Raw genomic sequence first — 53,277 nt, forward strand, 5'->3', positions numbered from 1 at the left:
GGCGCGGACATCGTTGTCGTTCACGGCGAGACACCCGTTGAACCAGTTGCCGGCGGCACCAATCTTGCGGCGTGCTCCTCGGCATATGTGGATATTCTGGCTCATCCGGGTCTTATCAGTGACGAGACCGCGACGGAGGCGGCTAAGAACGGCGTTGCTCTGGAGATCACCTCACGCGGCGGTCACAACAGGACGAACGGGCATGTTTTTGCAACGGCGAAGCGTTTCGGCTGTCTCTGCGTGGTCGACTCGGATTCGCATTCGCCGGGGGACATCATGAGCATGACCGAGCGTGTTGTCGTCGCAAGAGGCGCGGGCATGTCTCCGGCGGAAGCAGAAACAGTTTTATCGGTAAAAACCCTCAACCGCATTCTCGGGAAATAATTACTATTTATTTTTTGGCAAAATGTATTTATACTATTGTGACAGATATATATAGATTACGTAATGTAAGAAATAGCCGGTATCGTTCTCCGGCGTATCGCGACTTTTTTTCGGATTTTAGATAAAAGAGTCGGCGATCTTTATCTTTACGGGTAGGTAGAGTTCTTGAAAACAGCAGGTAGGATTCGGTCGATTGTCGGTAAGCATATGCTTGTCATATCCTGTGATTCGGCGCAACTTCCGCCGCTTTACACGGATGTCTTCGATGCCGATGAAAAACCTGTGGGGAGGCTTGTCGAGATATTCGGGAATATTTCGTCACCTTGCGCATCCGTCTACTGCAGTGATACTGCAGGTTGTGTGTCGGGCGGGATGCTGTATACAAAATAAAGGTTAGATTCATGCAGGAAATAGAGAAACTTAAGCAATTACAGAGTCAGAGAGAAGCGCTCAGAAAACGCTCGGTTGAACAGGTCGAGAAGCAGCAGAAGAAACCCGAAGAGACGACCAAGACCGTCTGTCCGGAGTGCGGCAGCCGCCAGCTGGTTCACGATTATGAGCGTGCGGAGCTTATCTGTCAGAATTGCGGACTTGTTCTTGAAGAAGAGTTTATTGACCGCGGTCCCGAGTGGCGTGCTTTCGATCACGATCAGAGGATGAAGCGTTCGCGTGTCGGTGCTCCGATGACCTTCACGATTCACGATAAGGGTCTTTCAACCATGATCGACTGGAGAAACCGCGACTCCTACGGTCGTGCAATTTCCTCGAAGAACCGTGCACAGCTCTACCGTTTAAGGAAATGGCAGCGCAGGATTCGTGTATCCAATGCGACGGAGAGAAACCTCGCATTCGCACTCTCCGAGCTTGACCGTATGGCATCGGCTCTGGGTCTTCCGAGGAATGTAAGGGAGACGGCGGCCGTTGTCTACCGTGACGCGGTTGACAAAAACCTCATCCGCGGAAGGAGTATCGAGGGTGTTGCGGCAGCGGCACTTTATGCGGCATGCCGTCAGTGCAGTGTTCCGAGAACACTCGATGAGATTGCCGAGGTTTCGCGTGTTTCCAGAAAGGAGATCGGAAGGACTTACAGGTTTATCTCGAGAGAGCTGGGTCTTAAACTTCTCCCGACGTCGCCGATTGACTACGTTCCGCGTTTCTGCTCCGGTCTGAGTCTGAAAGGCGAGGTTCAGTCAAGAGCGGTCGAGATTCTGCGTCAGGCAGGCGAGAGAGAGCTTACAAGCGGCAGAGGTCCGACCGGTGTTGCGGCGGCGGCAATCTATATCTCGTCGATCTTAGGCGGAGAACGCCGCACACAGCGTGAGGTTGCCGAGGTTGCCGGCGTGACCGAGGTTACAATCAGGAACAGATACAAGGAACTTGCAGAAAAGCTGGATATCGAGATCATTCTCTGATCTCGCTTATTCTTTGATTGCGGAGATATCTCCGTTGCAATATTTTGTCAATCCGCTCCTGTCTGGCATGCGATGCCGGCAGGCGCAAAAAAATAATTTTATACGGTATGGATGCCAAATCTAAATTCCGCATTCTTGCACTGAGATGCGATGTCGCGGGCTTGTAGATCAGGGGTAGATCGTTACGTTCGCAACGTAAAGGCCGCGGGTTCAAATCCCGCCAAGTCCATTTTTCTGTTGCTTTTTTGATAATTTAGATAATAATGACAGTGTTGTCTATCGGCATTATTCCCGTAACATCTGTTATCATTTTCAACCGTGTCACGCGCCCATATTGTACGCCGGATCCTATCTGCCACATTTTAAGTGGGAAAAATGTGTAATTTTTACACAAAAATCCCGGTTAAATGTGTTTGGTAAGGGTAAGGTGGTTTTTCCACTCGAATTTATGACCCCGGATCTAATAGGGCTGCTTCTTTGTTACTCCTCGGAGAAGTCCGTATCCATGGTGACCTGCAGGTTATATTCGGGGAATACCTCCCTGACCGCGTCCGTGACCTCGCGGAATACCGCTCTTCTGTCATCCGCGTCAAAACTGACCACGATATCGAACCGCATGGTATTGGTTTCTTTAGTCAGATAAAAGCCGTGCAACTCGCGGATATACTTATTTGCGAAAACAATCTCACGCACTTTCTTCTCGGTTTCAATGCTCACGGCATCCTGCGTATTTATCGAATAAACGCCGATTGCCGTAAGAATCACCTGATGCTCTTTGTAGACCTTATTCTGAATCTCGCGGATGAGTCTGTCGAGCCTGTCGGCAGAGAAGGTATCGGGGACCTCGATATGAATCGAGCCGCTCCAGACGTCGGGTCCGTAGTTGTTAAGAACGAGATCGTAGGCGCCGCGAACATCTGGAAAATCCGTGACCGTCTTTCTGATTGCTCTCGCCAGTTCGGGATCGTTTCTCTCGCCGAGAAGTTTGGAGACCGTTTCGCGTATCATCTCAACGCCGCTTCTGATAATCACGAGTGAGATTACGGCACCTAGCCATGCCTCCAGCGATATATTGCAGGTGATAAAGATAACCGCGGCAACTACGGTGGATGCTGAAATTATGGAATCAAGGGTTGCATCTTCGCCGGAGTTTATGAGTGAATCGGAGTTGACTCTCACGCCCACGGATTTCACATAGCGTCCCAGAAGTATCTTTACGATAACGGCAACCGTGAGAATTGCGAGCGGCAAAATGCTGTATTCCGGAATATCCGGGGTTATTATCTTCTTAACGGACTCGGTTAATGCGGTAATACCCGCATATAGCACGATGACGGCGATTATTATGGCGCTCATATACTCGATGCGCCTGTATCCGAAGGGGTGTTTCTTGTCGGCTTCGCGGTTTGCGAGCTTTGTGCCGATAATGGTGATTATCGAGCTTCCCGCGTCCGAGATGTTGTTGACCGCGTCCAGAAGGATGGCAATGGAGTTGGTCATGAGACCTATGACCGCCTTGAAAGCGGCAAGAGCAACATTGGCAAGTATGCCGATAACGCTGGTCTTTATGATTGTTCTTTCGCGCAAATCTGCTTTTGCGGCATTTGAAGTGCCGTTACCGTCGTCGTTCTGAATGGGTCGCATATTCCCGTCTCCGTTATAGGCAAATTGTCATTCGGAGTCAAAAAAATTTACGTTCGGTAATGATTTACGGTTGAAAAAAAGTTAAAGAGATGAGTTAGAGAGATGTATTTTCGGACGTGTTCGAATGCCCGTCACACCCGTTACATCCAGAATCCGTCATCGTCGTCGTTCTTGGTTTCCTTTTTGGTCTCGTTTTCCTTCGGCTTCGGTCTGTTTGCCGCGGAAGCCGACGACGAGCCGGCGCCCGCGGAATCGGATTTCGTGTCAATCGGATTCTTCTGCATCTTTATCGGTACCGTACCGCTCTTGCCCGATTTTGCGGGGTTGTGGGCATTGCCGACCTTGATGCCGCCGGAGAGCGGTTCAATCGGTTTGGGGACATTGCCGCGTGTCCTGATATCGCCCGAGAGAAGTTCCTTGGGTTTTGACTTGCCGCTGCCCGAACCCGAGCTGACGCCGCCCGAGAGCAGCTCCTTCGGCGGCTTTATGGGCGTGCCTGTCTTTATTCCGCCGGAAAGAAGTTCCACGGGTTTCTTCGCGGAGCTTCCCATCGGCGTCTTGCCGCCCGTGATGCTGTCTTTCGGCTTGATATTCGGATGCAGGGAGATCTTTCCGCCGGAAACACTCCTGTCGTCCGCCTTTATAATCGGCTGAATCGAGACGCCCCTGCCGCCGAATGCGCTGTCGTTGGGCTTAAACGACTGTTTTCCGGCGGAGATCATGCCGCTGCTGAAGGTTGAGTCGTTCGGTCTGAATGACTGTTTGCCGCCGATGAGTTTCCCGCCGCCGCCGGTGAACGTGCTGTCGTTGGGACCGAAGGACTTCGTGCCCGCGGATATGCCGCCGCCCGTAAACGTGGTATCTTTCGGTCTGAAACTGCCTTTGGAGTGCGTTCCCGCATTATCGATATTGATGGTCTCTCCGACCGAACAGACATCGCTTCTGCGTTTGCTTCCCGAATCGCCGAGGACGAACTTTTCGCCCACCGAGCATACATCGCTGCGGAGTTTTCCGTCCGCGGTCTCTTTGCCGTCGATTGAGAAGATTCTGTCTCTCGGAGTGCTTCCGAGATCGACCGTGGTCATGCGGGTCATATCAAGGTCGGTCTTCTTGGATCTTCCCGGCAGATTGAGATCGATCATCTTGTCGGTCGTATCCTTTTTGCCGGCGACGGTTATCTTATCCGTGCGTATCTCCTCGGCGGCTTCGATCTTGACCTCGGGGCTTATACTCTTCTCTTCCTCTTTATACTCCTCGTATTCCTGTTCTTTGATGTATTCCGGCGATGTCTGCGGATAAATCTCCGCGTCGTCCTTTGCCTCGATTATATAGGATAAAGCCGCGTCCGAGAAGACGGCGCTCTTTGCATTGCCCGCCGATGATGTGAAGTCATCGCCGTCATCGTCATCGAGAAGTTCCTCGAATGCCAGCTGACCCGTGCTTTCCTCCTCGGTATCGATGCCGTCGGTGTAGAATACCGCGCCCGAAGGTGCTTTCTCGGTCTCGAAATCGCCGTCGTCTTCAAGGAAATCATCTATACTCAGACTCTCCGCGCCGGAATTCTCCGAAGAGAACAATGATCCCGATGAGTTCTGCCCGAACGGCGATGAATTCTGAGATTCAAACTGTGACGGGTTTGACGGGTTTTGCGAGAACTGCGAATTGCTCAGCGGTTCGTTGAAATCCGAGAAGCCGTTATCCTCGATAATCGGAGAAAGATTCGGGTTATGCGGCTGTCTCTTAGGCGGCACGGACGAAAATCCGCCTATAAGTTCCCATGCCTCGTTCTCTATGGACTGTTCGTCAAACTGCTGCTGGTTAAACTGTTGTTGGTTAATCTGTTGCTGACCGAACTGCTGCTGTTGACCGAACTGAGAGTTTCCGGGGTTATACTGCTGTTGTGGGACCTGACCGAACCGGTTATTGAAATTATTCTGAGTATACGGCTGCTGCTGAGGCTGTTGACCGAACTGCTGCTGACCGAACTGCTGTTGCGGATTAAACTGTGATTGCGGGTTAAACTGTTGCCCGTTGTTGAACTGCGTCTGGTTAAACTGCGGCTGTTGACCGAACTGTGAGTTTTGAGGGTTGTATTGCTGCTGAGGAGGCTGTCCGAACGGGTTATTGACATTATTCTGAGGATATTGAGGTTGCTGAGGCTGCTGACCGAAACCCGGCTGAGCGTTGAACTGCTGCGGGTTATACTGCGGCTGAGGATTCTGCGGATTATACTGCTGATTTGGTGTCTGATGCTGTGCCATAATATCAATAATCTGGTCTTCCGCCGTTGCCGCCGGCGTCTGCTGTTGTTCTGCGGCAAAATTGCCTTTCGGCTCCGATTTGCCGCCTCCTTTTCCGGATAGGAACATGTTCTCCTCCTCATCAAGCATATTCATCTTCTCCTCCTCTTTCTCTTTCTTTTTCTGTTCTTCCTCAATCTCCGCTCTTAATTTGCGGATCTCCTCCAACCGCGGAATATTGTGAATGCCCGAGAGCATTATGATGATCCCGACAAAGCGCACATTGCCCACGGGATAATCGCCGGAGCGCATCTCCAGCCCCGCAATACTGGAATCTATCCACTTGCGCACGGTCTGAAATCCCTTCATGGATAGCTCTTTCGAGGGTCCGGCGATAAGGATCAGCGCCTTGTCTGCGCTCGTGAGGTCGCAGGGGACCGAGATCTCCTCATAGACCGCCTGTTTTGCAAGCGCCACTATCCTTGTCGCACGCTTATGCGAACCTTCCGCGAAATATGCCTCAGAGCGCCACTTCTCGAAAGCGTCGAGAAGGTTGAACGGCAACTCCTCGCTCGCATATCCGATTGCCGTAAGTCCGTTTCCTTTCAGGGTGTTGAGGATCTCTCCGGCATCGAGGACGGTCTGCGCGGACTCTACGCCGCGGTCGTCAAACTCACCCGCACGAAGCAGAAGATCGATCTGCTTGGCAATCCTCTCGTTGAGCATCATATAGATGTCGCGGGGATTGTTGGGCATATTTCTGCCGTAAGGCGAGGGTTTTACGACGGTTTCACCGCGCTCGTTGACCGTGGTCTCGAACGATGACTTGATCTTCTTGTACCAGGTCTCGTTATCGAAGAGAATAATGCCGTCCACGCATTTTTCTATCTTCTCGATGTCGTCCGCGGCTTTCTTGGCGACCGCTCTTCCCTCGCGCAGGTATGGGAGGGTGCAGACCGCAAAAACAGGTTCAAAGTATGATTTTCTTATCTCTTCGGTAATCTCGGGGACTATCTCGCAGACATTGCCGCCGAGACCGGTAAAGACCATGATTGCGTCGATATCGATATTGTCCAGACCTTTGACGCGGGTCATGATCTCGCTGACGTCGACGGTAGAACGGATATCGTACTGAACGTCGGGGTCGATGACCGAGAAGAGAATCTTGGAGGTCTCGGGCAGGTACTTCAGCTGCGCGAGGAAATTGCTGTCGACGTCGACGACAACCGAAGAAACACAGCTTACGCTGGATTTTCTGTCATGATTGTAAAGCTGATCCACTATTCGTGAACCGGCTCCCCCAACTCCGATTGCCAGTATTCTCATATCATTTATCCTTATGAGTCCGTCGCCGAATCTGACCTGTGCTTAATTGCGTTACTTTATTAAAATATACTCAGAAAGTATCAAATACTTTGTTCTTTGACAGCCGCCGTGATCATGCTGGCGCGGTCATTCTTCACGGACATTCAGACCCTGTCCGTATGCTGCATATATGTTATACTTTTTATCAGATAATACCGTCTATAAAACAGGTCGGATTACGGATCGGATTACAGATCTGATTAGAGATCGTATTACCGATCGGATTACGGATTGGATTACAGATCGAATTCCCTGAGTATCTCCATGAATGTCTTGTATTTATCTATGTATCTCAGACCTTTTTCCGCAAGATAAACCGTCTTTTTCGTCTTATCCTCAACGACTTCGGTGACGAACTCTTTCTCGAGAAGTTCCTTATAGTATCTTGCAAAATTGCTCGAAGAGATATTGGTCTGTCTCAGAAGCGGAGTATAACGCATCCGATTGTTATTCTTCCGAATAATTATCAGAATGTCGTAGATTATCTGATGCTTGCTTCTGTTTCTTTCCGCGGACACTTCTTACTCACCTTAAAGACGCTCTTCTTTTGCACCGTTTGCCGTTTCCGACCGGTATTTCCTGTCAGGTCTGTAGATCTTATTGAGTCTGAGGAATATCGAGAGGAAGATAATCGCGGACACAAGCATCAGCGGCAGGAACCATTCTCTCGGCAGGAGTCCCTTCGCATAGAACTGCACGTTAAGAATCCAGAATATGAAAAGCAGGAGATTGGTAATACGGTTTCTTGTAATTATCCTGTTATTGCTGCGGTATTCTCTGATAAGGTCGCAGATCATCACTGCCGCGAAGAAGACAGCGAGTATTGCCATGAGGATTATCTCCATGCGCATGACCAGGATTGGCAGAACGATTATCGCCGAGCCCGAATACAGGACGGCGTCGGCAATCAGGCGCGATCTGCCGTCGATGTCGTGATTTCTTGCAAGTACTGAGAGAGCAAGCGAGATAAACGCGATTGTTCCGAAATAAAGCATTGCGAAGATGCAGATCTTATCCAGAAAGATTGCGTCGTTCAATGTTTTCAGGCTGAAATTGAAGAGCGTTGCAAAACTCACGAGACGAAATGCCGATGAGAGTGCAAAGAATATGAAGAAATATCTGAAATAGTGCAGACCCGAATGTCCCGTAAGCTCGTAGATCTCTTTTGTCTTGAAGTATATCACAAGACACATGCAGATTATGAAGAGATAATATATTATCTCGCACAATACGCTGAGATCGTCAAGCATCGGCGGAAACTGCGGGGGATACGGATGATCGCCGAACTGCGGCGGCAGATCTTCCGGATGTATTCTTTCCATATTATTCCTTATTTTAGAATTTTACCGTATAATAAACTGTGGACTCTCTGTCCATACTCCATATATTATCTCTCGGCGAATATTTGTCTGCCCCCATACGATCGGACGGGACGGACGGAAAGGACGGAATAAACCGGACATAACTGAGCCGTTCTCCTCCGAATAGGGCAGGAAGGTATTATTGAGTAAAGAACCCGCTTACATGAGATACGGCTCAAGGATGCTGACTGTCGTGTTGATACTGACAATACTGACCTCGATTATGGCGGTCTATGCCTTCAGTCTTCATGCAGGATGCGGAAAGAGACCGCCGAAGATGTGACACGTAAAGGTTTTGCTCAAAATCCTGAAGTAATATCGAGAAAATCAAAAAAACACGGAAATATCTGATAAAAACCTTATTACATCCGACAAACATCACGAAACGATAACTGACCAAAAGAACAGAAAAAAGCAATAAACGCAATATACAGCAATTCAGCACAGCAATCAAAAAGGCACAAAAGACGCAATAACCGGACTTCAAGACAGAAAGACTGCCGAAAGACAAAATCGGCAGTCTTCTTCATGAACGAATACACGCATAAGACCAAGTTTTAAGGTAAAGAATATGACTCAATACATAACAGAAAGGAAGATCCCCGTAATCCCGGCAATTCCCGTAATATCCGCAATCTCCGCAAATCACGCAACCGAAGCAACTCACGAATGCGCAATGCAGCGGGACAATATATCTCCGAAGGATAAAACAGCAAATCCGGAAAAAATGCTGAAACTGAGAGCTCTTCAGGCGGAGATGTTCGGGAGAATATCTCTTGAAGAGACAAATAAAAAGGCATCCCTTCTCGACAGAATCGAGAGCAAATATCTTCTCTCCGGCGATCAATACGTCAGACTGCTCGGAGAACTTACCGATACCTACTCCGTCCTCGAAGCTTACGGAACGGTGGTCTCATCCTATGTGACCTCGTACTACGACGATGACGCATTCACGCTTTATTATCAGCACCATAACGGTCATTCCGACCGCTATAAGCTCAGAATGCGCCACTATCTCTCATCCGGCGAGAGTTACCTTGAGGTAAAGCACAGGACGAACAGGGGCGCGACTCAAAAGAGCAGGATCAACACCTGCGGCGTTGAAAGAGGGGATATTGTGAGGTTTCTTATTGAGAAATTCCCGTATGACATAAGCGGATTCCGTCCCGTGCTTACGACGGTCTATACAAGAATGACCCTTGTGTCCGACGAAGGAAGCGAGAGGATAACATTCGACACCGATCTCAGGTTTATCGGCGCAGACGGCAGAAGTTATGACTGCGGCAGTCTCGTAATCGCCGAGAGCAAGCACGAGCGTCTTGCACATACCGTGGCTCAGAAGAAGATGAAGGAGTTATCCGTGCGCAAAGCCTCGTTCTCAAAGTATTGCGTGGGAACGGCGCTCTTAAACCGCGGTTTAAAGAGCAACCGTTTCAAGCCGAAGCTGCTCTATCTCTCGAGAGCCTCGGATGCGGGTGCATACGGCGGATTCGGAGGTCAGACATCCGTTAATTCCTGCTTCCGCCGTGCGGGGGTGACGGCGTAATGGAACTGCTCGCATTACTTGGGGGGCTGTCCGGCACTCATCCGCATCTTGCACTCGCGCTCGGCTTTATTTTCAATTTCACGGTCGCATACATAATCATAAGGTTCATCTACTGCCGGAAAGCGGCGAATCAGAACTTTGTATTTACCTTCCTTGCGTTCAACTCGGTCGTATATTTCATAATGGGTCTCTTTACGAGTATCGAGCTCTCAATCGGCGCCGGATTCGGATTGTTCGCTCTATTCTCGGTGCTGCGTTACAGAACCGAGGCAGTCCCCATCCGCGATATGACCTATCTCTTCATCATGCTTTCACTGCCGATACTGAACTCGGTATTCTTCAGCGGCGGCGAATACGGTAAGATAATCGTCTCGGATGTGCTCATAATCGGCGTCATTCTGCTTCTGGAGACGGGTCTCGGATTTAAGCACACGCTCTCGAAGTGCATACTCTACGAGAAGATTGAACTGATTAAGCCCGAGCGAAAGGCGGATATGTTAAGAGATCTGCGGGAGAGGACCGGCATGAACGTTACGGACTTTTCCATAGAGAGAATCGATTTCCTGCACGATACCGCGGAGATAAAAATATACTACAATATCTGAAATCCGAAATTTCGGGAGTGATAATATGACGATAAAAAATACAATAACAGATTCAACAGTAGATTCAACAGTAAATTCAATAATTAAGTCAAAAGCGGCGGTCTTCGTGTTCGCCGTATTTGCCGTTGCCGCCGTTACGGCGGGATGTGTGGTGCTTGACGGCATTGATCTGTCGGGTCAGTCGGGACAAACCGGTCAGACAGGACAGACGGGGCAGGTTTCATACCCGGGTATCGGAACGATTGCGGGCGGCATTGAGATAAATGCCGTCACAACCGCGGACTACAGTAAAGCCGATATTGCCGAGGCAACCGCCGACGGAGATACCGTCTTTATCACGCTCTCCGGCAATTCCGCAAGCGTTGAGGGCGAAGGCAGCGGGAGTGTGACGGTTAGCGGCGTCAGTATCCTAATCGGTTCCGGGGGCACGTACAGTGTGAGCGGAACGCTCACCGGCGGGCAGATTGTCGTCGATGCCGACAGCAGCGAGAAGGTGAGGATTATCTTAAACGGCGCCGATATCACATGCCCGAACAGTGCGGCGATATATGTCAAAAACGCCGACAAGACGATAATCACGCTTGCGGAGGGCACGGTAAACAGGCTTGCCGACGGCAGTTCGTACAGTTTTGCCGACGGCGATGACGAGCCTTCGGCGACGCTCTTCGCGAAGGACGATCTTACAATAAACGGTAAAGGAAGCCTTATTGTGACGGGCAATTACAATAACGGCATTCAGAGTAAGAACGATCTTGTGTTTACCGGCGGCACCGTCACGGTAACCGCCGTAAATGACGGACTCAAGGGTAAGGACAGTGTCTGCGTGAAAGACGCCGATATCACGGTTAATGCCGGCGGAGACGGAATCGTCTCAACGAACGACAGCGAGGAGTCGAAGGGTTACATCATTATCGACGGCGGCTCGGTCACGGTGACCTCGGCTGGCGATGCGATTCAGGCAAAGACCGATCTCACGGTCAACGGCGGCACCGTATCAATAGTATCGGGCGGCGGCAGTTCGGCGGCGTCCTCAGCGTCTGTGCGTCAGGAGAATTTCAGATTCACGAACGCACCTTCTGTCGCATCAACCGCATCAGCCGCTTCATCAACCGCATCTTCAGCGCCATCCTCAGTGTCATCCCCGGCGTCATCGGATGACGGGGACAGCACCAAGGGTCTGAAGGCAGGCTCGACAATCTCGATAACCGGCGGCAGCATCACAATCGACTCAAAGGATGACGCGGTTCATTCAGACCAAAATCTTGTGATACGCGGCGGCACCATGAGCATATCGGCGGGAGATGACGGACTGCATGCCGATACGTATCTGGAGATAGACGGCGGCAATATCAATATAGCCAAGTCCTATGAGGGTATCGAGAGCACGGAGATTGTGATTAACGGCGGTGATATAAGTGTCACGGCAGGCGATGACGGTATTAATGCCGCGGACGGCACATCCTCGGGATTCGGCGGCGGATTTATGACGGCGGGCAGATGCAATCTGACCGTAAGCGGCGGAAACCTCTACATAAATGCGAACGGCGACGGTCTGGACGCGAACGGCAACATGGCAATGACCGGCGGCAGTGTAATCGTTGACGGTCCGATAAGTTCGGGTAACGGCGCGATTGACTATGACGGCACTTTCAGCGTCAGCGGCGGCACCCTTGTTGCCGTAGGAAGCGTGGGCATGGCAATGACGCCGGGCACCTCATCGGCGCAGAACTCGGTCAGAATAGCGTTGGATTCGGTTCAGTCCGCAGGAACTTCAATCAGCATCAGGTCCGAAAGCGGCACCGAAGTAATTACGCATTCGCCATCGAAGGTCTATCAGTCCGTTGTTGTCTCGTCGCCGCTCCTGAAATCTTCGGAGACCTATGTTATTTACCTCGGCGGCACCGAATATGGCAGATTTACGGTCTCGGATACCGTGACCTCTGTCGGCGGTATGAACGGAGGCAATCGCGGTAATCTTATGACGGGCATGACGGGCGGCAATATGATGACCGGCGGCAACGGGGGTCGCGTTAACGGCAATAACGGCAATATGATACCGCCGGATATGCAGGGAATGCCGGAAATGCAGGATTCGAATCAGAACATGCCAATGCCGCCCGATATGGACACGAATATGAACATGAATATAAACCCCGGTATGAACCCGGGTATGAATGCCGGTATGTATCAGGGAATGAGTCCCAATCGGAATTTCAATCGGAATATGATTTAATCATCGATTGAGTTGATTGAGTAAGATTGGGTATAAAAACCGAAATATTTTCAATTTTTTCATTCTTTAAAAGATGCGAGGGAGGGGATTCGAACCCCCGGACACCTACGTGATTGGATCTTAAGTCCAACGCCTTTGGCCAGGCTCGGCAACCCTCGCTTGCGATAACGGATGAGACCGCTTTGCGAACCGATTTGAGAACCGATATGCGAACAAATTAGTTCGACTATACATATTATGCCTATTACTCAAAAAAGGTAACGATTAAGCATCATCAAAAATGCCGGACTGTCAGCGAAAAATGCTGTTTGATGCCCGATGCATGACGTAAAAACACGCCGCCCGTCGTCAGATCAGATACATGTATGCAAGGATCGTGAAGATAAACGCCAGAAGAATGATTGCGAACGCCATCGGCGCTATGAAAGTCATCAGAGTATTCACCGTGCTTGCAAGCTGCGAGATTCTGTGCGATCCGAAGACTACTATATGCTCGCACCATGCCGTTGTCGCGCCGCACTCCGAGGGCGTCAGATCCTCGACTGCCTTTGCGACTGCCTCTTTTACGTAAGGTATTATCTCTTCGGGGGGGACACGCAGACCTATGGGGTTTCTGCCGCTGACCGTGTTTACGACGTGGGTATCCGTGGTCATGAGTTCGCAGTCGTCGACGGTCTTAAGGACTTCTTCGCGGATAATCTCGCGGACGCCCTCCTGCATGTTGTTGCCGTCGAAGATTACGTATGCCGTCGTTTTGCCGCCGGTTCTGACGGCAAGAGCCTGAATGCCGAGATCGCCGAAACCGAGACTGCGGTCGAACGGGACGGTGACGTGGGAGGCGCCGGCTTCAAACTGCGCCTGTGCCTCAACTCTTGCGCCGACGGACGCGATATTGCAGACTTTCATGTATTCGTGAGCGGTCTTTGTCGCGGGCATTACGGCGCTTGTGACCTCGACCATGCAGTTGTGTGCGTCCACGAAAGCAACATGCTCGAAGCGTTTCTGACCTTCATACATGATGGAAAGACCTATCGGATAATCGACATCCTCGGTCTTCTCCGGCGACCTTGTGCTTACCATGAGTAAAACGTTGCCGAATGGCTGAGCAAGGACCTCGACGGTCTCGTATCTGTATCTGACGGCAGGTCCTGCCGTATCGCAATAGACCACGGAATCCTCGGTTGCCTGAATTGCCGAGATAATCTTGGGTATCTCGTTCTCGGAGATGAGGTTGAAGTCATGCGTAGCACAGCCGTGCGCGACAAGGGTTTCGCCGCCGAGCGAGTTGTGGATGATTTTCGGGAGGTTGCCGCCGCCGATCTCGCCCATGGGTCCCGGATGGACGTTCGGGACGGTAAACTTGATTGTTTTTTTGCCTTCCCGCCTGAAGAAGAGTGTGACCTGCGGCACGAAGACCTCTTCTCCTATCTTCCTGAAGAAGTCCTCGAGTGCCCTCGAGCCGTCCGTGTTATGCGCAATGAAGGCATTTATGAAGTTTAAGGTGCTGATGTGGAAGACCTTCTTCAGCGGTCTTTCGACGAGCCAGAGGAAGAAGATGAAACCGGCGCCGAAGAGGAAATGGATTAATATCGCCAGATATCCGAAGTAAGTTCCGAAGAAGTACGTTCCTGCGACGGCTGCGAAGGCACTCTGGACTATCGCCGGCAGTATCATGCGCGACATTCTGTAGTCGGCGATGGCGACAAGGACTACAAGACGGACTCCGAATACGAAACCGAGCGAGATTGCGAAGAGGAGCGGGAGAATGCCCGGGAATATGAGCTGAATCGGAAAGAGCGTGATGATAAGGGAGAAGACGGTTGTCGCAAGAACCAGAAGCGCCGAGCGGTTCCATGTGATTTTTTTGCCGAAGACCTCGACGAGCGGTTTTGTGAAGATAAAAGCAATAAGTCCCGGGATTATGTATCCGAGGGTTCCGAGGCAGGTCGGGTCGCTTCCGCGGTAGAGGCTGACGACATCGACGGCGACACCCAGGAATATCATAATGATAAGGGATCTCTGCCAAGAGGGCGCCGTGAACATATATTTGCTCAGCCCTTCCACTTTCGATTCAACAGCCGCCATTTACCATCTGCCGCCTTATTCACTCTGTTAATTACTAAGTCCGGTATATATGTTTGTCCCGATACTTATTCTGTCTTTGTTTTTGTGTCGTTTATTGTGTCGGTTATTGTGCCGGTTATTGTGTAGTTATTTTGTGTCGTTTTTTGTGTCGGTTGTGCAGGTTATTTCGGTTAGGGGGTGCTTTACAGCGCGGGGAATTCGCCGAAGAACTCCCTGTATCTGCGAAGCATTCTGTCCCAGTCCGCAAGATTTGTCTGGCAGCCGACCTTCTCCACGACGAAGGAGGATGTGACGGCACCGACCTTGCAGCAGATATCCGTGGGATACCCTTTCTGGAGTGCGGTGAAGAACCCTGCACGGTAGCCGTCGCCTGCGCCGGTAGGTTCGGCAAAGTCGGCTTTGACGGCGGGGAATTCTTTTACATTGCCGGAATTGTTTGTATACAGCCTGCTTCCCTTCTCCGACATGGTGACTATCGATGTCGGTATCTGCTTGAGAACCCATTCGCTGTTCTGCCCGAGTTTCTCGCAGATGGTTTTGAGTTCATGGTGGTTGCAGAACAGTATGTCGATATTGTCGATGAGGGAAAGAAGCTGTTCTTTTGTGTATTTTATGAGATCCTGTCCGGGATCGAAGGATGCGAACTCCGCCTGTTCCGCGATTGAGACATTGAACTCCGCTTCGCCGGTTGCCATATGAACAAAGTCGAGTTTAGGAGCTTTTTCCGTCGTAAAGAGTTCGCCCGCGCCCCATTCGAAGACCGTGGTCTGATCGCCCTTCGGGTCGTTGAACATGTAGCAGGTCGACGTCCTCTTGTCTTCGGATACGAAGAATCTGGTCTTCACATTGAGTTTCTTCAGATAAGTGTCGTATTCGCCGCCGGAGAATTCTTTTCCGACCGCACTTATCAGTTCCGCATCTCCGCCCAGAACGGCGATACCCACGGCAATGTTTGCGGCACCGCCGCCGTTGTAGACCTTGTGATCCAGAACAGGTGTTGATTTATGTCTCTGCGGAAGTTCGAGAACCGTAATGATGTGATCAATTGCAGTATGACCCACAACTGAGATCATCGTTCAAATCTCCCTGACTTCGACGACCTTTAAAGGAACGTCGCGCAGTGCTTTTCCTATGACCGATTTTGCGATTCGGCTTGCGTGCTCCTTTGAGTCCGCCTTGAAGACCTTCATGTCGAGACAGAGTCCCACAAGACCGACGTTTGCCACTACGAGGGCATTGCTCAGTTCTTCCTCGCAGAAGGGGCACTGGATCATGCCGATCTCAATCTCCACGAACTTTGCCGACGGATTGAGCGCTTTTCCGACTTCACTGATTGCTATACCGATTGCGTCGTCGAGTGTTTCGACATCCCTGACGACTTTTGCCGCTTCCAGCGTTACAAGATAATCTGACATTTTATCGTACTTTTGATTTGGTTGATTTTTGTGAGGTAATTACGCTGACTTTTGTAATTACATAGTTCCGTAATTTACCAGTATTCTTCGTGAATATGCTCCGAGATGTCCATCCTTTCGGCTCTCTGTTCCGGAAGAACGCCGTGACCGACCGCGAGAAGCACCACTGGACGTGCATGCTTTAAGAGTCCCAGAGTCTCGGATACGTGTTCGTCGTCGAAGGCACCCGTCCAGCATGTATGAAGTCTCAGCGTATGTGCGGCAAGCATCATGTATGTCGCGGCTATCGAGGCATCCTCGACGGCATAGAGAATACCGCGTTCGCCGTACTGCGACATGGATCTGACGTAGTTTGCGCAGACCGCAAGTATTACGGGCGCTTTTCTGATATGCTCCTGACCGAATGCCGCGTCGGAAAGCTCTTCTTTGACGCTTTCGTCGGTTACAATCACGACATCCCATGATTCGAGGTTGCCGGCGCTCGGCGCTCTCTGTGCACAGCGGAGAATATACTCCATCTCTTCGTCCGTGACCGGATTTTCTTCGGCGTCGTTATACTCGCGAACCGACATTCGGGTTGTGAGAAAGTCGTAAAATTCAGACGAGTTCATTTTCCGAGAGGACCTGCCATCCCTGCTGTGCGGGTGTCGTTGCCTGCGTCATGGCATTTCCGATAGCGCGGGAGACATCGTCGAATTCATCGTTGTCAAGCATGGATTCGATACCGTCCAGAATCTTGACGGCATCAAGGAATTCCTTTGAGCCCGTCGACTTCTCGGCGAAGGTAAGATCCTGTGCAACCGCGTTGACCAGCAATTTAAACATCCTTTTTGCGCCCGATTTTTCGGCGCCCTTGAGGTCGCTCAAGACCGTTGTCATCTGCGAAAGTGTAATCAGATTCGTCTTGGCGCGTTCTGCAAAAAGGTAACTCTGTATAGCTTCTTTTGGATTCATCGCAATAACCTACTTATGTTCTCTCTTTGTATGTTTTCTCTTTATTTTCGATAAATAAAAGGGATGGGATTTGAATCCCGTTTTCGTTTATTGTCGTCCGTTTATTTGGACTTTGCCTTTGCGCCTTTGATTGAGGACTGCGAGCGCTTGATGCGTCTTCTGAAGCGCGGGTCGTTCTGCGGTGTCGGTCCGCGTGATCCGCGCTGACCGCCTCTTCCGCCGTCCTGCGTCTTCTGAATTGCTCTCTTTAATTTTGCACCCGACTTAAAGCGCTGGTTCGGTCCCGGCTTCTTGTAGTTTCCCTCTTTTGCGGGGACAAGTCTGATCTGACCCGATACGCTCTTAATCTGAGTCCATGAGGTTGTACCTGTTTTTCCCATTTATAACACATCCTTTGCTTTTTTTACGTAATCAGTCTGTGGAAGCCGATGCCTCGATTGCCTTCGATTTGATCAGTTCGACACGGCGTGCCGGGTGGATCTTCTTTATGTTCTTGAAGACATCGCGCGAGATCTCGCCGGAGACCATGTCCTTTACGAACTGGTAGTAGGTCTGTTCCTTCGATTTGGCGATCAGATACTCTGTCAGTTCTTTTCTGATTGCATGCTGCTGGCTTGCATCCGCACGGTTGATGGTAAAGCAGGTCGCCGTTACACGGAGCTTTTTGCCGTCGCTGGTTGTCAGCAGAAGTATGCTGTCAATCCTTGAGGCACGTCTCTTGACCATTGCACGGAGGTAGTCTTTTGTGACTTCGTGTCCGACAAAGTCGGTGTATGCCGCATCGCCCGCAACATTGGTAATCTTAAATCTCATCTTGATGTTCTGCTTGGAGTAGTCCTGCGAAATCTCGCCGAGTGTGGTCTGCATTACGCGACCGTAGACTTTCTCGGGCTCGTTTGCAACGGTGTCGCCGAGGTATGCTTTGTCGAATACTTCGGGAGCGTACACCTTGAACCAGCTCTTTGCTTTCCATCCTTCTACTCTTCTTCCGATCTGTTTTCTTCTTGCCATATTTTCACCTTAGTTATGCTTTCTGTCCGTTTTGCCGTTTTATGCGTTTTATGCATTGCAGGTTATGATCTTTCGGATTTTTTGTCCTGTTCTATCCCGCACATTTCCTCCGCTATCTGGAGATTCATCAGGTAATCGTCGGTTGTTGCCACAACGGAACGTATTTTGTCGGATTCGATTGTGAAGACAACCCTGTTTTCCCTTACTGCCGTTTTCATGTGAGGCATGTTGTCGGTGTCGAGTGCTTTTGCCACACATTCGGGATGACTGTGAAGCGTGCTTATCTCACCCGTTATCTTCATTTAAGACATTGCCTCCTTTATTCCCTCTTTGAAGGTTTTGAGTTCGGATACGTCGAATACGGCTCCCGCCCTCGTGGCGTGACCTCCGCCGGTTCCGCCGGTTTTCAAGGCAAGTTCCTTCATGAGTTCTCCGAGGTTGTATCCGTCGCATTTTGCGTTGGGACATCTTGCGGAGACACGACAGATGCTTTCGTTTTTGGATATTACAAAGACGGGCGATTCACAGAGTCCGTCGTTTGCGATTGCGTCCGCCGCGGGACTTGCGGTCTTCATGTCCTCCACTTCAAAGAGATTGATTGTGTCGTCGGTTTTCTTTGCGTTCTTTATTGCCGATATTACGTTTAAGCGGTATCCGTTCGTTATCTCCCAGGCTTCGTCAAGGACATCGCCGTTTCTCAGACACAGCATTACGCCGAGATCGCCGCGTCCCGAAAGTCCGCATGCTTCAACGACGTCGCTCATTGACTGTGCGTCGTGAATTACGCCTCTTTCGAGTTCATAGGTGTCTTTCCATATGGACTGCATCGTGAGTTCGTTTGTGTCTTCGGCTGTCTCGAATATTACCTGAGAGAGCAGGCTTTGATAATCCAATTCGATATCCAGTGATCTTTCTATATCCTGTTTTTTTGTTGACGAGTCAACTATTCTGTCTACGACTTCTTTATTCCCGCTTACTCCCGAGAGATAGGGGTTGATTGCCGTATAAAGCTGTTCTTTTGGATTTCTTCCGCACAGTGCCATTCTCCGTCTCGGCAGAAGGTAATGATTTCCTATGCCTTCGGAGATTATTTCCTGGTTTTTGCCTGCGATCTTCTGCCTGTCCCCGATTATTCCGAGGAGTGCGAGCCCGCATAAATCCCTGTTGTCACCGAGACGGTTTGCCGTTATGTAGGCTGTTCCCGATGCCGACAGTTCAGTGTCGCCGTCTATTCCGCAAAGTCGAGGGTTTACGTGATATTCTCCGTTAAAGCCGGTCATGTGATGGTCTATTACGATTACATCTTCATACAGGTCGGTCATCGAGGATCCGAAGTCACACAGGAGTGTGTTTTCGCCCTTTTTGATATCGTTTAAGGTTATTCTGTCACGTATCGTGAGATGGAATTTCTTGCCCAGTCTGTAAAGTGCATGGCACATTATTGTTGCCGAGGCTATTCCGTCTGCGTCGTTATGACCGAATACTCTTATGAAGTCCGATTCAGACAGTCTGTCTGCAACCTGACCTGCTGCGGCTTCTATGGACATTTAGCTGTAGGAAATTACTTTGATAACAAGAACTCCGCTGTCTCCGGTTTGTATGTCCAGTCTGCGGGCATCTTGCCGGTGTTTGAATAATACTTTCCGAGTCTTCTGACTTTAGCTTCCGTAAGGTGAAGCTGGCGCTTGTTGTGAAGATCTTTGTTGTTCTCTTCGAGGTGTTTCCTCATTCCGAGAGCTTTTGCGATGAGGTTTCTGAGGTCCTCGGGGATCTCCGATGCAAGGCTGTTGTCAGCAAGTATCTGTTCTATACGTTTGCCGGTTGCAAGCTTAACGCTCGGAACACAGTGCTTGTCGCGAAGTACAAGACCAATCTGTGCGCTTGACATACCGTTCTTTCTGAGTTCGACGATTATTTTCTCGATCTCTGCTTTGTCTTTATTTGACCATTCCGGTGCCTCTGTGCGAAGCGGACGTACCGAACCGGACGTTCCGCGCCTTCGGGCATGAATTCGTGCCATTAGTTCACCACCGTTGATAATTAGTTTTCATCATTGCGAAGAAGAAACAAGGGACAAATCGGCGGGGCTTCCGCTTTTTTGTCCATGTATCTCTTTTTCTGATGAGATACATGTAAGTCCACAAAAAGAGCCATTACTGACCTTTTTTGTAATCCCAAAGCCATATCTGGCAGTATCCGTGAATACAGGATACGTCGGACTTACACAAAGTCAGCACCATATCCGCATTTTATGCGGACAGCTTCTCTTCCCTAAGGTTGATCGGCTGTTTTCAAGCGCTGTATATTATTTCGTCTGAACAGGTATAAAGTCATCGCGGGAGTATAAGCAACCTATATGAATTTTTAGATCATATTTTACTGAAAAACTGCGGACGGATAGATATGGCGGATTCGGAGATGTATGCGGTAAGTATCCTTTGTGATGACTGTCAGGGCGCTCTGCGCGATATTTCGGATATTATGACAAGGCACGGTGCAAGGATCATGACGGTTTCGGCATCGGTCGTGGCTCACGGCGATAAGAAGGGACTTTCCGAGATTTATCTCGAGTTCAGATCCGAGGACGGGAGTTCGGGATCGCCGGATGATCGGTTTGCCGCGCTCTTTTCCGAGCTTAAGGGTCTTTCTTCGGTCATATCCGTTGATACCTATCAGCCGCTGCTTCGTATCTTCGGCAAGCGCGTCATCATCATCGGCGGCGGCGCACAGGTGGCGCAGGTTGCCATGGGTGCGGTCAACGAAGCCGACCGCCATAATATCCGCGGCGAGAAGATCTCGGTGGATACCATTCCGATTGTCGGCGAGAAGGATTTGGCTGCGACAATCGATGCGGTCTGCCGTCTGCCGAGAGTCTCGATTCTGGTTCTTGCGGGGTCGCTTATGGGCGGCGAGATTACGAATTCGGTGGATCGCGTCCGTTCCATGGGTATTCCGGTTATCTCGCTCAATATGGCGGGCAGCGTTGCGGAGCATGCCGATCTTGTGGTTACCGATCCCATTCAGGCGGGCGTGTTTGCGGTCATGCACATAAGCGAGAAGGGCGTCTTCGACATAAAGCGCGTGAGAGGCAGGGTCTTTTGAGTTTTCGCGATTAAGTGTAAAATAAGATATAATACGGAAAAAATCAAACGGAGATTTGGAAAATGTCAGTGATCGACGATGCCGTTGCCGTTCTTAAACGCGACGGGCTTATTGTTTACCCGACCGAGACCGTTTACGGTCTGGGTTGCGATGCTTTTTCGGAGACGGCGATTCATAAGGTCTACGAGGCAAAGAACCGCCTTCTCTCCAATCCGATCTCGATTGCCGTGAGCGATTTCGAGATGGCTTATGCGGTTACGCTTATGGACGATCTTCAGGCGGAGTTTCTTGAGAAGTTTCTGCCGGGTCCGGTTACCGCGGTTGTCCCCGCGGGGAGTCTGATTCCGAAGATGCTTACCGCGGGCACGGGGACCATCGGGATAAGGATGCCGGATAACGAGACCACGCTTAAGATTATCGGCGAGTTCGATGCGCCGATTACCTCGACGAGCGCGAATATCTCGGGGGGCAAGTCTCCGGTCGAGTTCAATGAGGTTACGGTGACCTACGATCTCTTCGTTGACGGCGGCAAGCTTCCCGGGACGCCGAGCACGGTCGTGGATCTGACGACGATGCGGATTGTGAGGGAAGGAGAGAAGGTCGATGAGATTTATAAGTTCTTTGCCGATCATCGCGGATAGAATCAGCAGATTTACTTTTTGTCAGATGATATTCTACATTAGAGTTCTGGTAATATGAAACCGATAAGACTTCGTGATTTTGTTGAAGATAAGGATGGCTGGATCTATGCCGTTTCCGCCTACGATAATTCCGAACGTGCGGGCTGCGTCCTGCGCTATGTGCCCGACGAGAACGGGGAGCGGGTGTCAAAGAGCGGCGTTCACTATAAGAAATATGATTTTGAGCCGGCGTTCGAGTTTATAAGAAAGCATAAGCCGCAGTATCTGGATGTCGTCCACCGCATTCCGCTTGCCGACATTAAGCGCGTGATAAAGCCCGACGAGGAGATAGGCAATGTTATTGCGCGAAACAAGCGCGTTGCAAAGCTTGCGGAGGTCTTCGGCGTTCCCATGGGGACGTTCGGGTGCACGGGGTCGCTTCTCTGCGGGCTTGAGAACGCGGCTTCGGATGTCGATATGGTCGTCTACGGTAAGTACTGGTTTGAGGCTCAGAAGAATCTGATTGCGGCGGTCAAGAACGGGCGCGTTAACGGCATGACGGACGAGATGTGGGATAAGGTCTACAATAAGCGCGTTCCGGAGATTGATTACGCGACTTTCGTCCTGCACGAGGAGCGCAAGTGGAATCGCGGGGAGATAGACGGCACTTATTTCGATCTGCTGTTTACGAGGAGCTATGACGAGATTACGGGCGTGGACATGACGAAGGGTCCCGTTCTGGGTAAGAAGACGATAGAAGCGACGGTAACGGATGCCTCGCTTTCGTTTGACAGTCCCGCGGTCTACAAGGTGGATCATCCCGAGATCTCGAAGGTGCTCTCGTTTACGCATACCTACAGCGGTCAGGCGCTTAAGGGTGAGGTTATCGAGGCATGCGGCATGGTCGAGGATCACGGCAGCGAGAAGTGGCTGGTTATCGGCACCACAAGAGAGGCTAAGGGAGAGTATATTATTTCAAAGACTCTCCTCGAGCGGAATTAAAACAGATCTCTTTTTTATTTTGTGAGTTCGGCAAGTTTCTTGAAGCTGATTGCGTTTTCGTACGGCGTTATGTAGGTCAGCTGTCCGTTGGCGACGTCTATGCTTACGACGATGCGGTTTTCAATCATGGTGAGCTGGGTGATTGTGTCGGCTTCGCGGTCGAAGATGAGCCATGAGGGGTATTCCTGGACTTTTTTGGCGTGCATCTCATAGTTGGGATAGGTGAAGTCGTAGAAGTATTCCCAGCCGTCGGCGTTGCCGATGGGTTCTCCCATGGTGTCCTGTATGGTTATTGTTACGGATGCGGGGCTCATTGCGTTTTTGTAGGTCTGCGATGCCCACGACATCAGGGTGAGTCCGTCCTTTTCGGTGCCGTACATGAGTTCTTCGGCTTTCCATGTGTCGCTGCTCGCCGGCATGAATTCCGCGAGTTTTTCGGGAGGAATCGGCAGTTTCTCGGTCGATGCCGGCGTGGGCGTTGCCGTTGCCTGCGCCGTATTTGCGTTCTGCCCGTTTGCTGCGCCCGTATCCTGTCCGATGCATCCGGCGGAGAGTATCAGTGCCGCAAGCAATGCCGCCATGATTATCCGTTTTATCGCTTTGCCGTGATTGTTTTTCATATCCGCACCTTATCTGTATGGTTTATTATTCGTGTATCTATTTTTGTTTTTGGGTTTTTTGATTAATGCCCGATAATTCAAGATTGCCTGTGCCTGTATTGCGGGTTGGAACATCAAATCTATTAAAAGAGATTATAACTTTTGACGACATTTTATAGATTATGTCCTTTACCTCTGTTTTAGAAAAGTACAGAACAGACTCTTTTTCAAAACGTGATACGGGTTATCGGTTTGAAAAACTGATGAAGCGTTTTTTGCAAACTTATCCCATTTATTCCAACAAATTCAGTGAAGTCTGGCTTTGGTCGGAATTTCCTTATGCCAAGCAGTTCGGCGGGTATGATGTGGGTATAGATTTGGTTGCCGTCACGACGGATAATGAGTTCTGGGCTATTCAATGTAAGTGCTATGCTGAGGATACACGCATTGAAAAAGCCGATGTGGATTCTTTTTTAGCGACATCCAGCAAGAAATTCGATACCGAGGATCATGCGGATGTCGGTTTCAGTCAAAGACTTTGGATTTCTACATCGGACAATTGGAGTAAAAATGCCGAGGAGGTACTGCATAATCAAAGTCCCCCCGTGTCGCGCCTGAGTTATTCGGAATTGGAAAATGCGCGTGTTGATTGGGATAAATTAGATGAAGGCTCTTTCGGAACGGAAGCACAGACCGACAAGCATTCAGTAAGACCGCATCAGAAGAAAGCAATTGATGCCGTGCATGAGTATTTCTGGACAAAGAGTCGGGGCAAACTGATTATGGCTTGCGGAACGGGAAAAACCTATACCGCGCTGAAGATTGCCGAGAAAGAAACGAATAACAGCGGTTTTGTTCTTGTTTTGGTTCCGTCAATCGCTCTTGTTGGACAGACATTAAGAGAGTGGGCTAATGAATCGCTAAAACCGATTAATCCGATATGTATCTGCTCCGATCCGAGTGTTGCCAAGAAGAAGAAAGATACTGATCATGAAGACGATTCAGTTGTTGATCTGGCATTGCCCGCGAGTACTGATATTGACAATATAATTCGGCAGTACAGAAGGATAAGTTTAAATAGAGAGAGAGAGAGAGAGAGAGAGAGAGTCAAATCTTGGTCTGATTGTCATTTTTTCAACGTATCAAAGTATTGATGTTGTTTCCAAGTTCCAAAATAGAATCGGTATAGAATTTGATCTGATTGTCTGCGATGAAGCACACCGAACAACAGGTGTAACTTTGTCGGACGAAGACGAGTCTTCTTTTGTTAAAGTTCATAATAATGAATTTTTGCGGGCTAAAAAACGCCTGTACATGACGGCAACGCCGCGCCTGTTCAGTGACAGTGCAAAGATTAAGGCAAAAGAAAAAGATGCCGAACTTTGTTCAATGGATGATGAGGAAATATACGGTAAAGAGATTTATCGTCTCGGTTTCGGTCAGGCTGTGAATGAAGGGCTTCTTTCGGATTACAAGGTTTTAGTGCTGACATTGAGTGACATGGAGATTTCTCCGTCCATTCAGAATATGGTTGCCGACAGGGACAACACAATAAATGCCGATGATGCTTCAAAACTTATCGGCTGTGTCAATGCTCTCTCAAAACAGATTCTAGGTGATAACGGTGTCATTAAGGATACCGATCCACTTCCTATGAAGAGGGCGGTTGCATTCTGTCAGAATATTGCGGCAAGCAAAAAAATCACTGAATATTTCAATACCGTTCCCGAGAAGTATATTGCCGATCAGCCACCAGAAAAGCAGGCAAAAATAACCAATGTCAAGTCAATGCATATTGACGGCTCAATGAGTTCAACGACCAGAGACGGACTTATCAGATGGCTCAAGACCGATTCGGAAGAGTGCAGGATTTTAACCAATGTCAGATGTCTTTCCGAGGGTGTTGATGTGCCTTCTTTGGATGCGGTTATGTTCCTGTCGGCAAGAAACTCACAGATTGATGTCGTTCAGTCCGTAGGACGTGTTATGAGGACAGCGCCCGGCAAGAAATACGGTTATATCATCATTCCCGTTGTTGTCCCTAGCGATATTTCACCCGATAAAGCGTTGGACGATAATGACAGATTCAAAGTTGTCTGGACGGTATTAAACGCATTAAGGGCACATGATGATCGTTTCAATGCGACAGTAAACAAGATCGGTGTGAATAAGAAAAGACCCGTGAATATAATTGTCGGCGGTATTCCCAACGATGAATATGACGGCGATGATTCCGATGAAAATTCAGCAAAAAGGAGGGATATTCAGAGTAAACTTCTTCTTCAGTTTGAACAGTTGCAGGACACCATTTATGCCCGCATGGTCTTGAAGGTCGGAGATCGACAGTATTGGGAGGCTTGGGCTAAGGATGTTGCCGAGATCGCCGAGAAGCAGATTGGAAGAATCAAAAATCTCGTCAAAAATCCCGATGTTACGAAAGTATTTGCCGAGTTCGTTCAGAGTCTTAAGAACAATATCAATGACAGTATTGATGATGATCAGGCAATCGAGATGCTATCTCAGCATATGATAACAAAGCCCGTATTTGAGGCACTTTTTGAGAATTATTCATTTGCCGAGAACAACCCCGTATCCAAGTCAATGCAGAAGATGATCGATATTCTTGAGGAGAACTCTTTCTATAAGGATACCGAGTCGCTTTCAAAGTTCTATAATTCGGTTCGCGATACAGTTCAAGGTATAGACAATCCTGAGGGTAGGCAGGCTGTTATTGTTAGGCTGTATGATAATTTCTTCAAAAACGCATTTCCCCGAATGGTTGAACAACTCGGAATCGTCTATACTCCTGTCGAGGTTGTTGATTTCATACTTCATTCAGTGGATGACGTTCTTAAAAAGGAGTTCGGGCGTTCGCTCTCGGATGAGAATGTGAATATCCTTGATCCTTTTACGGGTACGGGAACTTTCATAACAAGACTTATTGAGAGCGATTTGATCGCCGATAAGGACTTGCAGAGGAAATATTCAAAAGAGATATTTGCAAACGAGATTGTTCTTCTTGCTTACTACATTGCCGCCGTAAATATCGAGAATGCGTATCATTCGAGGATTGGTGAGAATACAGCATATCAAGAGTTTAACGGCATCTGTCTTACAGACACTTTCCAGATGAGAGAATTCAAGAAAGGAGAACATATTGCATCCGAGTTCTTCCCGAAGAACAGTGAGCGTGTTGAACTCCAGAATAATACCTCGATTACGGTAATTGTCGGAAATCCGCCGTATTCTATGGGACAAAAGAATGAGAATGATAATGCTCAGAATATGAAATATCCAAAACTTGAGAAGCGAATTGAAGAAACTTATGTAGTAGAATCCGTTGCATCAAATAAAAAACCATTGCACGACTCATATATCAAAGCATTCAGATGGGCAACAGACAGAATAAACAAAGAGAAAGGCATTATCTGTTTTGTTTCTAACGGCGGCTGGCTTGACGGTAACGCAATGGACGGATTCAGGAAGCATCTTGAGAAAGATTTCTCAAGTATCTATGTATTCAATCTGAGAGGCAATGCAAGAACAAGCGGAGAACTTCGCAGAATGGAGAAGGATAATGTCTTTGGTCAGGGTACAAGAACTCCCGTAACAATTACCCTGCTCGTGAGAAAACCCGCTTCAGAAAATGAAAAAGCAGTTATTCATTATCACGACATCGGCGATTATCTGACAAGAGAACAGAAACTTTCTATCATTAAGAATTTCGGCAGCATAACCAATCACGAGATGAAATGGGATATTCTTAAACCAAACAAAGAAGGAGATTGGATTAATAAGAGAAACCCGATCTTTGATATGTATATCCCAATAGGAGATAAGAAAGGAAAAGAAGAACTTACATCGTTTTTCAATCCGTCATATTCTCTTGGTCTTGCAAGCGGAAGAGATGCTTGGTGTTATAATTCAAGTAAATCGCAATTGGTCGAAAAAATTAAAATGTCTATAGACTACTATAACTCAGAAGTTGAGAGTTTCAAAGTAGCCAAATCTAAAAACAGTAAATTAATTGCAGAAGATTTCGTGAGTTATGATTCAACTAAATTTAGTTGGGCAGTCCAGCAGAGAAAAGACTTGCAAGACGGCATAAAATATACATTAAATAATAATTCATTTGTTGAATCAATGTATCGACCATATTTTAAGCAATACGCTTACTTCAACAGACAAATGAACAATAGGGTTTATCAGTTACCTAAATTCTTCCCAACTAAAGAATCAGAAAATCTCGTAATATGCATTTCAGGTATTGGAAATAATAAAGAATTCTCAGCATTAATTTTGGATAAATTGCCTGATTTATCAATAGTTGGGGCTTCTCAATGCTTCCCGCTATACTACTATGAAAGCAAAAACGGCTATGAAATTAAAGCAATAGATTCCGCTCAGACAGCACTGTTTGCGGTTGCCGAAGAGAACGAACCGAATTATACGAGGAAAGACGGTATCTCGGATTTCATTCTGGATAAGGCACAGACACAGTATAAGGACAGATCAATTACCAAAGAAGACATCTTCTACTATGTCTACGGAATCCTTCATTCCAACGATTACAAAACGACCTTCGCCAACGACTTAAAGAAGATGCTTGCGAGAATCCCGCTGGTTAAGAGTAAGGATGATTTCTTCGCGTTCAGCAGGGCAGGAAGGGCACTTGCCGATCTGCATCTGAATTATGAAACCGTACCCCCGTATCCCGATGTGGAGGTCATCGGCGCTGAGTTCGACAATTTCAGAGTCACGCAGATGAAATTTGTCAAGAAAGGCGATAAGAGCAGGATAATCTATAACAACTCCATAACAATCGCGAACATTCCCGAAAAGGCATATGAGTATGTGGTAAACGGCAAGAGCGCGATTGAGTGGATAATGGAGAGATACTGCGTGAGTATTGACAAGGACAGCGGCATTAAGAACGATGCAAACGATTGGGCGGCGGAGGTCGGCAACGAGAGATATATTCTTGATCTGTTGCTGAGCGTCATCAACGTCAGTGTTCAGACCGTCGATATAGTAAACGGATTGCCGAAACTGAAATTCAATTAATACTCTTTTTTCTCGATATTACAATATTCAAAATCAGTTAAAACGATACTTACGAGCGCAACGGGATTCAAGACAAAAGACAAAGGATAAAAGACAAAAACAAAGAGCCGCCGGAGGGATTTGAACCCTCGACCTGCTGATTACGAATCAGCCGCTATACCGCTAAGCCACGGCGGCGCATGATGCAGATAAAAACTGCATAATAACTTCGCGCTTTAAAATTATAAAACAGGCGGATTCATTCTCATGAATAACCGCGGATTGTAACCGTATCCGAAGGATCGCCGGAGCCGTCGTTTGCGGTGTCGTTCGTGGTCTTTTGCTCGACCGCGTTTCTTATCTCGCCGAACTTCGACTCGTAATCGCGCAGCGAACCCGCAAGAACCTCGGACAGATTCTTTGCATGCTTGGGACTTATCGAGACGATTGCCTTCGCTCTTGCATGGTTTGTCCCCGGAATCTCGTGCAGAAAGACAAAAGTAAACTCATCATCCTTGTATGCCACCTGAATCCTGTTCGCATATACGGGATCGAGATCGTTTGGCAGATTGACCGCAATATCGCGCTTTTCCATGTACAGATATTGCATCTCAAACAAAATAAGGATTATTTATCCGGCACCGGCATCGCGGAATCTGAAACAAATGACTATAAAAATATCAAAAATAATATCTGAAATAAAGGGAGATCAATGAAAAACTTCAGCATATCGCAGATAGTATCCTGCCACATCTGCCCCGTCAGATACTACCTCGAGTTAAGCGAAAAGAACCGCGAAGAACCCGAAAACTACACCATCGCAAAGCAGATCTCCTACCACCTCGGCGACGACACCCAATACGGCACAAAACAGGAGGATGAGATATGGGCGGAGATAAAAACCGTCAACCCCGATATCGACGAAGCCCTCTATGAGACCTACAGGACATGGTCGCAGGCATGCCGCGGCAACACATGGCGGAAAGCCTCCGAAAACGACGTAAAAGTCTCCTCGAAGACCTATAACCTCCACGGCGTCATCGACCGCTGGTTCGACTCGTCCCCGCACATCGCCCTCATACGCATGACCCCCGCACCCGACACGGGAGTCTACAACGCCGACCGCGTCCGCGCCGCACTCTTCTCAATCTGTGCAAGAGAATCCCTTCACACCGACGCGGACGAGATAATAATCGAATACATCCCATCCGGCGTTCACAGAATCTGCAGGGTATCGCCGCGTGACAGGCGCGAAGCGCTGGCGGCACTTAAGAAAGCCGAGAAGATAGCGGCGGGAACCGTTCCCATGCCCCGGAAAACCGACCGCTGCAACACCTGCTACCTTAAAGAAAGATGCATCGACGCACCCAAAAAGCTCTCCGATATCATCGGATAGTTGGAAAGAAGGACAATACAATATAATGCAGGACAACCGAGAATCCTGACGCACCGGCATGTCAGCAGAAGACTAATTCGTAATTCAATACGGAATCGGGCTGACTTGCCATCCGCGGTCTGTCCCTGTGCGGGAAAGCTTCAATATGATTGGCGTTCATGGATGCATATCTTCCGAGCGTATCCTCGATATAGGGGATGAAAGAGCAAAGAATGTTGATAAGATCATGAAGTATCCTACTGAATCCTTATTATCTTGTTTGGCAAGAATATATGTACATACACGGAGGGGTATTCAATCATGACAAAAACAATAAACATCTCTGACGAGGCTTACGAGAGGCTTTCCGAGAGAAAAAAGGATAACTCCGAGAGTTTTTCACAAGTGATTGTAAGGTTGATGCCTAAACTGAAGACCTTTGAAGAACTGCGAAAAGAATGGGAAAAATTAGAAAAACTGTCTCCTGAAGATGAAAAAATTCTCAGAACGGCAGTGAATGAATAATTGAATTTCATATCTGTTTTTAATTTATTTACAAGTCGCAATAAGAAGTGTATTCTTTCCCGTTTTCGACCAGCAGTATTATTATCAATAAAATCAAATATGTGCGTGATGGTACAAAAAGATACATCTGTAGACTTAGATGTCCCTTTGGATGAGCAAATGTTTCGGGATGTCAAAAAGAGGGCTGAAGAAGAAGGAATCTCGGTTGACGAATGGATAATCCGTGCGGTGGTCGAGAAGATGAAACGTGAATCGGAGAGATGCGGCAGGGATATACGTGCAGGCAGCCTGACGGACGACACATACCCCGAATACAAAGCAAAAGACTGATCAATTTTCTTTACTTTTCTCTGTCCGCATATGCCGCGAAAAAAGACAGGCGGTAAGATCGGATTATTAATCGATATCTTTGACTGTAAATCAATACGTTTAATAGTAAAAACCGCGAATACTATAAAGCACTGAATTTAAGGACCTATGGTCTAGCCGGTCATGACGTCGCCTTTACACGGCGAAGATCGTGAGTTCGAATCTCACTGGGTCCACTTCTTTTTGAGCGATTTCACAAAACAGTCCGATATGCTTTAAATTCGGATTCGCATTAAATCCGCAGATATTCTTAAATCCTATCGACCATATATCTTGAATAACATGAAAGAATCCCACAAAGAATTTCTGATACTCTTCGTATCCGTAATCATAGGATTATTGGCATCCAAAATCTCGCAGGACTTTCTTATCTCGCTGGTTATCTGCGTAGTCGTTGCGGTAACCGTCGATGCGGTACTGACCCTTGCCGTAAGAAAGCTCACCGCGTAATGCGGCTGAAATAAAATCCGACGCGGCATTCGCCCGCATCGCAGCGTATTGCAATACGAAAGAGGGGGAAAAGGATCATTTTCCCTTTACCCTTACTCCGTAAGAAAGTTCTTTTTTTCAATCGCGATTTCAGTCAAGATTATTGACATTGTAGACGATAACGCCGTAGTTGTAGGGCTTACCGATTGAGAGCGAATGTGTCGTCGGCACGGAGTCGACCGGCAGTTCGCAGGTGGCGTAGACCACATTGTTCGGGTAAATCGTCGACCGCACCGACTTGTACGGAACGCCGGCATTGAAGAGATCCTCTCTCGTCTGCGGGTTGAAGTCCTTCGGCACATCGTCGTAGTTGTAAGCGAAGATATAAGCAAGAGTAAACAGACCGTCGCCGGTTGCTCCCATCGAGTTCTTCTTATCGTAGGTAACCGTAACCACAAGACCCGAATTGCCGCTCTCAACGGCATCAATCGTGGTTTTCGTCGTAATCAGGCTGTCGTCGGCTTTAACCACGATGGGCTGTGTCACGGCATATCCCGCATCGGCGGTCGGCGCCGGCGTTATGACCGGCACCTCGGTAGGTGCGGCTGTAGGCGTAATCGGCTGGCTGGTTGTCGTGCATCCCGCCGAAACCATGAAGAGGGCTGCAACGGCGACAAGCAGGACCGTCGCCGCAAAGCCTTTCGATCTCTTTGTATCCGGAATCGAGAACATTATTATCACAGACAAATATTCTGTCTGCATGTATATTTAACCTGAGTCATACGTCATCGCGGGTATCCGTGAAAAAACCCGCAAACCGAATTGATCAAAAACCCGTTCCTTTGAGATCTCCCCGCAGAACCCTGTTTCGGTCAATGATAATTTGGTTACGTTTTTTAGTCATAAGCACATTCTAACATATTAGATTCACTATGACTGAGAACGAATACCCCATCGCCAATGTCGCGGGCAGGGAAATACCCTATGACCCCGAGACATTGAGACGGATAAACGAGCATCCCTGCTACAGTGAACATGCCTGTCACACGGCGGGAAGGATTCATCTCCCCGTTGCGCCGAAGTGCAATATCCAGTGCAACTACTGCGTCCGCGACTACGACTGCGTAAACGAGAGCAGACCCGGAGTCTGCAGCGAAGTCTTAAGCCCCGAAGAGGCAGTCGACCTCGTAAAACGTGCGCAGGAGAAGTTCCCGTATCTCAAGGTAATCGGCATCGCGGGACCCGGCGATCCGCTCGCGAACGAGGAGACCTTTGAGACTCTCCGCCTCTTAAAAGAGCATTTCCCCGTTCAGATTAAATGCCTCAGCACAAACGGACTCGTCCTTCCCGAAAGCATAGAAAGACTCCGTGAGTACGATGTCGGCAACCTCACCGTCACCATGAACGCGGTCGACGCCTCAATCGGCGAGAAAATCTACACCTTCGTGGAGTATGGCGGCGAAAAGCTCCACGGCAGGGAAGGTGCCGAGAAACTCCTCTCCCAGCAGCTGAAAGGAATCGAGATGGCGGTCGCAAACAAGATGCTCGTAAAGGTAAACACCGTCTACATCCCCGGCGTCAACGACCACCACATAGTCGATATCGCGAAGAAATGCGGCGAGATGGGTGTATTTACCTATAACCTCATCCCCGTAATTCCGCAGTACAAGTTCAAGGACATAGTCCCGCCCACCCATGCGCAGAAACGCGAGATGCAGGACAAATGCTCACCCTATGTCCGCCAGATGAGACACTGTCAGCGCTGCCGTGCGGACGCAATCGGCAAACTCGGCAAGGACGTTCAGGGCTGTCTTTACAGCAAAAAAGAGATAAATTAAATTCTTTATTTATTTTATATTTTATACAATCATTTTTCTCCGGCATACGCGTAAAAATGCCGCTTTCAGACCACTCTCTCGGTAGTGGAAAGCTCGATGCCGTCCGCGAGGATATTATACGGATATGCCCGATTCGGAATAACGAAGCCCGACATCTTCCTTACGGAGAGTGTTCTTTCAATATCGTTGCCGTGAAGAACCTCGCTTAACTGTATGAATACGTCGGCATTTCTGCAAACGGACGCGAGATCGGCGGCACTGTGGACGCCGTCGTAGAGGATGAACATGACGTCGGCACCTTTTTCCCTCAGTTCCTTTGTCCCTTCGTTCATGAGAAACAGTCCCTTCTCGATTCCGAATCTGCGGATGACGGTCGAGAGCGAATCGACCACGACGCAGTCGCCTTTAAGCGCCGCGATTATGCCGTCGAAGTCCTGATCGCGGGCATCCGTCATCCCGTCCGCGGGAACGGCGTCGAGCATGATATAGGAACTGCCGCCGCTCCTGTCCGTTCTCCAGAACTGCCCTGCGATAAGCTCGCTTCCCGAAAGAGCACCGCCGCATACGACAATCGACCTGCCCTTCGGAAACCCGCCGTCGAGCTGGAAATCGAGACCGGCGATACCCGACGATCTCCGATCATCCCTAATCCTCTGTCTGATGACGCCGACCATAAAAAAGTATTTTTATTCCTGTCTGCCCGCAAAAGTGCTGCAGTATTTCTCGCGGAGTTCGCGGCGGAGGAGTTTCCAGCCGTTAACACGCGGCAGTTCGTCGACTCTGATGTAATTTCTAGGAACCTTGTATCTGGCAAGTTTCGACATGCCGTATTCAATCAGTTCCTCATCCGTCAGCACCTTATTCTTTTTGAATACCACGGCGGCGACGGGAATCTCTCCCCTGTGAATATCGGGGCAGCCGAATATCGCAATATCGTCAATGTCGGGATGCTCGATATACGCCTTCTCGACCTCGGTCGGATAGACCTTCCAGCCCGACATCACAATCATGTCCTTCTTTCTGTCCGTGATTGAGAGCATGCCGTCCCCGTCTATGAATCCGATATCGCCCGTAAGGAACCAGCCGTCGGGCAGGAAGACCTTGGCGCTCTCAGCCGGCATCATCCAGTAACCCTTGGCAATCGCGGGACCGCGGAGGGCAACCTCGCCGACGCTGCCGTCCTCCAGTTCAATCGAGGGATCTTCGGTATTTACAATCTTCATCTCGGTGAATCCCACCGGTGCGCCGACACTCTTGAACTCGTCCGCGGTTCTGTAATCCTCCTGTCTGATTGCCGTTCCCGTGCCGACCACAATCGTCTCGGAAAGTCCGTATGCGTTGATAATCGGGATTCCGTAGCGGTAATGGAACTCTTTCCAGACGCTCGGATGGAGCGGACCGCCGCCGGAGATCATCTCCTTGCATGTCCTGAATTTATCCTCGGTTCCCGGGGGCATCTTGACAAGCGAGTGAATTACGGGCGGCATTCCGGCGATGACCGTCACCTTGTATTTCTCGGCATACTCGATGTATCTGTCCATCTCGAACTTCTCCATGATAACCCATGTCGAGCCCGCCTTCAGCGCCGAGATACCCCACGAGACGCCGACATGCGACATCGGATAGATTCCCAGATACACATCGTCATACGTGTATTTCATGAGCGACGATTCCGCGTCGAATGCCGCCATCCAGTTGCCGTGCGTCAGCATTGCGCCCTTCTGCTGACCCGTGGTTCCCGAGGTGTACTGAAGCTGGCAGAGGCAGTCGGCTTCGACATTGACCGCTCTTATGTAATCCGGCATCTCCGCGACCTCCGCCTCGAACCCGCCGTCGTCGGTCGTGAATATCATCGGAACCTTTCCCGCGCCTTCGCTCTCGAATTTTGCGCATGCCGTCTTGGCGTTCTTCTCGCCGCTCTTATCCGTGATAATCGCCGCCGATCCCGAATTCCTGAGCATGTAATGGACTTCGCTGTCGCTTAAGACTATATTCAGCGGCACGGCAACGGCGCCGATGCGCCAGAGTGCAAGGTAAGAAAGAAGGTATTCCGGATTTGCCGGCAGATAAACACATAATCTGTCGCCTTTGCGGATTCCTTTCTTCAGATAGAAATTGGAGCGGCGGCATACCGCTTCAAACAGTTCCCCGTATGAGTACGTGACATTCCCCGCAGGGAATATCAGCGCAGGTTTCTCTCCTAACCTTCTGTTTACGTCTAAAAAGGTTGTGCAGTTTGTCAACTTTTCTCCTCCGATTCGGTATTGCGGTAAGAGCCGTGATTATTTTATTCGTTTGCGGCATAAATTCCGCCGCGATTTTCGGGCATCGCTTCGGTTCCTACACACTTACATGCACATATTTGTTCATTGAGGTATAAATAATAACGTATTATGATCCCGCCGTTTCACGTAAAAAGACAAAAACAACCGCGAAAAAGATGCGGAGCGCAAAAATGCGGATCTGCGGCGCACAGCCTCGGAAGAAGAGCGCATGAAATGCCGTAAATGCAACAGATGCGACAAAGCGCTGTAAAAAGTGACAAAACGGCAAAACACAAAAAAACACGAAAAATGCGGCAAAAAAGACCGGCAACCCGATCCCTTTTTTGCCGCTCGGATTTTTTCGTTTATCCGCGTGCCTGTTTATGCCGTTCCTCAGTCCTCTTCCCCGTCTCCGCCGAACAGCTGACCCGGAAGTCTCAGTTTCTCTTTTTGGGGAAACTCCCTGTCGAACTCTTCGACATCGCAGTCCTTCACGTAGTAGCCCGCAGGCGTCCTGTAAACTCCCGTAATGCCGTCAAAGTACCCCGCAATCAGTTCTTTGCAGAGGAAGAACGATGAATCCGCATCCTCGGGGAGATCGTGGTAGCGTATCCCGAACCTGCTTGCGAAATCGAAGCCGCTTTTGCCGTAGAACTCTATATTTCCTTCAAAGAGGACGGCGCCGAAGCCAATCGCGGCTGCCTTCTCCAGAGAATAATCGAGCAGAGCCTTTCCGTAGCCCCTGCGCTTGAGTTCGGGAGCAATGCATATCGGACCCATGGTGAGCACGGGAATCTTTCTGCCGTCATCGGCATCGACGAAGGTCTTCATGAACATATTCTGCCCGATGATTCTCCCGTCCTCTTCCATGACGAAATCAAGTTCCTTTACGAAGGCGGGATCGTCCCTCAGAACGTGGATGACGTAATGCTCGCTGCATCCCGGTCTGTAAACATTCCAGAACGACTCTCTGACAAGGTTTTCGACTGCTCTGTAATCTTCTTTCTTTTCCAAACGAAATTTAACGTTGTTTTTGGTCATTTTTTATTGCCTGTATAAGATTCATATAAGATTCATGTAATATTCAAAAGTCAAAACAAAAGAGAACGATACCTAAAGGTATTCATCTCTCAAAATCCGGAAAACTCCGGTTGCGACTTCGGGCGGGATGTTTATGCAATACTGCACGAATACTGCATCATGCAGTTATGCCGTTCCCGCCTTACACGATCTCCGACAAATGACGGAAGGAAACTCCCCGTATAAGGTATGAAGTATAGTGTTGATATTGTTTCAAACAGCATTCTCCGAATGAATATTCCGTGCGAAACGGCGGAACATTCCGAAGATCCTAAACGATCTTCGATTCTTCTTATTCTTATATATTGACCCTGCCGTTAATTAAAACTGATGAAAGTTGATGAAAAAAGGATATTTATTGGTATTCTGGAAGCGGCTGCGACTCAATCGGCAGTCCGCCCTTGAAATGCTGCTGAATCTTTGCATACTGCTCTCTGATTCTGTCGTTCATCATGGGATGCACCTTTGTGAGCGCCATCTCGAAGTGCCTGAACCCGACTCTGTTTCCGGAATCGCGCATTGCAAACATCGCCGCCTCTCTGCATACCAGTTCGAGATCGGAACCCACATATCCCTGCGTCATCGACGCTATCCTCTTTAAAAGCTCGTCACGCGGCTCATCCTCGATATAAAGACCGTTGCGGATAAGTTCGGCAACTATGATACGCCTCCTGCGGCTGCCCGTCGTCGGAGTCATCTCCTCCTCGCCTTCGGCCTTGCTTATCTCTGAGAGGGACTGTTTCACATCCTTGCAGGTCACGTTTCTGTGGATTGAGAAGTCCTTCTTGCGGCTTAAAATCGCAAACGCCTCCTCGATTGCGCCCTCGTCGTAATTCTCAGTATACTCGACGAGATCCTCTATGGTCGAGTCCTCTATCGGCATATACTTCGAATGAATCTGAAGAATCCTCATCCTCGATTCTCGTTCGGCTCGCCGACATAGATAAGTCTGTCAAATCTTCCGGCACGCAGGATGGCGGGGTCGATGATATCGGGGCGGTTTGTCGCACCCATCACGACGACGCCGTTAAGCTCTTCGATGCCGTCGAACTCCGTCAGAATCTGATTAAGGATTGTATCATAGACCTTTGAGTCCGTACCGCTGCTCCTTGCCGGCGCAATCGCGTCAAGCTCGTCGAAGAAGATAATCGAGGGCGCAAGCTGTCTTCCTTTGCGGAATATCTCGCGGACAGCCTTCTCGCTCTCGCCGACCCACTTCGAGAGGATCTGCGGACCCCTGATCGATATGAAATTGGCGCCGCTCTCCGAGGCAATCGCCTTTGCAATCAGCGTCTTTCCCGTACCCGGCGGACCGTAAAGAAGCACTCCCTTCGGCGGCTTTATGCCGAGATTCTCAAACTTCTCGCGGCGCGTAATCGGATACTCCGCCGCCTCCCTGACCTCCTCAATCTCGTTGTTGAGTCCGCCGACATCGTACCACTTAATCTTGGGCAGGTCAATGAAGATCTCGCGCATCGCACTCGGGTGAATGTCGTGGAGGGCATCTCTGAAATCGCTGACCTTAATCTCCATGGACTCGAGAATATCCTGCGGAATCTCATCGGAATCCATCTCAATGTGGGGAATATAGCGCCGCAGTGCACGCATTGCCGCCTCGCGCGAGAGTGCCGCAAGATCCGCGCCCACAAATCCGTTCGTTCTCGCGGCAAACTCCTGAATCATCTCCTCGCGGACTTTCTTGACCTCCTCGCTTATCTCCTTGAACTCCTCTTCGAGAGCGTCTTTTCTGTCAGCACTGGCGGCATCGAGTTTCTTCTTGTACTCGATAATGCGTGTCTCCCCTTCTATCGGCATTCCGCGCGTGTGAATGCCCAGAATCTCGCGCCTGTCCTCCTCGGTCGGAACGCCTATCTCGATCTCCCTGTCGAAACGTCCGGGTCTTCGAAGCGCCTGATCTATTGCATCAAGGCGGTTTGTGGCGCCGATAACCACAACCTGCCCCATCTCCTCAAGACCGTCCATCATGGTGAGCAGCTGGGCAACGACGCGCCTCTCGACCTCGCCCGTGACATCCTCGCGTTTGGGTGCGATTGAGTCAAGTTCGTCGATGAAGACAATGGACGGCGCATTCTCCTCCGCCTCGTCGAAGATCTCCCTCAGACGCTGCTCGCTCTCGCCGTAATACTTGGAAATAATCTCGGGGCCCGCAATAGATATGAAATGTGCGCCGCTCTCGTTTGCGACCGCCTTTGCAATCAGCGTCTTTCCCGTTCCCGGCGGTCCGTAGAGAAGCACTCCCTTCGGCGGCTCGATACCGAGTTTGTTGAAGAGTTCGGGATGACGAAGCGGCATCTCGATGGTCTCGCGGACGTTCTGAAGTTCGGTCTTGAGTCCGCCGATATCCTCGTAGGATACAAGTTTCATGCCCTCGAAACCTTCCGCAGGCTGATCCGAGAACTCAATCTCGGTATCGCGCGAGATAATGGATGCCCCGGGCGGCGTTATGCTGACTACCTTGTATGAGACATACTGCATCGGAATAAACGGCATGCCGACGGCAATCGGGACGGAATCGTTATCGTGTATCGGGAAATCAATCAGTTTGGCAACGGCACTGTTATAGTTTATCGGGATATCCTTGGGTAAATCCTCGGGCGGCGCAAGGATAACCGATTCGGCGGCAACGGGCTTTTCGACGACCGAGACGGTAACCTTGTCGCTTATGCTGACGCCGGCGTTGGCACGGATATAGTTGTCAATGCGGATCTTTCCCTGATTCCAGTCATTGACCGACATCCTCCATACTTTGGCTACAGTGCGTGTTCTCCCCTCTATATATATTAAATCCCCCGGGGATACGCGCAGATAGAGCATTGTCTCCGGATCCAGTCTTGCTCTCCCGCATCCCTGATCTTCGGGGTATGCGCTGTCGACTTTTAGGTCTATCATATGATCACCTTAATACTCAATTATATCTAATTTGCTATAAGTAGTTGTAGTTATGAAAATACTCCTCTTTGATCCATTTAACGGTATCGCCGGCGATATGATAATCGGCGCCCTTATTGCCGCAGGTGCCGACAGCGAGGCTGTGAGGTCGGCAATGTCGTCGGTAGTTGCCGAGCCGGATTTTAAATCCGTAGTCAAACACGGAATCACCGCCGTAAAAGTCGAGACCAATGCGGAGCGGACTCACAGGAATCTCGACGATGTAATCGAGATTGTCCTCCGTTCTTCGGCTTCAAAGGAAGTAAAGGATATGGCAGTCCGTGTTTTTCACAGAATCAATGCCGGCGAGACCGCGGTTCACGGAACCGTGACCCATTTCCACGAGGTCGGCGCCGACGATGCAATCGCGGACGTAATCGGCGCCTGCACCGCGTTTCTCTCGATAAACCCCGATGCGGTAGCCGTCCGCCCCATAAATCTCGGATGCGGGTATATTCACGGCGAACACGGAACCATGCCGGTCCCCGGACCCGCGACCGCAGAAATTCTTAAAAAGTCGGGTCTTGAGACCTTCATGGACACGGACACGGAGACCGGCGAACTCTGCACGCCGACGGGAGCTGCACTTATCTCCGAGTTTGTCGCATACCGCAGCGGTGCCGACAGCGAGACAGCCGGGGAAACCGCTGCCGCCATGCCGCCCTGCATGCCGCACGGAAAGATAATCGCATCCGGCTACGGTGCGGGGACGAAAGATCTGCCGCGTTCGGCAAATGTGCTCCGCGCCATGATCCTCGAATCCGACAGCCGCGAGGAGAACTTCGTGGATATCCTCGAGACCAATGTCGACGATGTCACGGGCGAGGTCCTATCCTATACAATGCAGCGTATCATGGATGCGGGTGCGCGCGACGTCTCCGCCGCCCCGCTCCTCATGAAGAAAGGGCGCTGCGGATATCTGGTAAGGGTAATCTGTGTTCCGGGCACTGCCGACAAATTCGTGCAGATACTCTCCGAAGAACTCGGAACGCTCGGAATAAGGCATATCAAGGCAGTCCACCGCTCGATACTGCACAGGACCTTCGAGGAGGTAAAACTCCTGATCAATGACGAGACCTACCTTATCAACGTCAAGATAGGCTGGATAGACGATGCACCCGCTACCTTCAAGGCGGAGTTCGAGGATGTAAAGAAGTGCGCACTGAAGACCGGCATGCCGATGAAGAACATAGCGGCAATGGCGGAGAATCTGGCACTCGAGCAGATACAGTAAACCGTTAAACCGGCGAAAGTGGACAGAGAAAGATAGAGGAAGAGAGAGGAAGAGATAGGAAGAGAGAGGAATTGAGGGAGAGAGGAAGAGGATGACGTCGGATAAGATAAGCACGGGTTGCCCGGAGTTGGATGAGCTGATAGGCGGCGGTCTGGAACGGAAGGTAATAACGCAGTTCTACGGCGAGCCTGCGGCGGGAAAGAGCACAATCGCCCTCATGTGCGTCGTCAGCGTGCTCAAGTCCGGCAGATCAGCGATTGTCATCGACAGCGAAGGTTTCTCTGTCGAGCGCTTCTGCCAGATCTGCGGCGAGGACGCCAAAGCGCTCTCCGAGAAACTTCTCCTCTATGAGCCCTCCGATTTCGATCAGCAGAGCCTCATGATACGGGAATGCAGTTCGCATCTCGACTCCGACGTGGGCATCATTGTTCTGGATTCGGCAACGGCACTCTACCGCGTGGAACTCACAAGTTCGGGCGAGGTCCAGAGAAGGCTCGGAAATCAGATGGTCTTCCTTCTGGGATACGCAAAGCGCCTGAATATCCCCGTGGTCATAACAAATCAGGTCTTTACGGATATCGATACCGGCAGGCTCACGGGGCTTGGGGGCACTTCGCTTGAGCATATCTCAAAGGTCATAGTCCGCGTCGAAAAGTTCATGAACCGCAGGCGTGCCATCCTCGAAAAGCACAGATCAATGCCGGAAGGCAGCGAGTTCGGGTTTAAGATCGTCAAAGAAGGCATAGTCGCCGCCGACTCGGATAAAGAAACCCCGTCGGAATAAAATAAAAAAAGTCTGTTTTGTTTTATTTTTTTTTTGATTTTTTTTTGAATTCGGGTTTTCTCTCAATTATACCGTCGAGAATACTCTCGAATATACTGCCGGGAATACTGCCGATTACATCCGAATACTGCCCGAGAAGACCGTTGTCGCGGGACCCGTCATCTTTGCCCTGCCGTCTTCGATTTTAATCGTAAGCGGACCGCCCTTTGTGTTTACGTGAACGACATTGCCCGTTCTGCCGGTCTTGAACGCAATCGCCGCCGACGCCGTGGAGCCGGTGCCGCAGCTGTAGGTCTCGCCCTCGACGCCTCTCTCGAAGGTGCGGATTGTGATCTCGTCCTTTCCCGTGACCTTTGCGAAGTTCACGTTCGTTCCTTTCGGGAATGACCTGTGGTGACGAATCTGCGGCGCCTCGGCGCAGATATCCAGACCCTCAAGATCCTCTATGAATATAACCGCGTGCGGAACGCCGGTGTTGGCGGCATTAACCGTGTATCCGCCGATATTCTCCTCGTAGTCGCCGCTGCCTGTCGCAGGAATATCTTTCCTGTCGTAGATGACTTTACCCATCTCGATTGTTGCGGAGAACTCCTCGGAATCGTTGTATCCGCATTCGACCTCGAGAATGCCCGCCATAGTCTCTATACGTGCCGAGTGTTTGATTCTGTCACAGTCGTATGCATACTTCGCAAGACATCTGATTCCGTTGCCGCACATCTCCGCCTCGCTGGCATCGGGCTGAAACAGCCTCATTCTTATATCCGCTTTCGAAGAATCCTGCGGCTTAGAGATGAACAGTATTCCGTCCGCACCTATTCCGAAACGGCGGTCGCAGTAGAGCTTTGCAAATTCGCCCTTCATATCGTCGGGAATAACCGAGCCCGCGATCTCGTCGATGAGAACAAAGTCGTTGCCGTTACCCTGAAGTTTTACAAACGGTATCTCCATAATTACCTCTTTGTGCAGAATAGTTTTGACCGAATGGGTAATTAATTTTGCAGGCGCAAAAAACGGTGAGCGGGGGCAATTTGACGGGTAATATGAAGGATAATGTGTGGGGTAATAAATTGATAATATGTGGGGCAGAGGAGTAATCTTAACTGCTGCCCCACTTCTCAATCGCAAGTCTGAGTTCGGTATGGTTCTTTGCGTATTCTTCGGCGCTCATTCCCTGCATGAAAGCATCGACCGCCTGCCGCATTGCCGTAGCCCCCGCCTGCGTCCCTTTCGGGTGTCCGTGTATGCCGCCGCCCGCCTGAAGAACGACATTTATTCCTAGCCCCGCAAGTTCGGCATGCACCTTGCCCGGGTGCAGACCGCCGCTTGCAACGGGGAAGACATAGTTAAGCCTGCGCTCGCTGCCCGAATCGTCGGCGGCGAAGAGTTCCTCGGTCAGCGTCCTGTTATCCGCTTTCAGCTCCTCGGGATTGTGCCCCATCTTGCCGCTGACCGTTCCCGTGTGGAGCTGGTCGCCGCCCGCAAGCCTTACGAGCCGCGCCAGAGGGCGCATTGCAATGCCGTGCTTCTCGTTCCTCGTCATTGCGCCGTGCATCGTCCTGTGGACATGTATCGGAACATCGATTGAGGACTCGCGCAGAGCCTCGATTGCCGCAAATCCGCTTGTGAGAACGTCCACCATAACGGCATTGGCGCCGCAGTCGACGGCAAGCTTTGCCCGCTCGACTATCTTATCGGCACGCGTCGAGACATTGGCGGCATAAAGGATCGTCCGCCCCGTTTCAGTCATGGCTTTGTCAAGAGACTGCATGACCGCCTCGACCCTCTCTTTCATGGGGCAGAATCCCTGATCCGTAAGGGTCTCGTCGTCCTTGATGAAGTCAACGCCGCCGATTGCCGCGAGATAAGCAACTTCCGCGGTATCCTTCGGATTCAGACCGACCTTCGGCTTGATAATCGTGCCCACATGCGGCCGGCTGTTCCTGTCCGTGCCTATCATCTTCCTTACGCCGCAGATTCCGAACTTGGGACCCGGGAAATCGCAGAGCTTAGGCGTCAGCCTGAAATCGATTAGCCTTACATTGTTCAACCTGCCCAGCCCGAAGAGGTTTCCGGCAAGCACCGAAAGATACTGCGGAATATTCCCCTTCTCGAAGATCTCTTCGGGATAGAGCAGTTCCGCGGTATAGCCTGCGCCGCACTTCTCCACCGATTTCACGATGCCGTCAAGGCGCTTTACGTAATCCGTCCTCGTCGAGAGATCGGTCCATGTGCCCGTCGTCTGCTCGTCGGCGATAGCCTGAGCGGCAAATTCGGGCGTAGTATCCTCTCTGGGTTCAAAGTAATATGTTGCCAATACATCTCCCATATTATATCCTCCTTATTGTCGCGGGAAACCGACCGTAACGTCTTTAAACGGTATATGGCAGGTATTTCTATATAAACATTCCACAGGAAGCAGGATTATAAAAAGCATTATACATGATAATAGCCCATGAAAAATTAAACCGAAAGGAGAAAAGCAATGATGAAGACCGCGGTAGTTTTTGACAGTGCCGGCACGCCCCTCCATACCTACAGGACTGCCCGCGATGTGATAAACGACAGGATGATTCCCGAGATCGAGACGACCACTCTGACCTGCTCGGTAAAAGGGCGGGCACTCATCATACTTTACGCCGGCTCTCAGGACATAATCAACGCCGACGGCGACAGACTCCTCTCGGATTACATTACGGAGAACAATATAGAATTCGGGCTTGCCTGCTCGTCCGGAGTGGTCACGAAAGACGAGATCTCAAAGATTCTCCATACCGACACCCGTGCAAAGGTAAGCGACCTTCAGATCTGCATCCGCAATGTCTGGAACTTCTGCAAATCGCTGCAGGTTGTCGCGATGAACAGCGGAGTCATAGTGAACAAAAACACGGGCGCCATAGAGTTTACAATCACCTCCGGCGGAAAACCCTTCTCGAATGCAAAGGATACGATACAGAAACTTCACGGCATGGGCATAGCGACCTATATCGCCTCCGGCGACAGAACCGACAAACTCTTAAAGATGGCGGATTATCTGGGCATTCCGCACGAGAACGTCCACGGCATATCGACGCCGCCGGTAAAGGCGCAGATTGTCCGCGACTTAAAGAGCGAATACGGCAGGGTAATCATGGTCGGCGACGGCGTCAACGACATTGCCGCAATGAAAGAAGCCGACCTTGCAATCCTCTCCGAGCAGCAGTTCTGCAGGAAACCCAAGATGCTTACCGATGCCGCCGACATCATCATCCGTGACGTAATCGAGGTCATCGATATCGTAAGCGGCGATTTGAGCGGTTATTCAAGCCGCGATCTCGGTAGCGACGAAAACGGCGGAAAATGCCGTGAGAAGTCGCGGGAAGCGGATTCAAAGCACTGATCCGGATTAATGCGGGGTATTGATACGGGGCACGATGCAGGCACCTCCGCCCGCATACCCGTTTCTATACCCGTGCCGGCATGCCGTTTCGGATACGGTTTCAAAAGAAGCATTATAAATAACACTGTGAATCAAGACTATAATTGAAAATAAAGAAAAAATCTACAGAACATGCATATGACCGCATGCATAAATCAGTATAATTAATGTTATCAATTAACATAATTAGAATAATTATTGACTGCCGTCACTTTCATACAAATACCTGCGGGGTAAGTTCGGCAGAATAATCACACATCGGAGAAATTGCACGTTTCGGAGAATGCGTTCAGGATAACGAGGATATCTACTAGGATTAATCAGGATACATACGAGGATACAGTTATGGCGCCACTTATAACGGTTGAAAACCTTTGCAAAGAGTTTAACGGGACCAAGGTCCTGAAAAACATCAGTTTTGAGATTGATGAAGGAGAGATATTGGGCATTATCGGCAGAAGCGGAGCGGGAAAGACTGTTCTCATGCACCTCATCCGCGGCGTCGACGATGCTCCGACATCTGGAAAGATAATCTACCATATCGCCGCATGCGACGGCTGCTCGTATATCGGTCCGCAGAGTCAGGCAGGCGGCGTATGCCCGAGATGCGGCAAAAAACTGGTTGCCGCGGACGTCGATCTCTGGGCCGAAGAGAACGCGAAGATGAAGCGCAGGATAATGAACCGCACGGCAATAATGTTCCAGAGGACATTTGCGCTATACGGTGACGACCGCGTCATAGAAAACGTCATGCACGCCCTCGCCGATATCGGTTACCCCTCGGAGAAGCAGGTTTCGAGGGCTGCGGACCTTCTGGACGAGGTCAGACTCTCGCACAGGATGATGCACATAGCGCGTGACCTCTCCGGCGGAGAAAAACAGCGTGTCGTTCTCGCAAGACAGCTCGCAAAAGACCCCATCATGCTCTGCGCCGACGAACCCACGGGCACACTCGATGTAAAGACGGCAAAGGTCGTCCACAGCATGCTGCATCAGGCGTCGATAGACAACGACATGGCTATGATTGTATCCTCTCACTTCTCGCAGATCATAGAAGATATCTGCAACCGCGCCATACTCCTCGAAGACGGCGTAATAAAAGATCTGGGTAAGCCTGCCGAGATTATCGAACAGTTCATGAAGGAGGCGGACGATACCGAGGTCTTTGACGCCGGCGAACTCGGTGAGCCGATTCTCATCGCAAAAGACGTCGTAAAGCGCTATATCACGGTCGACCGCGGTATGATCCGTGCCGTCGACGGCGTCTCCTATGACGTAAAAGAGAAGGAAATATTCGGAATCATAGGCACGAGCGGCGCCGGAAAGACCACGCTCTCGAAGATAATGTCCGGTTACCTCGAACCTACCTCGGGTGAGATGAATGTGCGCATAGGCGACGACTGGGTTGACATGACAAAGGCTGGTGTCGACAAACGCGGACGCGCAAAGAAATACATAGGACTTCTGCACCAGGAATACGACCTGTATCCGCACAGAAACGTTCTGGATAACCTTACGGATTCAATCGGTCTCGAGTTCCCGAAGGAACTTGCGATGCGAAAGGCAATTATCACCTTAAAGATGGCCGGATTCACGGAAGAGAAGAGCAGAGCGATATTAAACCGCTATCCCGACCAGCTGAGCGAGGGAGAGAAGCACCGTGTTGCACTTGCACAGGTTCTTATACGGGAACCGAGAATTATTCTTTTAGATGAGCCGACAGGAACAATGGATCCCATCACCAAGATAGATGTGAAGCACTCCATTCTTCACTCACGTGAGGATATGGACGAGACGTTCATTGTTGTGTCTCATGATATGGACTTCGTTCGCGAGATCTGCGACAGAATTGCTCTGATGCGCGGCGGCAAGATTGTAAAGATAGGTCCTACCGCCGAGGTTCTCGAGTATCTCACGCAGGAAGAGATCGAGAGGATGGCGACCGAGAAATAAGTCCTATAAATCCGACAAATCACTGACAAATCTCTGACAGATCACTGACAGATCGGGAAGCATAATAAATCATAACAACACTCAATCTTATTTTAACTGATTATCGGCAATTATGAGGTGATTAACAATTGAAAACAGTCCGCCTTGACGGGCAGATTAGAGAAGTCGACGACAATGCTGTTTTGGGCGATCTCATCCCCGACCTGTCCGCGAGGTATTCTGCGGCGATTATAAAGGAGACGCATTCCGAAGAGTCTTCTACACAGAATATCCGGTTGTTCACATCGGCAGGCGATATGGTCATAGAGCTTACGCAGCGCGGTTCCGAACTTTTCGCGGCAGGCTTCTTCGGCGTTATCGGCAGTGCGGGAACAGGCACGGGTAGCGGCGATAACGGTGATGCCGGAGCGCAGCTTAAAGTCAAATGGTCCGACCGGCAGACCGTGGCTTTCGGCGATTTCAAATCGGGAATTGTGCCCGGGAAAAAGACACGCACTTATCAGCCCTATGAAGTAATTCTGGGCTGCGGCGGTTACGACCCCGACAGCTCGTATCTGATATTCTCAAAGATAAAGCACAACGCCGATCACGGTGCGGATGAGAGCGGCGGCGTTATCGGTGTCGTGGTCTCGGGCAGGAAGATAATCTCAAAGTGGAATGCCGGAGACACAATCACGGGCGCCGAGCGCATTGTAAGCAAGACCGACAAGAGCAACTCTTTTGTGACCGACGACAGGTCGACACCCCTCGAGGACGGCATGAGCATTATCACCTATGTGGGCATCAATGCCCGCGGTTACGATGCCGATTCGGGCACAATCTCCATCGAAGCCTCCGAGAGCGTCGAGCATATGCTGATTGCGCTTAAGAAGAACGAATTCTCGGTGAGCCTGAGCGCCTCGGGATTCATCACCGATCAGAGCATGAAAGGCGGCATTGTTCCGCAGGAAGTCCGTGATACAAGACTTGCGGGAACGGTCACGGTAAGGACAAAGGGCAAGCAGTCCGGCAGTGTTTATATCTACACCAAGGACATCCCGGGAAGCTCGAATCATACGGTGACGGGAAACGTGACCCACGGACTCGAGCTTGTTAAACTTGCCAACAAAGGATGCGTCTTCAAAGTCGAAACCGTCCCTCCGCAGATTGATCTTCGCGGAATGGCACTCGACGATGCCTTAAAGATCGCGGAGTCGCACGGCATAAAGGTCACAGCCGATACCGACCTGACCGCCGGCGGCGAAAGTCTGGCAAAGCGGGTCGTAATCGAGCAGATGCCGCCCAACACCATAGAGGTGCTCAATGAGGGCAGGGTCGATCTCAAGACCGTAGAACTCTCGCACGTCATAGGAATAAAGCTCGACGATGTCAACGCGCCGAGGACATGCGGCATATTCCGCGAGGTCACGGGACTCAAGTGGTACGATATCGGAAAGATGCCGCTGATATTCAAGTTCGAGGATGTCACGCTCTTCGATCCCAAGGTCTCGCAGAAGATAACCATCAATATAGAGAATACCCCGAAGGACGAGGTCGAGCCGTTCACGCTTGCCATGACCAACGATTCCCGAAAGTCCACAGGTCTTGTGGGTGTCCGCAGTGTCGCAAGCAAAGACTTCGGTCCGACATCCGAGCCTTTCGAGGCCACAAACATTATCGGAAAGGTAATCGAGACCGAGAAGATTGCGTCCCTTAAGGAAGGCGACACGGTCTATATAAGGGAGGTGCGGTAAATGCCCAAAGAATACAATCCCGAGTTTGTCGGCACCGTTACAAAGTATGTCTTTGTCGAATCGCCCGATATAACCCCGCAGCATCTCTCGATAAGAGCCTATGAGATCTCGCAGGGCGTCATGATAAAAGAGACCTGTTTCGGTCTTCAGATAACCGGAATGCCCGAAGATGTGGAGAAGGTTATCGCCGCCCTGCGCGAGATGGACCCGTATCATATCCTCGTGAAAGACCGCGGTTTTCCGCCCGGCGACAAGAGGAGATGCCGTGCAAACCTCGGCGGCGCAAGACCCGGGTATTTCGGTCACGAGTTCGAGATGGGTCTTCTGCGCCATATCTCGAAGGGACTTAAGGCTATGGAAAATGGTGTAAAGCCCAATGAAAAATCCGTGAATGCCATCACATATCACGACAAACCGCTTCTCGACACGGAGCGTCTGGAAGAGATTGCGGTCTCAAAGAGCAGAGAGTCGGCGAACAAAGAGGCAGACACAGGTGCCGCGAACAACAGTATAACAAAATAAAAAAGGAGTCCAAATATGTCAAAAGTTTTTATTTATCCGTCTACAAGCCTGATTCTCTCGGATATGGTCGCAAGATTCGGGCATGAACCGCTCGGAGCCGCAATCAAGATCCGCGAGAGGATACAGACGCCGGGTTTTGACTCGCCGCCGCTTCAGATGACCCCCGAAGACCCGAAGAAAGGTCTGAAATATGCGGCTGTCGAAGTTCCCGCAGGCGTTCGCGGAAGAATGGCAATCTTCGGTCCGCTCATCGAGGAGGCGGAAGCGGCTGTCATAGTCAATGACTCCGATCTGGCGTTCGGATGCATGGGCTGCGCAAGAACCGACGAGCTTGTAAAGTTCATGATCCGTCAGAGAAAGGATATCCCCATACTCGAGATAGTATACCCGTCCAACGAGGACGAGGGACTTGCCTTTGTCGACAGCATAAAGAATTTCCTTGACGGACTTTCCGCAAAGGAGGTGCCGAAATGAACGATGCCGATCAGAAAGTAAGAGTCGCCCAGTTATCCTGCGGACCCGAGCACAGCGGCGTTCAGAAGGAGATCGACGAAGCGGCCGCGGCGGTCAACGCCGAGATGTTCTTCCCCGACGTCACCTTAAAGGACGTAAAGAAAGCCTACAAGGAGTTCGGTCTGGAGGCAAGATCCGCCGACCTCAAACTTGCGATTGCGAGGGCAAAAGCCCTTGTCGACGGCTCGGTCGAGGCTGACGCCGTCTTTATCGCGACATGTTTCAGATGTTCCGAGGCGGCGATTGTCAGGAACGAGCTGAGGCGCTATATCCACAACAACTCGACACTCCCCGTCGTGAGTTACTCGTTTACCGAGAGGACGACCTCGGGAACCCTGCTTACGAGGATGGAGGCTCTGACCACGATTGCAAAACGCAGGGCACTTCTGGCGCGTGAGAAGCAGGTCGGCATCACCCTCGGTATAGATTCGGGTTCGGCGACGACAAAGGCCGTCATCATGAAGGATAACGAGATTGTGGGCACGGGCTGGACGCCGACAACCGAGGTTCTTAAGAGCGCCGATATCGTCGTCAACGATGCCCTGACAATGGCGGGTCTGAAGATGTCGGATATTCAGGCAATCGGCACCACCGGATACGGACGTTATCTCATAGGCGAGAAGATGAAGGCGGACATCATTCAGGAGGAACTGACCGTAAACTCGAAGGGTGCGGTCTATCTTGCCGACCGCCAGCACGGCGAGGCGACCGTCATCGATATCGGCGGTATGGACAACAAAGCCATCTCGGTTCAGGACGGTATCCCGGGAACGTTCACCATGGGCGGTATCTGTGCGGGTGCATCGGGACGTTTCCTCGAGATGACCTCAAAGCGTCTCGGCGTTGACATCACCGAACTCGGACCGCTCGCAATGAAAGGACTCTCGAAGGAGGTTCCGATGAACAGTTACTGTATTGTCTTCGGAACGCAGAGTCTTGTCAACGCTCTTGCCGAAGGTCACTCAAAGGAGAATGTTGCGGCAGCGGCATGCAGAAGCGTTGCCGAGCAGGTCTTCGAGCAGCAGCTTCAGGAGGTCGATATCAAGGAGCCGGTCATCATGGTAGGCGGAACCTCGCTGATTGCCGGTCTCGTCAACGAGATGGGAAGACTTCTTCAGACCGAGGTCGTCGTTCCCCCGTATTCACAGTATATCGGCTCGGTGGGCTCGGCTCTTCTGGCATCGGGATTTATCGACGAGAAGAAAAAGGGTGAGTAAACATGGCTCTTGATTACTTTGAGGTTGAATGCCGCGAGGAATCAGGCAGACTTGCGTATAAGGACATAGCCGCCGACGTACTGCAGGATCTGGACTTAATCAAAGTCGTCAGTAAACTCTATATCCGAATCGATCTCGACTTCCCGTTCTTCTTTGCCGCAGGCGTCTTAAGGAAGATGCCGCCGCCTGTGAAGATCTCGGATTTTGCGGGCGTGATGGTGCGCGACGGCAATATCGTTCTGGACATTACGGATGAGCGTTACATGGCGCAGATGCTCACGGTTCTCTGGGAGAGATACGGTCGCGACCGCGTTATCCAGCCCGACCGCTTCACGGTTACCATCGATTCCTCGATAGCGGATGCAAAGGAGATTGAGGATACGGTTGTCTTCGATCAGCGTCAGTCAATCTATAAGGATCTCCTCTATGCTCTCCAGTGGATAGCGCCCGAAGGATTCAGAGTCCGCCGCGAATGGGTCGACGATCACCGTTTCTGGTATGTCTCGAGCGAGAATACCCTGTCGCCGCAGGCAATCGACGGCATAATCTCGGAGAAGATGGCCATGCTTGCCGCGGACGGCGAAGACGGGGGTGCTTTTGCATGACTCTGGTTCCCGTGACCTATAAAGGCGGAGTATACCGTCACGACATCATCGTCGATCTGATAGACGATCTCGGCGGATACATAATTCAGAAACAGGTCGTGGCGCAGGATGTCTTCCTTCAGTCCCTGATTCCGAAAGAGGATATCGAACTGGTAAAAGCTACGGGACGCCCCCTCGGCGGAGAGGTTATCGAGTCGCCGCTTGTCGGCACCGAGATTGCCATAGTCTCGCCGAGCCTTGACATTCATCATCTGCCGCATACCTCCTGCGATGTCGCGGAGTATCTGCGCCGCGTTGGTGCGAAGACCAACATGGTAGGTCTCTCACGCGGTTTCGGAAAGCGTATCGCCAACCTGAGCATAGAGGAACGCGATATCATAAACGAGCACGACTGTGCGGTATTCATGCTCGGCAATTTCGAGACCTGCATCGAGTATAAGATGCATTCTCTGAGGCGCGGAATCACGGTCCCAATCATTGTCACCGGCGGACCCGACCGCGAAACGCTTAAGCGCATAATAGAACCGTCGGTCGACGGTTATGTCGGCGGACTGGGAAGAATAGGTCACCGCATGAAGAAGCAGGAGGGCGAGATAGAGTATCTCGACAGGCTTATCGATGAGGTTTCGGGCGTTCTCGACATCCGCCGCGAATCGATTGCCAAGGATCCGCTCTCGGTATCCCCCGCAAGGCTGATGTCGGTCATAGACGAAGACCTGGGCATTACCAAAGGTTCGACACATCCGACGCCTGTTACCGTGCAGATTGCCGGTCTTCGCGTAAAGATTCCGTATGGCGAGTATGCGGATTACGTGGCGTCGATAAAGATAGACGACAGCGTTAAGGTAGGCGATGTTGCCGAGATCCTGCCCTCAAGGATGCGCGACTACATTCTGCTCAGGATAAAACCGTTCTCGGATACGGGCATTATGGTCTGAATATCCATAATTCTCCGAATTCCCCGAATTCCATGAATCGCCTGAATCTTTCCGAACCGCTCCTGCGGAAAGATCATCTCCCCTCACCCCTTTTTTGTCATGCCGTGTACAATCCAAAGGCATATTACTTATAAGTTTAATTAACTAAAGTCAGGTGTATTTTTGACAGACTTGTTTGAGGAGATTATCCGCGAAATATATGACGACGGCACGGAAAAAACCGCGAATCACTTAATCAGGAGGGTTAAGGAGAGAGACGGCGATGTTCCGCTTATTTTTACGAAGATGGCGGAGCGACCCGAGGTTCTCATATCGCATCTGCTTTACAAGACCTCGATTGCCGAGACGAGCGCTCTCGATCCGAAATGCGTGGAACTGATAAGTCTTGCCGTGGGTGCGGCACTGAACTGCCGTCCCTGCACGGAATACCATATGAGATCCGCGCTTAAGAAAGGTGTCTCGAAGGATGAGATCCTCGAAGCCGTTCTTCTTGCCGGTATGCTGGCGCAGTCTTCCGTGCTTGCCGACGCATACCGTGTCCTCGACTCCGAGGATATCTGCTCGGACGGCTCATGTTCTGTCGGCGGAATAAGTTCAAAATAATCGGTTTTCCGATGCAAAATTCTTTTTTTTTCAGATATGTCCGGTCGTATTCTTCCCGCAATAGTTTTTCCGTGATCGTGTTGCCTGTAAAAAGTTCCCCAGATTAATCGGATTGTCTTAACCGTGCTGTAAAAAGCCTCAAAAACATCAAAAACAGCACAACTTTTTTATTGTAGCATATGATATTATACTATTAAGGATTTTTAACGTCCTGATGGAGGAAACTATGAATATTGGTTCTAATTTGTCGAGTTCTTTTGGTTATGCAAAAGACGGTTTAGTAGGACACTGGGTCAGATGGATTCTGCTC

The 53,277-nt window shown here is 50.2% G+C and carries 50 protein-coding genes, 4 tRNA genes and 1 pseudogene (1 of these 55 only partly in view); 30 read left to right on the top strand and 25 right to left on the bottom strand.

The window, feature by feature from the left end; genetic code table 11:
* From T502_RS06305 to T502_RS06320, 4 genes are all read left to right on the top strand, one after another.
* Positions 1-384, top strand: the 3' portion of a protein-coding gene (locus tag T502_RS06305; protein ID WP_042706395.1) for a histidinol phosphate phosphatase domain-containing protein. Its footprint begins 264 nt before the window's first position; only the last 384 of its 648 coding nucleotides appear in the window; the start codon falls outside the window, past its left edge; its stop codon occupies positions 382-384.
* 165 nt (positions 385-549) lie between these two features.
* Entirely contained in the window at positions 550-774 is a 225-nt protein-coding gene (locus T502_RS06310) for an H/ACA ribonucleoprotein complex subunit GAR1 (RefSeq protein ID WP_042706336.1), read from the top strand.
* Between the two features lie 11 nt (positions 775-785).
* Entirely contained in the window at positions 786-1,796 is a 1,011-nt protein-coding gene (locus T502_RS06315; protein WP_042706337.1) for a transcription initiation factor IIB, read from the top strand.
* A gap of 157 nt (positions 1,797-1,953) precedes the next feature.
* Positions 1,954-2,025 (top strand) — tRNA-Ala (locus T502_RS06320).
* Positions 2,026-2,276: 251 nt separating this feature from the next.
* Here the strand turns inward: T502_RS06320 and T502_RS06325 are convergent.
* The 4 genes from T502_RS06325 to T502_RS06340 form a co-directional block, all read right to left on the bottom strand.
* Positions 2,277-3,440: a cation diffusion facilitator family transporter gene (locus T502_RS06325; protein ID WP_052359217.1), complete on the bottom strand. Its 1,164-nt coding sequence runs from the start codon at positions 3,438-3,440 to the stop codon at positions 2,277-2,279.
* A 140-nt stretch (positions 3,441-3,580) separates the two neighbouring features.
* The gene (locus tag T502_RS08625) at positions 3,581-7,006 is read right to left on the bottom strand and encodes a tubulin/FtsZ family protein (protein WP_052359218.1); all 3,426 of its coding nucleotides are present in this window, start codon (positions 7,004-7,006) and stop codon (positions 3,581-3,583) included.
* Positions 7,007-7,281: 275 nt separating this feature from the next.
* Positions 7,282-7,563: a winged helix-turn-helix domain-containing protein gene (locus T502_RS06335; RefSeq protein WP_042706339.1), complete on the bottom strand. Its 282-nt coding sequence runs from the start codon at positions 7,561-7,563 to the stop codon at positions 7,282-7,284.
* 12 nt (positions 7,564-7,575) lie between these two features.
* On the bottom strand, positions 7,576-8,367 hold the full coding sequence (locus T502_RS06340) for a hypothetical protein (protein ID WP_042706340.1): 792 nt from the start codon (positions 8,365-8,367) through the stop codon (positions 7,576-7,578).
* A 181-nt stretch (positions 8,368-8,548) separates the two neighbouring features.
* On the opposite strand from T502_RS06340, the gene T502_RS08900 reads away from it, so the two are divergent.
* The 4 genes from T502_RS08900 (at position 8,549) to T502_RS06355 (ending at position 12,790) form a co-directional block, all read left to right on the top strand.
* The gene (locus T502_RS08900; protein WP_157197485.1) at positions 8,549-8,689 is read left to right on the top strand and encodes a hypothetical protein; all 141 of its coding nucleotides are present in this window, start codon (positions 8,549-8,551) and stop codon (positions 8,687-8,689) included.
* Between the two features lie 288 nt (positions 8,690-8,977).
* Positions 8,978-9,952, top strand: a complete 975-nt coding sequence (locus tag T502_RS06345) for a polyphosphate polymerase domain-containing protein (protein ID WP_052359219.1) — start codon at positions 8,978-8,980, stop codon at positions 9,950-9,952.
* Positions 9,952-10,557, top strand: a complete 606-nt coding sequence (locus T502_RS06350) for a DUF4956 domain-containing protein (RefSeq protein WP_084173100.1) — start codon at positions 9,952-9,954, stop codon at positions 10,555-10,557. The genes T502_RS06345 and T502_RS06350 overlap by 1 nt, the downstream gene beginning before the upstream one ends.
* Before the next feature lie 25 nt (positions 10,558-10,582).
* A complete protein-coding gene (locus tag T502_RS06355) occupies positions 10,583-12,790 on the top strand; it encodes a carbohydrate-binding domain-containing protein (protein WP_052359220.1) in 2,208 nt (735 codons plus the stop codon).
* Between the two features lie 74 nt (positions 12,791-12,864).
* Here T502_RS06355 and T502_RS06360 read toward each other — a convergent pair.
* The 11 genes from T502_RS06360 to T502_RS06410 all read right to left on the bottom strand — a co-directional run bounded on the left by T502_RS06360 (position 12,865) and on the right by T502_RS06410 (position 20,275).
* Positions 12,865-12,949: transfer RNA gene (locus T502_RS06360), tRNA-Leu, on the bottom strand.
* Positions 12,950-13,138: 189 nt separating this feature from the next.
* Positions 13,139-14,875: a DUF2070 family protein gene (locus T502_RS06365; RefSeq protein WP_042706341.1), complete on the bottom strand. Its 1,737-nt coding sequence runs from the start codon at positions 14,873-14,875 to the stop codon at positions 13,139-13,141.
* Between the two features lie 182 nt (positions 14,876-15,057).
* Entirely contained in the window at positions 15,058-15,948 is an 891-nt protein-coding gene (locus T502_RS06370) for a carbohydrate kinase family protein (protein ID WP_042706342.1), read from the bottom strand.
* 3 nt (positions 15,949-15,951) lie between these two features.
* Positions 15,952-16,290: a DUF555 domain-containing protein gene (locus tag T502_RS06375; RefSeq protein WP_042706343.1), complete on the bottom strand. Its 339-nt coding sequence runs from the start codon at positions 16,288-16,290 to the stop codon at positions 15,952-15,954.
* A 74-nt stretch (positions 16,291-16,364) separates the two neighbouring features.
* The gene (locus T502_RS06380; protein ID WP_042706344.1) at positions 16,365-16,901 is read right to left on the bottom strand and encodes a nitroreductase family protein; all 537 of its coding nucleotides are present in this window, start codon (positions 16,899-16,901) and stop codon (positions 16,365-16,367) included.
* Positions 16,888-17,244 carry a hypothetical protein gene (locus T502_RS06385; RefSeq protein ID WP_042706345.1) on the bottom strand — a complete coding sequence of 119 codons (357 nt, stop codon included), beginning with the start codon at positions 17,242-17,244 and terminating at the stop codon, positions 16,888-16,890. The genes T502_RS06380 and T502_RS06385 overlap by 14 nt, the downstream gene beginning before the upstream one ends.
* Positions 17,245-17,345: 101 nt before the next feature.
* Positions 17,346-17,624: a DUF5350 domain-containing protein gene (locus T502_RS06390; protein WP_042706346.1), complete on the bottom strand. Its 279-nt coding sequence runs from the start codon at positions 17,622-17,624 to the stop codon at positions 17,346-17,348.
* A 31-nt stretch (positions 17,625-17,655) separates the two neighbouring features.
* Positions 17,656-18,255: a 30S ribosomal protein S3ae gene (locus T502_RS06395; protein ID WP_042706347.1), complete on the bottom strand. Its 600-nt coding sequence runs from the start codon at positions 18,253-18,255 to the stop codon at positions 17,656-17,658.
* A 62-nt stretch (positions 18,256-18,317) separates the two neighbouring features.
* A complete protein-coding gene (locus tag T502_RS06400; RefSeq protein WP_042706348.1) occupies positions 18,318-18,557 on the bottom strand; it encodes a KEOPS complex subunit Pcc1 in 240 nt (79 codons plus the stop codon).
* Positions 18,558-19,802 (bottom strand): DHH family phosphoesterase, encoded by a 1,245-nt coding sequence (locus T502_RS06405; protein WP_042706349.1) that lies wholly within the window; start codon positions 19,800-19,802, stop codon positions 18,558-18,560.
* Positions 19,803-19,816: 14 nt separating this feature from the next.
* Positions 19,817-20,275, bottom strand: coding sequence for a 30S ribosomal protein S15 (locus T502_RS06410; protein WP_042706350.1), 459 nt, complete (start codon positions 20,273-20,275; stop codon positions 19,817-19,819).
* Between the two features lie 383 nt (positions 20,276-20,658).
* On the opposite strand from T502_RS06410, the gene T502_RS06415 reads away from it, so the two are divergent.
* From T502_RS06415 to T502_RS06425, 3 genes are all read left to right on the top strand, one after another.
* On the top strand, positions 20,659-21,357 hold the full coding sequence (locus T502_RS06415; RefSeq protein WP_042706351.1) for a DUF5612 domain-containing protein: 699 nt from the start codon (positions 20,659-20,661) through the stop codon (positions 21,355-21,357).
* A gap of 62 nt (positions 21,358-21,419) precedes the next feature.
* Complete coding sequence (locus T502_RS06420) at positions 21,420-21,998, top strand: L-threonylcarbamoyladenylate synthase (protein WP_042706352.1); 579 nt, start codon at positions 21,420-21,422, stop codon at positions 21,996-21,998.
* Between the two features lie 54 nt (positions 21,999-22,052).
* Positions 22,053-22,979: a DNA polymerase subunit beta gene (locus T502_RS06425; RefSeq protein WP_042706353.1), complete on the top strand. Its 927-nt coding sequence runs from the start codon at positions 22,053-22,055 to the stop codon at positions 22,977-22,979.
* 14 nt (positions 22,980-22,993) lie between these two features.
* On the opposite strand, the gene T502_RS06430 is transcribed toward T502_RS06425, so the two are convergent.
* Entirely contained in the window at positions 22,994-23,599 is a 606-nt protein-coding gene (locus T502_RS06430) for a hypothetical protein (RefSeq protein WP_042706354.1), read from the bottom strand.
* A gap of 161 nt (positions 23,600-23,760) precedes the next feature.
* Here T502_RS06430 and T502_RS09205 point away from each other — a divergent pair, with 161 nt between their 5' ends.
* Positions 23,761-24,732, top strand: a complete 972-nt coding sequence (locus T502_RS09205) for a restriction endonuclease (protein WP_211248149.1) — start codon at positions 23,761-23,763, stop codon at positions 24,730-24,732.
* 25 nt (positions 24,733-24,757) lie between these two features.
* The gene (locus T502_RS09210) at positions 24,758-28,642 is read left to right on the top strand and encodes a type ISP restriction/modification enzyme (protein WP_342665773.1); all 3,885 of its coding nucleotides are present in this window, start codon (positions 24,758-24,760) and stop codon (positions 28,640-28,642) included.
* Positions 28,643-28,747: 105 nt separating this feature from the next.
* On the opposite strand, the gene T502_RS06440 is transcribed toward T502_RS09210, so the two are convergent.
* Positions 28,748-28,819, bottom strand: a tRNA-Thr gene (locus T502_RS06440).
* A gap of 67 nt (positions 28,820-28,886) precedes the next feature.
* Positions 28,887-29,216, bottom strand: a complete 330-nt coding sequence (locus T502_RS06445) for a DUF3467 domain-containing protein (RefSeq protein ID WP_042706355.1) — start codon at positions 29,214-29,216, stop codon at positions 28,887-28,889.
* A gap of 117 nt (positions 29,217-29,333) precedes the next feature.
* On the opposite strand from T502_RS06445, the gene T502_RS06450 reads away from it, so the two are divergent.
* From T502_RS06450 to T502_RS08910, 5 genes are all read left to right on the top strand, one after another.
* Positions 29,334-30,017, top strand: a complete 684-nt coding sequence (locus T502_RS06450; protein ID WP_042706356.1) for a CRISPR-associated protein Cas4 — start codon at positions 29,334-29,336, stop codon at positions 30,015-30,017.
* Between the two features lie 300 nt (positions 30,018-30,317).
* Positions 30,318-30,521, top strand: a complete 204-nt coding sequence (locus T502_RS06455; RefSeq protein WP_042706357.1) for an antitoxin VapB family protein — start codon at positions 30,318-30,320, stop codon at positions 30,519-30,521.
* A 159-nt stretch (positions 30,522-30,680) separates the two neighbouring features.
* Positions 30,681-30,851 carry a hypothetical protein gene (locus T502_RS08905; protein ID WP_157197486.1) on the top strand — a complete coding sequence of 57 codons (171 nt, stop codon included), beginning with the start codon at positions 30,681-30,683 and terminating at the stop codon, positions 30,849-30,851.
* A 141-nt stretch (positions 30,852-30,992) separates the two neighbouring features.
* Positions 30,993-31,066, top strand: a tRNA-Val gene (locus tag T502_RS06460).
* Between the two features lie 106 nt (positions 31,067-31,172).
* Positions 31,173-31,340: a hypothetical protein gene (locus T502_RS08910; protein WP_157197487.1), complete on the top strand. Its 168-nt coding sequence runs from the start codon at positions 31,173-31,175 to the stop codon at positions 31,338-31,340.
* Positions 31,341-31,469: 129 nt separating this feature from the next.
* Here T502_RS08910 and T502_RS08915 read toward each other — a convergent pair whose 3' ends face one another.
* Entirely contained in the window at positions 31,470-32,081 is a 612-nt protein-coding gene (locus tag T502_RS08915; protein WP_157197488.1) for a hypothetical protein, read from the bottom strand.
* Between the two features lie 170 nt (positions 32,082-32,251).
* On the opposite strand from T502_RS08915, the gene T502_RS06475 reads away from it, so the two are divergent.
* Positions 32,252-33,157 (top strand): radical SAM protein, encoded by a 906-nt coding sequence (locus T502_RS06475; protein WP_042706360.1) that lies wholly within the window; start codon positions 32,252-32,254, stop codon positions 33,155-33,157.
* Positions 33,158-33,222: 65 nt separating this feature from the next.
* Here T502_RS06475 and T502_RS06480 read toward each other — a convergent pair whose 3' ends face one another.
* The 4 genes and pseudogenes from T502_RS06480 to T502_RS06495 form a co-directional block, all read right to left on the bottom strand.
* A complete protein-coding gene (locus T502_RS06480) occupies positions 33,223-33,831 on the bottom strand; it encodes an RAD55 family ATPase (protein WP_042706361.1) in 609 nt (202 codons plus the stop codon).
* 12 nt (positions 33,832-33,843) lie between these two features.
* Positions 33,844-35,400 (bottom strand): class I adenylate-forming enzyme family protein, encoded by a 1,557-nt coding sequence (locus tag T502_RS06485; RefSeq protein ID WP_042706362.1) that lies wholly within the window; start codon positions 35,398-35,400, stop codon positions 33,844-33,846.
* A gap of 414 nt (positions 35,401-35,814) precedes the next feature.
* The gene (locus T502_RS06490) at positions 35,815-36,435 is read right to left on the bottom strand and encodes a GNAT family N-acetyltransferase (protein ID WP_211248151.1); all 621 of its coding nucleotides are present in this window, start codon (positions 36,433-36,435) and stop codon (positions 35,815-35,817) included.
* 421 nt (positions 36,436-36,856) lie between these two features.
* Positions 36,857-39,411 (bottom strand): annotated as a pseudogene (locus tag T502_RS06495) (CDC48 family AAA ATPase).
* A 52-nt stretch (positions 39,412-39,463) separates the two neighbouring features.
* On the opposite strand from T502_RS06495, the gene larC reads away from it, so the two are divergent.
* The gene (gene larC, locus T502_RS06500; RefSeq protein WP_042706364.1) at positions 39,464-40,684 is read left to right on the top strand and encodes a nickel pincer cofactor biosynthesis protein LarC; all 1,221 of its coding nucleotides are present in this window, start codon (positions 39,464-39,466) and stop codon (positions 40,682-40,684) included.
* Positions 40,685-40,754: 70 nt separating this feature from the next.
* The gene (gene radB, locus T502_RS06505) at positions 40,755-41,468 is read left to right on the top strand and encodes a DNA repair and recombination protein RadB (RefSeq protein ID WP_281172093.1); all 714 of its coding nucleotides are present in this window, start codon (positions 40,755-40,757) and stop codon (positions 41,466-41,468) included.
* Positions 41,469-41,582: 114 nt separating this feature from the next.
* Here the strand turns inward: radB and dapF are convergent, their stop codons facing one another.
* A complete protein-coding gene (gene dapF, locus T502_RS06510) occupies positions 41,583-42,416 on the bottom strand; it encodes a diaminopimelate epimerase (protein WP_042706366.1) in 834 nt (277 codons plus the stop codon).
* A 148-nt stretch (positions 42,417-42,564) separates the two neighbouring features.
* Entirely contained in the window at positions 42,565-43,794 is a 1,230-nt protein-coding gene (locus T502_RS06515) for a RuBisCO large subunit C-terminal-like domain-containing protein (protein WP_042706367.1), read from the bottom strand.
* 156 nt (positions 43,795-43,950) lie between these two features.
* On the opposite strand from T502_RS06515, the gene T502_RS06520 reads away from it, so the two are divergent.
* The 9 genes from T502_RS06520 (at position 43,951) to T502_RS06560 (ending at position 52,967) form a co-directional block, all read left to right on the top strand.
* Entirely contained in the window at positions 43,951-44,844 is an 894-nt protein-coding gene (locus tag T502_RS06520; protein WP_342665771.1) for an HAD family hydrolase, read from the top strand.
* 384 nt (positions 44,845-45,228) lie between these two features.
* Positions 45,229-46,836 carry a methyl coenzyme M reductase system, component A2 gene (atwA, locus tag T502_RS06525; RefSeq protein ID WP_042706368.1) on the top strand — a complete coding sequence of 536 codons (1,608 nt, stop codon included), beginning with the start codon at positions 45,229-45,231 and terminating at the stop codon, positions 46,834-46,836.
* A gap of 128 nt (positions 46,837-46,964) precedes the next feature.
* Positions 46,965-48,569 carry a methyl-coenzyme M reductase-associated protein Mmp3 gene (mmp3, locus tag T502_RS06530; protein WP_042706369.1) on the top strand — a complete coding sequence of 535 codons (1,605 nt, stop codon included), beginning with the start codon at positions 46,965-46,967 and terminating at the stop codon, positions 48,567-48,569.
* On the top strand, positions 48,570-49,091 hold the full coding sequence (locus tag T502_RS06535) for a methanogenesis marker 6 protein (protein WP_052359222.1): 522 nt from the start codon (positions 48,570-48,572) through the stop codon (positions 49,089-49,091).
* A gap of 15 nt (positions 49,092-49,106) precedes the next feature.
* Entirely contained in the window at positions 49,107-49,565 is a 459-nt protein-coding gene (locus tag T502_RS06540) for a methanogenesis marker 5 protein (protein ID WP_042706370.1), read from the top strand.
* On the top strand, positions 49,562-50,821 hold the full coding sequence (locus T502_RS06545) for a methanogenesis marker 15 protein (RefSeq protein WP_042706371.1): 1,260 nt from the start codon (positions 49,562-49,564) through the stop codon (positions 50,819-50,821). Before T502_RS06540 ends, T502_RS06545 begins: the two co-directional genes overlap by 4 nt.
* Positions 50,822-50,823: 2 nt before the next feature.
* Positions 50,824-51,426, top strand: coding sequence for a methanogenesis marker 17 protein (locus tag T502_RS06550; RefSeq protein WP_042706372.1), 603 nt, complete (start codon positions 50,824-50,826; stop codon positions 51,424-51,426).
* Positions 51,423-52,364: a methanogenesis marker 7 protein gene (locus T502_RS06555; protein ID WP_042706373.1), complete on the top strand. Its 942-nt coding sequence runs from the start codon at positions 51,423-51,425 to the stop codon at positions 52,362-52,364. Before T502_RS06550 ends, T502_RS06555 begins: the two co-directional genes overlap by 4 nt.
* A gap of 162 nt (positions 52,365-52,526) precedes the next feature.
* A complete protein-coding gene (locus tag T502_RS06560) occupies positions 52,527-52,967 on the top strand; it encodes a carboxymuconolactone decarboxylase family protein (RefSeq protein WP_042706374.1) in 441 nt (146 codons plus the stop codon).
* Positions 52,968-53,277 lie beyond the last annotated feature (310 nt).

The sequence above is a fragment of the Methanomicrobium mobile BP genome, assembly GCF_000711215.1.
GTDB classification, from domain to species: Archaea; Halobacteriota; Methanomicrobia; order Methanomicrobiales; family Methanomicrobiaceae; genus Methanomicrobium; species Methanomicrobium mobile.

Excerpts from the sequence above, each read along its gene's own strand:
- T502_RS06365 (WP_042706341.1), bottom strand. The coding sequence starts at position 14,875 with ATGGCGGCTGTTGAATCGAAAGTGGAAGGGCTGAGCAAATATATGTTC.
- T502_RS06430 (WP_042706354.1), bottom strand. The coding sequence starts at position 23,599 with ATGAAAAACAATCACGGCAAAGCGATAAAACGGATAATCATGGCGGCA.
- T502_RS06535 (WP_052359222.1), top strand. The coding sequence starts at position 48,570 with ATGCCCAAAGAATACAATCCCGAGTTTGTCGGCACCGTTACAAAGTAT.
- T502_RS06555 (WP_042706373.1), top strand. The coding sequence starts at position 51,423 with ATGACTCTGGTTCCCGTGACCTATAAAGGCGGAGTATACCGTCACGAC.
- T502_RS06545 (WP_042706371.1), top strand. The coding sequence starts at position 49,562 with ATGAACGATGCCGATCAGAAAGTAAGAGTCGCCCAGTTATCCTGCGGA.
- T502_RS06410 (WP_042706350.1), bottom strand. The coding sequence starts at position 20,275 with ATGGCACGAATTCATGCCCGAAGGCGCGGAACGTCCGGTTCGGTACGT.
- T502_RS06405 (WP_042706349.1), bottom strand. The coding sequence starts at position 19,802 with ATGTCCATAGAAGCCGCAGCAGGTCAGGTTGCAGACAGACTGTCTGAA.
- T502_RS06455 (WP_042706357.1), top strand. The coding sequence starts at position 30,318 with ATGACAAAAACAATAAACATCTCTGACGAGGCTTACGAGAGGCTTTCC.
- T502_RS06385 (WP_042706345.1), bottom strand. The coding sequence starts at position 17,244 with ATGAATCCAAAAGAAGCTATACAGAGTTACCTTTTTGCAGAACGCGCC.
- T502_RS06515 (WP_042706367.1), bottom strand. The coding sequence starts at position 43,794 with ATGGGAGATGTATTGGCAACATATTACTTTGAACCCAGAGAGGATACT.
- T502_RS06520 (WP_342665771.1), top strand. The coding sequence starts at position 43,951 with ATGATGAAGACCGCGGTAGTTTTTGACAGTGCCGGCACGCCCCTCCAT.
- T502_RS08625 (WP_052359218.1), bottom strand. The coding sequence starts at position 7,006 with ATGAGAATACTGGCAATCGGAGTTGGGGGAGCCGGTTCACGAATAGTG.
- T502_RS06355 (WP_052359220.1), top strand. The coding sequence starts at position 10,583 with ATGACGATAAAAAATACAATAACAGATTCAACAGTAGATTCAACAGTA.
- T502_RS06400 (WP_042706348.1), bottom strand. The coding sequence starts at position 18,557 with ATGAAGATAACGGGTGAGATAAGCACGCTTCACAGTCATCCCGAATGT.
- T502_RS06345 (WP_052359219.1), top strand. The coding sequence starts at position 8,978 with ATGACTCAATACATAACAGAAAGGAAGATCCCCGTAATCCCGGCAATT.
- atwA (WP_042706368.1), top strand. The coding sequence starts at position 45,229 with ATGGCGCCACTTATAACGGTTGAAAACCTTTGCAAAGAGTTTAACGGG.
- T502_RS06380 (WP_042706344.1), bottom strand. The coding sequence starts at position 16,901 with ATGAACTCGTCTGAATTTTACGACTTTCTCACAACCCGAATGTCGGTT.
- T502_RS06390 (WP_042706346.1), bottom strand. The coding sequence starts at position 17,624 with ATGGGAAAAACAGGTACAACCTCATGGACTCAGATTAAGAGCGTATCG.
- T502_RS06445 (WP_042706355.1), bottom strand. The coding sequence starts at position 29,216 with ATGGAAAAGCGCGATATTGCGGTCAATCTGCCAAACGATCTCGATCCC.
- T502_RS06475 (WP_042706360.1), top strand. The coding sequence starts at position 32,252 with ATGACTGAGAACGAATACCCCATCGCCAATGTCGCGGGCAGGGAAATA.
- T502_RS06340 (WP_042706340.1), bottom strand. The coding sequence starts at position 8,367 with ATGGAAAGAATACATCCGGAAGATCTGCCGCCGCAGTTCGGCGATCAT.
- T502_RS06480 (WP_042706361.1), bottom strand. The coding sequence starts at position 33,831 with ATGGTCGGCGTCATCAGACAGAGGATTAGGGATGATCGGAGATCGTCG.
- T502_RS06415 (WP_042706351.1), top strand. The coding sequence starts at position 20,659 with ATGGCGGATTCGGAGATGTATGCGGTAAGTATCCTTTGTGATGACTGT.
- T502_RS08910 (WP_157197487.1), top strand. The coding sequence starts at position 31,173 with ATGAAAGAATCCCACAAAGAATTTCTGATACTCTTCGTATCCGTAATC.
- T502_RS09205 (WP_211248149.1), top strand. The coding sequence starts at position 23,761 with ATGTCCTTTACCTCTGTTTTAGAAAAGTACAGAACAGACTCTTTTTCA.
- T502_RS06425 (WP_042706353.1), top strand. The coding sequence starts at position 22,053 with ATGAAACCGATAAGACTTCGTGATTTTGTTGAAGATAAGGATGGCTGG.
- T502_RS08915 (WP_157197488.1), bottom strand. The coding sequence starts at position 32,081 with ATGCAGACAGAATATTTGTCTGTGATAATAATGTTCTCGATTCCGGAT.
- T502_RS08905 (WP_157197486.1), top strand. The coding sequence starts at position 30,681 with ATGTTTCGGGATGTCAAAAAGAGGGCTGAAGAAGAAGGAATCTCGGTT.
- T502_RS06375 (WP_042706343.1), bottom strand. The coding sequence starts at position 16,290 with ATGTCAGATTATCTTGTAACGCTGGAAGCGGCAAAAGTCGTCAGGGAT.
- T502_RS06370 (WP_042706342.1), bottom strand. The coding sequence starts at position 15,948 with ATGATCTCAGTTGTGGGTCATACTGCAATTGATCACATCATTACGGTT.
- dapF (WP_042706366.1), bottom strand. The coding sequence starts at position 42,416 with ATGGAGATACCGTTTGTAAAACTTCAGGGTAACGGCAACGACTTTGTT.
- T502_RS06550 (WP_042706372.1), top strand. The coding sequence starts at position 50,824 with ATGGCTCTTGATTACTTTGAGGTTGAATGCCGCGAGGAATCAGGCAGA.
- larC (WP_042706364.1), top strand. The coding sequence starts at position 39,464 with ATGAAAATACTCCTCTTTGATCCATTTAACGGTATCGCCGGCGATATG.
- T502_RS06540 (WP_042706370.1), top strand. The coding sequence starts at position 49,107 with ATGTCAAAAGTTTTTATTTATCCGTCTACAAGCCTGATTCTCTCGGAT.
- T502_RS06395 (WP_042706347.1), bottom strand. The coding sequence starts at position 18,255 with ATGGCAAGAAGAAAACAGATCGGAAGAAGAGTAGAAGGATGGAAAGCA.
- T502_RS06420 (WP_042706352.1), top strand. The coding sequence starts at position 21,420 with ATGTCAGTGATCGACGATGCCGTTGCCGTTCTTAAACGCGACGGGCTT.
- T502_RS06315 (WP_042706337.1), top strand. The coding sequence starts at position 786 with ATGCAGGAAATAGAGAAACTTAAGCAATTACAGAGTCAGAGAGAAGCG.
- T502_RS06350 (WP_084173100.1), top strand. The coding sequence starts at position 9,952 with ATGGAACTGCTCGCATTACTTGGGGGGCTGTCCGGCACTCATCCGCAT.
- T502_RS06450 (WP_042706356.1), top strand. The coding sequence starts at position 29,334 with ATGAAAAACTTCAGCATATCGCAGATAGTATCCTGCCACATCTGCCCC.
- T502_RS06325 (WP_052359217.1), bottom strand. The coding sequence starts at position 3,440 with ATGCGACCCATTCAGAACGACGACGGTAACGGCACTTCAAATGCCGCA.